This is a genomic window from Aureimonas sp. SK2, from assembly GCF_029813115.1.
GTDB lineage: Bacteria > Pseudomonadota > Alphaproteobacteria > Rhizobiales > Rhizobiaceae > Aureimonas.
The window spans coordinates 113786-168720 of sequence record NZ_JAPZDS010000003.1 but is presented as its reverse complement, the minus strand read 5'-3'; the positions used below and the strand labels follow the sequence as shown (position 1 = coordinate 168720).

General features: G+C 66.8%; 57 protein-coding genes and 6 tRNA genes (2 of these 63 running past the window's edge). 44 read left to right on the top strand and 19 right to left on the bottom strand.

Translation table 11 applies throughout. From position 1 onward, the window contains the following. The 5 genes in view from O5O54_RS05580 to O5O54_RS05560 are tightly spaced (at most 57 nt apart) and all read right to left on the bottom strand, a layout consistent with a single transcriptional unit that may run on beyond the window. Nucleotides 1–18, bottom strand: the 5' portion of a protein-coding gene (locus tag O5O54_RS05580) for a DUF3140 domain-containing protein (protein WP_279479720.1). Its footprint begins 276 nt before the window's first position; 18 of the gene's 294 nt are visible here — the first part of the coding sequence; it begins with the start codon at nt 16–18; its stop codon lies off the left edge, out of view. Nucleotides 19–75: 57 nt separating this feature from the next. After that, complete coding sequence (locus O5O54_RS05575; RefSeq protein WP_279479719.1) at nt 76–1356, bottom strand: branched-chain amino acid ABC transporter permease; 1281 nt, start codon at nt 1354–1356, stop codon at nt 76–78. Further along, entirely contained in the window at nt 1356–2348 is a 993-nt protein-coding gene (locus O5O54_RS05570) for a branched-chain amino acid ABC transporter permease (RefSeq protein ID WP_279479717.1), read from the bottom strand. The genes O5O54_RS05575 and O5O54_RS05570 overlap by 1 nt, the downstream gene beginning before the upstream one ends. Nucleotides 2349–2392: 44 nt before the next feature. Further along, complete coding sequence (locus tag O5O54_RS05565; protein WP_279479715.1) at nt 2393–3097, bottom strand: ABC transporter ATP-binding protein; 705 nt, start codon at nt 3095–3097, stop codon at nt 2393–2395. After that, nucleotides 3094–3897, bottom strand: a complete 804-nt coding sequence (locus O5O54_RS05560; RefSeq protein WP_279479714.1) for an ABC transporter ATP-binding protein — start codon at nt 3895–3897, stop codon at nt 3094–3096. Before O5O54_RS05560 ends, O5O54_RS05565 begins: the two co-directional genes overlap by 4 nt. A gap of 189 nt (nt 3898–4086) precedes the next feature. On the opposite strand from O5O54_RS05560, the gene O5O54_RS05555 reads away from it, so the two are divergent. The 7 genes from O5O54_RS05555 to O5O54_RS05525 all read left to right on the top strand — a co-directional run bounded on the left by O5O54_RS05555 (nt 4087) and on the right by O5O54_RS05525 (nt 9851). Then, on the top strand, nt 4087–4596 hold the full coding sequence (locus O5O54_RS05555; protein ID WP_279479923.1) for a flavin reductase: 510 nt from the start codon (nt 4087–4089) through the stop codon (nt 4594–4596). A 49-nt stretch (nt 4597–4645) separates the two neighbouring features. Further along, a complete protein-coding gene (locus O5O54_RS05550) occupies nt 4646–5572 on the top strand; it encodes a MoxR family ATPase (RefSeq protein WP_279479711.1) in 927 nt (308 codons plus the stop codon). Beyond that, nucleotides 5569–6780, top strand: a complete 1212-nt coding sequence (locus tag O5O54_RS05545) for a VWA domain-containing protein (RefSeq protein WP_279479708.1) — start codon at nt 5569–5571, stop codon at nt 6778–6780. Before O5O54_RS05550 ends, O5O54_RS05545 begins: the two co-directional genes overlap by 4 nt. An 11-nt stretch (nt 6781–6791) precedes the next feature. Beyond that, nucleotides 6792–7112, top strand: a complete 321-nt coding sequence (locus O5O54_RS05540) for an XdhC family protein (RefSeq protein ID WP_279479706.1) — start codon at nt 6792–6794, stop codon at nt 7110–7112. Continuing rightward, nucleotides 7112–7816 (top strand): XdhC family protein, encoded by a 705-nt coding sequence (locus O5O54_RS05535; RefSeq protein WP_279479704.1) that lies wholly within the window; start codon nt 7112–7114, stop codon nt 7814–7816. The genes O5O54_RS05540 and O5O54_RS05535 overlap by 1 nt, the downstream gene beginning before the upstream one ends. After that, nucleotides 7813–9426, top strand: a complete 1614-nt coding sequence (locus O5O54_RS05530; RefSeq protein ID WP_279479702.1) for a molybdopterin-binding/glycosyltransferase family 2 protein — start codon at nt 7813–7815, stop codon at nt 9424–9426. The genes O5O54_RS05535 and O5O54_RS05530 overlap by 4 nt, the downstream gene beginning before the upstream one ends. 140 nt (nt 9427–9566) lie before the next feature. Then, nucleotides 9567–9851: a hypothetical protein gene (locus O5O54_RS05525; protein ID WP_279479700.1), complete on the top strand. Its 285-nt coding sequence runs from the start codon at nt 9567–9569 to the stop codon at nt 9849–9851. A gap of 4 nt (nt 9852–9855) precedes the next feature. On the opposite strand, the gene radC is transcribed toward O5O54_RS05525, so the two are convergent. The 3 genes from radC to phaC form a co-directional block, all read right to left on the bottom strand. Then, nucleotides 9856–10617 (bottom strand): DNA repair protein RadC, encoded by a 762-nt coding sequence (radC, locus tag O5O54_RS05520; RefSeq protein ID WP_279479699.1) that lies wholly within the window; start codon nt 10615–10617, stop codon nt 9856–9858. A gap of 5 nt (nt 10618–10622) precedes the next feature. Next, entirely contained in the window at nt 10623–11474 is an 852-nt protein-coding gene (gene map, locus O5O54_RS05515; RefSeq protein WP_279479697.1) for a type I methionyl aminopeptidase, read from the bottom strand. 82 nt (nt 11475–11556) lie between these two features. After that, the gene (gene phaC / locus O5O54_RS05510; RefSeq protein WP_279479695.1) at nt 11557–13380 is read right to left on the bottom strand and encodes a class I poly(R)-hydroxyalkanoic acid synthase; all 1824 of its coding nucleotides are present in this window, start codon (nt 13378–13380) and stop codon (nt 11557–11559) included. A 352-nt stretch (nt 13381–13732) separates the two neighbouring features. On the opposite strand from phaC, the gene O5O54_RS05505 reads away from it, so the two are divergent. From O5O54_RS05505 to O5O54_RS05480, 6 genes are all read left to right on the top strand, one after another. Beyond that, the gene (locus O5O54_RS05505; RefSeq protein ID WP_279479694.1) at nt 13733–14128 is read left to right on the top strand and encodes a hypothetical protein; all 396 of its coding nucleotides are present in this window, start codon (nt 13733–13735) and stop codon (nt 14126–14128) included. Between the two features lie 124 nt (nt 14129–14252). Continuing rightward, a complete protein-coding gene (locus O5O54_RS05500) occupies nt 14253–15461 on the top strand; it encodes an LL-diaminopimelate aminotransferase (RefSeq protein ID WP_279479692.1) in 1209 nt (402 codons plus the stop codon). Nucleotides 15462–15518: 57 nt separating this feature from the next. Continuing rightward, nucleotides 15519–16823 (top strand): homoserine dehydrogenase, encoded by a 1305-nt coding sequence (locus O5O54_RS05495; protein ID WP_279479691.1) that lies wholly within the window; start codon nt 15519–15521, stop codon nt 16821–16823. A gap of 67 nt (nt 16824–16890) precedes the next feature. Then, a complete protein-coding gene (gene glpX / locus O5O54_RS05490) occupies nt 16891–17880 on the top strand; it encodes a class II fructose-bisphosphatase (RefSeq protein ID WP_279479922.1) in 990 nt (329 codons plus the stop codon). A 19-nt stretch (nt 17881–17899) separates the two neighbouring features. Continuing rightward, nucleotides 17900–19696, top strand: a complete 1797-nt coding sequence (gene recJ / locus O5O54_RS05485; protein ID WP_407061663.1) for a single-stranded-DNA-specific exonuclease RecJ — start codon at nt 17900–17902, stop codon at nt 19694–19696. Between the two features lie 73 nt (nt 19697–19769). Continuing rightward, a complete protein-coding gene (locus tag O5O54_RS05480; RefSeq protein ID WP_279479688.1) occupies nt 19770–20222 on the top strand; it encodes an HD domain-containing protein in 453 nt (150 codons plus the stop codon). Nucleotides 20223–20291: 69 nt separating this feature from the next. On the opposite strand, the gene O5O54_RS05475 is transcribed toward O5O54_RS05480, so the two are convergent. From O5O54_RS05475 to O5O54_RS05465, 3 genes are all read right to left on the bottom strand, one after another. Further along, nucleotides 20292–20366: transfer RNA gene (locus O5O54_RS05475), tRNA-Glu, on the bottom strand. A 97-nt stretch (nt 20367–20463) separates the two neighbouring features. Continuing rightward, nucleotides 20464–21558, bottom strand: coding sequence for a D-Ala-D-Ala carboxypeptidase family metallohydrolase (locus tag O5O54_RS05470; protein WP_279479686.1), 1095 nt, complete (start codon nt 21556–21558; stop codon nt 20464–20466). 199 nt (nt 21559–21757) lie between these two features. Beyond that, nucleotides 21758–22198 (bottom strand): VOC family protein, encoded by a 441-nt coding sequence (locus O5O54_RS05465; protein ID WP_279479684.1) that lies wholly within the window; start codon nt 22196–22198, stop codon nt 21758–21760. Nucleotides 22199–22528: 330 nt separating this feature from the next. Between O5O54_RS05465 and O5O54_RS05460 the strand changes: the two genes are divergently transcribed. The 6 genes from O5O54_RS05460 (at nt 22529) to O5O54_RS05435 (ending at nt 25389) form a co-directional block, all read left to right on the top strand. Further along, a complete protein-coding gene (locus O5O54_RS05460; RefSeq protein WP_279479682.1) occupies nt 22529–23104 on the top strand; it encodes a cold-shock protein in 576 nt (191 codons plus the stop codon). Further along, a complete protein-coding gene (locus O5O54_RS05455; protein WP_279479681.1) occupies nt 23104–23556 on the top strand; it encodes a DUF192 domain-containing protein in 453 nt (150 codons plus the stop codon). Before O5O54_RS05460 ends, O5O54_RS05455 begins: the two co-directional genes overlap by 1 nt. A gap of 112 nt (nt 23557–23668) precedes the next feature. Continuing rightward, nucleotides 23669–23745 (top strand) — tRNA-Pro (locus tag O5O54_RS05450). A 44-nt stretch (nt 23746–23789) separates the two neighbouring features. Next, a complete protein-coding gene (locus O5O54_RS05445) occupies nt 23790–24095 on the top strand; it encodes an ETC complex I subunit (RefSeq protein WP_279479678.1) in 306 nt (101 codons plus the stop codon). A gap of 18 nt (nt 24096–24113) precedes the next feature. Beyond that, nucleotides 24114–24189: transfer RNA gene (locus O5O54_RS05440), tRNA-Arg, on the top strand. A 204-nt stretch (nt 24190–24393) separates the two neighbouring features. Beyond that, on the top strand, nt 24394–25389 hold the full coding sequence (locus O5O54_RS05435; RefSeq protein WP_279479676.1) for an ROK family protein: 996 nt from the start codon (nt 24394–24396) through the stop codon (nt 25387–25389). 33 nt (nt 25390–25422) lie between these two features. Here O5O54_RS05435 and O5O54_RS05430 read toward each other — a convergent pair whose 3' ends face one another. Further along, entirely contained in the window at nt 25423–26565 is a 1143-nt protein-coding gene (locus O5O54_RS05430; RefSeq protein ID WP_279479674.1) for a hybrid-cluster NAD(P)-dependent oxidoreductase, read from the bottom strand. Next, entirely contained in the window at nt 26562–27818 is a 1257-nt protein-coding gene (locus tag O5O54_RS05425; protein ID WP_279479672.1) for an aromatic ring-hydroxylating dioxygenase subunit alpha, read from the bottom strand. The genes O5O54_RS05430 and O5O54_RS05425 overlap by 4 nt, the downstream gene beginning before the upstream one ends. 136 nt (nt 27819–27954) lie before the next feature. Here O5O54_RS05425 and O5O54_RS05420 point away from each other — a divergent pair, with 136 nt between their 5' ends. Next, a complete protein-coding gene (locus O5O54_RS05420) occupies nt 27955–28917 on the top strand; it encodes a GlxA family transcriptional regulator (RefSeq protein ID WP_279479670.1) in 963 nt (320 codons plus the stop codon). Between the two features lie 3 nt (nt 28918–28920). On the opposite strand, the gene O5O54_RS05415 is transcribed toward O5O54_RS05420, so the two are convergent. The 5 genes from O5O54_RS05415 to O5O54_RS05395 form a co-directional block, all read right to left on the bottom strand. Continuing rightward, a complete protein-coding gene (locus O5O54_RS05415; protein ID WP_279479668.1) occupies nt 28921–29427 on the bottom strand; it encodes a prolyl-tRNA synthetase associated domain-containing protein in 507 nt (168 codons plus the stop codon). 77 nt (nt 29428–29504) lie between these two features. Next, nucleotides 29505–30587: a glycine betaine/L-proline ABC transporter ATP-binding protein gene (locus O5O54_RS05410; protein WP_279479666.1), complete on the bottom strand. Its 1083-nt coding sequence runs from the start codon at nt 30585–30587 to the stop codon at nt 29505–29507. Continuing rightward, entirely contained in the window at nt 30580–31467 is an 888-nt protein-coding gene (locus O5O54_RS05405) for a proline/glycine betaine ABC transporter permease (RefSeq protein ID WP_279479664.1), read from the bottom strand. The genes O5O54_RS05410 and O5O54_RS05405 overlap by 8 nt, the downstream gene beginning before the upstream one ends. A gap of 98 nt (nt 31468–31565) precedes the next feature. Then, nucleotides 31566–32579, bottom strand: a complete 1014-nt coding sequence (locus tag O5O54_RS05400) for an ABC transporter substrate-binding protein (protein ID WP_279479661.1) — start codon at nt 32577–32579, stop codon at nt 31566–31568. A 441-nt stretch (nt 32580–33020) separates the two neighbouring features. Further along, nucleotides 33021–34052, bottom strand: a complete 1032-nt coding sequence (locus O5O54_RS05395) for a GlxA family transcriptional regulator (protein ID WP_279479920.1) — start codon at nt 34050–34052, stop codon at nt 33021–33023. A gap of 233 nt (nt 34053–34285) precedes the next feature. Between O5O54_RS05395 and O5O54_RS05390 the strand changes: the two genes are divergently transcribed. From O5O54_RS05390 to O5O54_RS05310, 17 genes are all read left to right on the top strand, one after another. Next, nucleotides 34286–35035, top strand: a complete 750-nt coding sequence (locus tag O5O54_RS05390) for an electron transfer flavoprotein subunit beta/FixA family protein (protein WP_279479659.1) — start codon at nt 34286–34288, stop codon at nt 35033–35035. Nucleotides 35036–35056: 21 nt separating this feature from the next. Further along, on the top strand, nt 35057–35986 hold the full coding sequence (locus O5O54_RS05385) for an electron transfer flavoprotein subunit alpha/FixB family protein (RefSeq protein WP_279479657.1): 930 nt from the start codon (nt 35057–35059) through the stop codon (nt 35984–35986). An 87-nt stretch (nt 35987–36073) separates the two neighbouring features. Beyond that, on the top strand, nt 36074–38635 hold the full coding sequence (locus tag O5O54_RS05380; RefSeq protein WP_279479655.1) for an FAD-dependent oxidoreductase: 2562 nt from the start codon (nt 36074–36076) through the stop codon (nt 38633–38635). Nucleotides 38636–38920: 285 nt separating this feature from the next. Next, on the top strand, nt 38921–40426 hold the full coding sequence (locus O5O54_RS05375; RefSeq protein ID WP_279479653.1) for a sugar ABC transporter ATP-binding protein: 1506 nt from the start codon (nt 38921–38923) through the stop codon (nt 40424–40426). Between the two features lie 49 nt (nt 40427–40475). Next, nucleotides 40476–41492 (top strand): ABC transporter permease, encoded by a 1017-nt coding sequence (locus O5O54_RS05370; protein WP_279479651.1) that lies wholly within the window; start codon nt 40476–40478, stop codon nt 41490–41492. Nucleotides 41493–41553: 61 nt separating this feature from the next. Beyond that, nucleotides 41554–42654: a substrate-binding domain-containing protein gene (locus O5O54_RS05365; RefSeq protein ID WP_279479649.1), complete on the top strand. Its 1101-nt coding sequence runs from the start codon at nt 41554–41556 to the stop codon at nt 42652–42654. A gap of 125 nt (nt 42655–42779) precedes the next feature. Continuing rightward, the gene (locus O5O54_RS05360) at nt 42780–43118 is read left to right on the top strand and encodes a hypothetical protein (RefSeq protein WP_279479647.1); all 339 of its coding nucleotides are present in this window, start codon (nt 42780–42782) and stop codon (nt 43116–43118) included. 7 nt (nt 43119–43125) lie between these two features. Beyond that, the gene (locus tag O5O54_RS05355; RefSeq protein WP_279479646.1) at nt 43126–44040 is read left to right on the top strand and encodes an SMP-30/gluconolactonase/LRE family protein; all 915 of its coding nucleotides are present in this window, start codon (nt 43126–43128) and stop codon (nt 44038–44040) included. Between the two features lie 245 nt (nt 44041–44285). Continuing rightward, complete coding sequence (locus O5O54_RS05350; protein WP_279479919.1) at nt 44286–44606, top strand: hypothetical protein; 321 nt, start codon at nt 44286–44288, stop codon at nt 44604–44606. Nucleotides 44607–44700: 94 nt separating this feature from the next. Then, nucleotides 44701–45753, top strand: a complete 1053-nt coding sequence (locus tag O5O54_RS05345; protein ID WP_279479643.1) for a LacI family DNA-binding transcriptional regulator — start codon at nt 44701–44703, stop codon at nt 45751–45753. Then, nucleotides 45750–46634 carry an NAD(P)-dependent oxidoreductase gene (locus O5O54_RS05340; RefSeq protein ID WP_279479642.1) on the top strand — a complete coding sequence of 295 codons (885 nt, stop codon included), beginning with the start codon at nt 45750–45752 and terminating at the stop codon, nt 46632–46634. The genes O5O54_RS05345 and O5O54_RS05340 overlap by 4 nt, the downstream gene beginning before the upstream one ends. Before the next feature lie 170 nt (nt 46635–46804). After that, nucleotides 46805–47572: an SDR family oxidoreductase gene (locus O5O54_RS05335; RefSeq protein ID WP_279479640.1), complete on the top strand. Its 768-nt coding sequence runs from the start codon at nt 46805–46807 to the stop codon at nt 47570–47572. A 76-nt stretch (nt 47573–47648) separates the two neighbouring features. Continuing rightward, a complete protein-coding gene (locus O5O54_RS05330) occupies nt 47649–48470 on the top strand; it encodes a transporter substrate-binding domain-containing protein (RefSeq protein WP_279479638.1) in 822 nt (273 codons plus the stop codon). A 59-nt stretch (nt 48471–48529) separates the two neighbouring features. After that, nucleotides 48530–49234 carry an amino acid ABC transporter permease gene (locus tag O5O54_RS05325; protein WP_279479636.1) on the top strand — a complete coding sequence of 235 codons (705 nt, stop codon included), beginning with the start codon at nt 48530–48532 and terminating at the stop codon, nt 49232–49234. Beyond that, the gene (locus tag O5O54_RS05320) at nt 49231–49878 is read left to right on the top strand and encodes an amino acid ABC transporter permease (RefSeq protein ID WP_279479633.1); all 648 of its coding nucleotides are present in this window, start codon (nt 49231–49233) and stop codon (nt 49876–49878) included. The genes O5O54_RS05325 and O5O54_RS05320 overlap by 4 nt, the downstream gene beginning before the upstream one ends. Further along, nucleotides 49871–50602 (top strand): amino acid ABC transporter ATP-binding protein, encoded by a 732-nt coding sequence (locus O5O54_RS05315; protein ID WP_279479632.1) that lies wholly within the window; start codon nt 49871–49873, stop codon nt 50600–50602. Before O5O54_RS05320 ends, O5O54_RS05315 begins: the two co-directional genes overlap by 8 nt. A gap of 7 nt (nt 50603–50609) precedes the next feature. Continuing rightward, nucleotides 50610–51545, top strand: coding sequence for a 2-hydroxyacid dehydrogenase (locus O5O54_RS05310; protein ID WP_279479631.1), 936 nt, complete (start codon nt 50610–50612; stop codon nt 51543–51545). Nucleotides 51546–51831: 286 nt separating this feature from the next. Here the strand turns inward: O5O54_RS05310 and O5O54_RS05305 are convergent. Beyond that, nucleotides 51832–51907 (bottom strand) — tRNA-Val (locus O5O54_RS05305). Between the two features lie 262 nt (nt 51908–52169). Here O5O54_RS05305 and O5O54_RS05300 point away from each other — a divergent pair. The 7 genes from O5O54_RS05300 to O5O54_RS05270 form a co-directional block, all read left to right on the top strand. After that, a tRNA-Asp gene (locus tag O5O54_RS05300) sits at nt 52170–52246 on the top strand. A 51-nt stretch (nt 52247–52297) separates the two neighbouring features. Next, a tRNA-Asp gene (locus tag O5O54_RS05295) sits at nt 52298–52374 on the top strand. 305 nt (nt 52375–52679) lie between these two features. Then, the gene (locus O5O54_RS05290; protein ID WP_279479629.1) at nt 52680–53045 is read left to right on the top strand and encodes an NADH-quinone oxidoreductase subunit A; all 366 of its coding nucleotides are present in this window, start codon (nt 52680–52682) and stop codon (nt 53043–53045) included. Beyond that, nucleotides 53036–53593 (top strand): NuoB/complex I 20 kDa subunit family protein, encoded by a 558-nt coding sequence (locus tag O5O54_RS05285; protein ID WP_407061662.1) that lies wholly within the window; start codon nt 53036–53038, stop codon nt 53591–53593. Before O5O54_RS05290 ends, O5O54_RS05285 begins: the two co-directional genes overlap by 10 nt. Nucleotides 53594–53600: 7 nt before the next feature. Beyond that, a complete protein-coding gene (locus tag O5O54_RS05280; protein WP_279479626.1) occupies nt 53601–54194 on the top strand; it encodes an NADH-quinone oxidoreductase subunit C in 594 nt (197 codons plus the stop codon). 7 nt (nt 54195–54201) lie between these two features. Then, nucleotides 54202–54621, top strand: a complete 420-nt coding sequence (locus O5O54_RS05275) for a GFA family protein (protein WP_279479624.1) — start codon at nt 54202–54204, stop codon at nt 54619–54621. A gap of 1 nt (nt 54622) precedes the next feature. Further along, on the top strand, nt 54623–54935 hold the 5' portion of the coding sequence (locus O5O54_RS05270; RefSeq protein WP_279479623.1) for an NADH-quinone oxidoreductase subunit D. The gene runs 878 nt beyond the window's last position; 313 of the gene's 1191 nt are visible here — the first part of the coding sequence; the start codon lies at nt 54623–54625; its stop codon lies beyond the right edge, outside the window.

Genomic DNA, 54935 nt, shown 5'->3' with positions numbered 1-54935 from the left:
TCGCTTGTCGTCGTTCATGGGGCGCTCCCAATTCATGGTTGCGCGCCCAACGACTCCTCCTTGTGGACGGTTCCTCTAGTCCGCCCGCCGCCGTTCCGGCAGGACCCCGTGCGGCGCGAAGCGCAGGACGAGGGTGATGGTCAGCCCGATGACGAAGACCCGCATCTGAAGCGCGCGAGAATCGAGGTCCGGCGGGGCGACCCAGCCGAACAAGGACTGCCCCCAGTCGCGCGCCAGCGAGAAGAGCGTCAGCGCCGCGGGCTCCGACATGGTCCAGACGATGTAGACGAAGACGGCGCCGAAGATCGCGCCGCGATTGTTGCCGGCGCCGCCGAGGATCACCATCACCCAGATCAGGAACGTGTGGTTGAGGTCGACGAAGCCGGACGGGTCAAAGATCGAGGTGAAGTGGACGAGAATGGCACCGCCGAGCCCCATCAGCATGGCGCCGAGCACGAAGATCTCGAGGCGCCGACCGTCGACGTTCTTGCCCATCGATGCGGCCGCCGCCTCGTTGTCGCGGATGGCGCGCATCATGCGGCCCCACGGCGCCCGGTAGGCCCGCTCCATCAGGAGATAGACGAGGAGGAGGAGGACGGCGGTGACGGCCAGATACAGGCTGCGCCCCCACAGGAAGCCGACCTCGGCCGGAGTCGGCACCGGCCAGGGCAGCGGCGAGACGGTCAGCGTGCCGCGCGTCAGCCAGTCGGCGTTGCGCAGGAAGGTCTTGATGATCTGAGCGATGCCGAGCGTCGCGATGGCGAGATAGTCAGCCCGCAGCCCGAGGCAGATTTTGCCGATCACAAAGGCGATGGCGCCGGCGACGACGCCCGCCATGGCCCAGCCGACGCCGACCGGGAGGCCGAAGCCGCCGATGAAGCCGGCCTCCGCCTCGATCGCGACCGTGGCCGGATCGAATTTCGCGGTCACCGCCATGAAGGCGACGGCGCCCGAAATCACCGTCAGCGCCGTGACCAGCCCCTTGGGCAGGCCGACGCGATGGAGTTGCGAGACCAGCCCGACGACGACGACGGCGCCGATCAGCCAGAGCAGGGCCACCCCGAGGAGCGGCGCTCCGCTGGAGGCCCAGAACGCCTCGTTCACCGGGAAGGTCATGAGCACGGAGGCGAAGGCGCCGGCGATGATGAAGCCCATGATGCCGACGTTGAAGAGACCGGCGTAACCCCATTGAATGTTCAGGCCGATCGCGATGATCGCATAGGCCGCGGCCTCGACCAGCATGCGGGTCGCGTAGGCCGATCCCTGGAGCCAGAAGATCAGGCCGACGAGGGCGACGAGCGCCAGCGGCAGGAGCGGCTCGCGCAGGCGGTTGGTAGCCGTGGATGCCGCCGCCATCAGAACACCCGTCCCTTGAAGATGCCGGTCGGCCGATAGATCAGCACGACGACGAGGATGAAGAACGGCACCACGAGCCGGTACTCCGTCGGCACGAAGGCGAGGTTCGCCGGAATCTCGACCCAGGCCGGCATCCAGCCCTGGAACGGGCGCAAGAGCACCGAAAGGTTGAAGACTGACAGCGTCTCGGCGAAGCCGATGAGATAGCCGCCGGCGATCGCGCCGTAAGGCTGGCCGATGCCGCCGACGATCGTGGCGGCGAAGATCGGCAGCAGGATGTTGTAGGCGAGGTCGGGCTTGAGCTGGACGTCCATGGCCAGCATCGTGCCGGCGATGGCGGCGAGCGAGCCGCCGATGACCCATGTCGCCTTGACCACGGTGTCCAGCGGAATGCCGGTCACGCGCGCGAGGTCCGGATTGTCGGACACGGCGCGCATCGCCTTGCCGAGGCGCGAACGGGTAAGGAAGAGGTGCAGCACGATCACCGAGACGACGGTGAGGAGGATCAGCGCCACCTGCGGCTCGGTGATGACGATCGGGCGGCCGCCGGTGGGGATACGGAAGATCTGCTTGGGCGCGTCGAGATACATCTCGCGCGAGCCCGTGCCAGCGAAGAGGCGGATCAGGCCCTGCAGCATGAGCGCAACGCCGATCGACGCCATGACCATGACGACGGGCCGCGCGCCCCGGTCGCGCAGCGGCTTGTAGAAGGCCTTGTCGAGCCCGATCGCGAAGACCGAGGTCAGCAGCATGACCACCGGCAGAAGCGCGAGCGCGAGCGGGATCGGCAGCGAGACGCCGAGAGCCGAGAGGAGGCTCGCCAGCATGAAGGCGAAGAACGCCGCCGCCGTCATCATGTCGCCATGCGCGAAATGGGCAAAGCGCAGGATTCCGAAAATCAGCGTCACACCGACCGCCCCGAGCGCGTAGATCGAGCCGATGATGAGTCCGCCCATCAGGCCGCGGTTGATGAAGAAGACTAGCTCGTCCAAATGTCTATCTCGAAATGTTCGATCGAAAGGCGAAGCGGAGGGCTTCAGCCGCCGAGGAAGGATTTTGCGACATCCGGGTCGGCCAGCAGCGCGGCGCCCGTGTCGGTGAAGCGGTTGCGGCCCGAAGCCAGGACGAAGCCCTTGTGGGCGATGCCGAGGGCCTGCTTGGCGTTCTGCTCGACCATCGCGACCGTCACGCCCGCCGCGTTGACCGCGAGGATGCGGTCGAAGATCTCGCTCATGTAGCGGGGCGACAGGCCGGCGGTCGGCTCGTCGAGGAGGATCAGCTTCGGGTCGATCATCAGCGCCCGACCGACCGCTACCATCTGGCGCTGGCCGCCCGACAATTCGCCCGCCGGCTGGCGCCGCTTGTCCTTCAACGGCGGGAAGATGTCGTAGACGCGCTCCAGAAGGCCGGAGACGTCGTCGCGACGGACATAGGCTCCCATCTCCAGGTTCTCATGGACCGAGAGCGTCTTGAAGACGTTGTGCTCCTGCGGCACGAAGGCCATGCGCAGGGCGCTCAAGGAGTCCGTCGGCCGGTTGGTGATATCCTGGCCGTCGAACAGGACCCGACCCGAGGAAACGCGCAGAAGGCCGAAGATCGCCTTGAGCGTCGTCGATTTTCCTGCCCCGTTCGGCCCGACGATCACGCCGATCTCGCCGGCTTCGAGTTCGAGGTTCACGCCGTTGAGGATGGTCGCCTCGCCGTAGCCGGCGACGACGTTCTCGACCTTCAGGAGGCTCATGCCGTCGCTCCCGTCTTGGCGGTCGCGTGGCCGGTCGGCGAGCCGCCGAAATAGGCTTCCACCACCGCCTCGTCGGCCTGGATCTCGGCGAGCGTGCCGGTGCGCATGACCTCGCCCGCCGCCATCACGATCACGGGGTCGCAGAGGCGGCCGATCAGGTCCATGTCGTGCTCGATGACGAAGAACGTGTAGCCGCGTTCCCGGTTGAGGCGCTCGATGTTGGCGGCGATGTCGTTGAGAAGCGTCCGGTTCACGCCGGCCGCGATCTCGTCGAGCAGCACGATCTTGGCGTCCACCATCATGGTCCGGCCGAGCTCGACTAGCTTCTTCTGGCCGCCCGAAAGGTTGCCGGCGAGCTCGTGTGCGACGTGTCCGATCTTGAGGAAGTCGATCACGTCCTCCGCGCGCTCGCGCACGCGTCTCTCGAACTCGCGCACCTTGCGTCCCCGGAACCAAGCCTCCAGGACGTTCTCGCCCGGCTGGCCGCCCGGCACCATCATCAGGTTCTCGATGACCGACAGGCGGGAGAACTCGTGCGCGATCTGGAACGTACGCAGGAGGCCGCGTCCGAAGAGCTGATGCGGCCTGAGGCCCTGGATCTCGCGCCCTTCGAACAGGATCTTGCCGGAGGACGGCGCCAGATTGCCGGCCACCATGTTGAACAGCGTGGACTTGCCGGCGCCGTTCGGACCGATCAGGCCCGTGATGCCGCCCTGTTCGACGGACAGCGAGCAGCGGTTCACGGCAACGAAGCCGCCGAACCGGCGCGACACATCCCTGATCTCTAGGATCGGCGCCATAGCGACTTCCTATCGTATTGAAAAATATTCCGAAGCGGGCACGTCCTGAAGCCTCCGGGCCGCGATGTCAAACGCATTGACCTTTACGTCGCTCACGAACTTGAAAAGATTCGTGGCGCAGGGTGCGCCATCCGAAGGCGCGCCCCATGTTGGGATGCGTTGCGCCAGCCCGAAGGAGTCGCCTTGCTAGTGACCCGCGCCGAGATCGACCGAGCGGCCTTCCGCGAGGCCATGAGCCATTTCGCAGCCGCCGTGTGCCTCGTCACGACCGACGGGCCGGCCGGGCGTCGGGGCGTGACCGTGACCTCCGTCTGCTCCGTCTCGGACGACCCGGCGACGCTGCTCGTCTGCCTCAACCGCTCGCACGAGGCCAATGCGCGCTTCGCCGAGAACGGCGTTTTCGCGGTGAATGTCCTGGCCGACCGGAGCGAGTCGGTGGCGCGAGTCTTTTCCGGCGAGGGAAAGCTCGATCTGGAAGCGCGGTTCGCCTCCGGCCGCTGGACCACGCTGGAAAGCGGCGCGCCCATTCTGGAGGATGCGATCGTCGCCTTCGACTGCCGCAGTCTGGAAAGCCGGACTGTGGCGACCCACCAGGTTACGATCGGCCAAGTCGTCGGCCTGTCCGTTCCGCGTGCCGGGCACAGCCTCCTGTACCGCGCGCGCCGCTACCATGCGCTGCAGCACCCGGAGGCCGAGTGACGCGGTTGTGACGTCGCGCGCATGAACTATCTTCGGGTCGACCCTTCGCATGGACCCCGAGTCGGTGACCCAATTTCCCCACAGCATCGACGAGACGCAGGCGCTTCTAGGAGTCGGCGGCTACGTCGCCGACCGCTCTCTCGCCACGGTCCTGTTCCTGGCCTTGCGCATGCGGCGGCCGATCTTCCTCGAAGGCGAGGCGGGCGTCGGCAAGACGGAGGTGGCCAAGGTCCTGGCCGAGCGGCTCGGTCGTCCGCTGATCCGCCTCCAGTGCTACGAGGGGCTGGATGTCTCCACCTCGCTCTACGAGTGGAACCATGCCGCCCAGATGATCGAGATCCGGCTGCGCGAGGCGAGCGGCGACACGGCGCGCGACGCCATGCGCTCCGACATCTTCTCCGAGCGCTTCCTGATCCGCCGCCCGGTGCTCCAGGCGCTGGAAGGCGAGGCCGGCCGGGCGCCGGTTCTCCTGATCGACGAGCTGGACCGCGCGGACGAAGCCTTCGAGGCGTTTCTCCTCGAAGTGCTATCTGACTTCCAAGTGACGATTCCCGAACTCGGCACCATTCGGGCGGCCGAGCCCCCGATCGTCGTCGTGACCACCAACCGCACCCGAGAGATCCACGACGCCCTGAAGCGGCGCTGCCTCTACCATTGGCTGGACTATCCGACGGCGGAGCGCGAGCTGGAGATTGTCCGACGAAAGGTGCCGACGGCCCATGCCGACCTTTCGGCCGAACTGGTCGCCTTCGTCCAGCGGCTGCGCGGGGCGGACCTCTTCAAGGCGCCGGGCGTCGCCGAAACCCTCGACTGGGCGACCGCGCTCACGGAACTCGATGCGGTGGCGCTCGACCCCGAGCTGGTGACGGACACGCTCGGCGTCCTCCTCAAGTATCAGGACGACATCGCGCGCATCGGTCGGAGCGAGGCGGACGAGATGCTGCGCGCCATCCGCCGCGAGCACGCGAGCGCATGACGGGCGGCGGTCATCTCGCCGACAACGTCGCGCATTTCGCGCGAACGCTCCGCCGCGCCGGTATGCGCGTCGGCCCGGCGGATACGCTGGCCGCCATCGAGGCGGTGCGCGCGGGCGGCATCGGCTCGCGCGAGGACTTCTTCTGGACGCTGCATGCGGTCTTCGTATCGCGCCGCGAGGACACTGCCGTCTTTGCCGAGGCATTCAGCCTGTTCTGGCGCTCGCGCCAGCTTGTGGAGCGGATGCTCGCGATGTTCTCGGCGCAGACCCCCGCCCGCAAGCCGCCGCCCGAACCTAAGCCGGGGGCGCGGCGCGTGGCCAACGCCCTGGAGGCTGCGGGTGGCGCGAGGCGGGTCGAGGAGCGGCCCGTGCTGGAGATTGACGCGCGGCTGACCGTCTCGGCCGAGGAGGTGTTCCGCGCCAAGGACTTCGCGCAGATGACGGCGGCCGAACTCGCAGAGGCTCGCGCCGCCATCGCCCGCATGGCGATGCCGGACGACCGGGTGGCCGCGCGTCGGTTCCGGGCGCGGAACCGGGGCCGCCGCTTCGATCCACGCCGCACGCTGCAGGCTTCGCTGCGTACCGGCGGCGACCTGATCCTGCCGCGCTTTCGCGAAGCGCGGACGGTCCACCCGCCGCTCGTGGTGATCGCCGACATTTCAGGCTCCATGAGCCAGTACAGCCGCCTCATGCTGCACTTCATGCACGCCATGTCGGCGCGCCGCCGGGTGCGTGCCTTCCTGTTCGGCACGCGGCTGACGCCGGTGTCGCGCCAGCTCGCGCAGCGCGATCCGGACGAGGCGGTGGCCGCCTGCAGCGCGCTGGTGCAGGACTGGTCCGGCGGCACGCGCATCGGCGCGGCGCTGGAGGAGTTCAATCGGCGCTGGTCACGGCGCGTCCTCTCGGGCGGGCCAATCGTGCTCCTCGTGACCGACGGGCTGGAGCGCGACGACATGGAGCGCCTGTCGCGCGAGGCGGACCGCCTCCATCGCTCCTGCCGCCGACTGATCTGGCTGAACCCACTTCTGCGTTTCGACGGTTTCTCGGCGCGCGCCCGTGGCGTGCGGGCTCTTCTTCCGCATGTCGACGAGTTCCGCTCGGCCCATTCCCTGAACACCCTGTCCGACCTCTGCGCCGCGCTGTCGCGCGAAGGGGGCGGACGCGACAACGACCCGCGCGCCTGGCTGCGAGCCGGCGCGGCGGCATGAGGAGCCAGGCGATGAGCGAGACGACGGATATCCTGAGCGTCGCCGAGCGCTGGGCCGGCGAGGGGCGCCGGCTGGCGCTGGCGACCGTGATCGAGACTTGGGGCTCGGCACCGCGCCCCGTCGGCAGCCATCTCGTGATCGACGCGGAGGGCGGCTTCGAGGGCTCCGTGTCCGGCGGCTGCGTCGAGGGCGCGGTGATCGCTGAAAGCCTGGAGGTGATCGAAAGCGGCGCGCCGCGTATCCTGGAGTTCGGCGTCGCGGACGAAACGGCCTGGCGCGTCGGCCTCTCCTGCGGCGGCCGCATCCGCGTCTTCCTCGAACGAGTGGCCTGATGCGGGCGGACCTCCTGCGTGAGCTCAACGCCGAGCGGGCGGCGCGGCGCGGCTGCGTGGTCGTGACCGATCTCGACAGCGGCGCGCAGCGGCTGGTGCGCGAGGCGTACATCGAAGGCGAGGACGAGGCGATCGCGCGGGCGCTGCGGAGCGGGCGCTCGGGGCTGGTCGAGGGCACGCGGACCTTTCTCAACGCCTATCTGCCGCCGCCCCGTATCCTGGTGATCGGCGCCGTCCACATCAGCCAGAGCCTCGCCCCGATGGCGCGTCTGGCCGGCTTCGACCTCGCCATCATCGATCCGCGCACCGCCTTCGCGACACCCGAGCGCTTTCCGGGCGTCGATCTCTCGGCCGAATGGCCGGAAGACGTCCTGCGCGAGCGCCCGCTCGACGCCTACACGGCACTGGTCGCCGTGACGCATGATCCGAAGATCGACGACCATCCGCTGATCGAGGCGCTGCGGACGGGCTGCTTCTATGTCGGCGCGCTGGGCAGCAGGAAGACGCATGCGCGACGGGTCGAACGGCTTCTGGCAGCCGGCGTGCCGCAGCATCGGATCGATCGGATCGAGGCGCCGATCGGCGTCGATATCGGCGCGGCGACGCCTGCCGAGATCGCCGTCGCGATCCTCGCCTCGGTCATATCCGCCTTCCGTGGACGCAAGATGCACGCCGAACGCCGGGGAGAGGCGCCGGGCGCATGAGGTTCGGCCCCGTGCCGACGGAGGAGGCGGAAGGCGCCCTCCTGGCGCATGCCGCGACGGCCGGCGGGCGGCGCCTGCCGAAAGGGCGCCGGCTCACGGAGGACGACGTTCGAGCGCTCGTCGCGGACGGAGTTCGCGAGATCACCGTCGCGCGCCTCGACCCCGGCGACATCGAAGAGAACCTCGCAGCCGAGCGGATCGCCCGCGCACTGGTTTCAACCGGGGTGGAGATGGCGCCGCCGGGAACCGGCCGCGCCAACCTCCATGCCACGCGGTCCGGCCTCTTCCTGCCCGACCGCAGGCTGGTCGATGCGGTGAACGGAATCGATCCCGGCATCACCCTCGCGACGCTCGGCGAACACGCGCCGGTCGGCGAGGGACGCATGGTCGCCACGGTGAAGATCGTTCCGCTCGCGGTGCCCGGCGAGGCCGTCGATGCGGCCGTAAGCGTCCTGTCGTCGGGCTTGGCGTTCCGCCTCGCGCCGTTTCGCGCGCGGAGCGTCGGACTGGTGCAGACGCGGCTCCCCGGCCTAAAGTCCGCGACGCTCGACAAGACCCGGCGCGTCCTCGAACGGCGGCTCGAGCCGTCCGGCTCGACGCTCGGCCGCGAGGAGCGGTGCGCGCACGACGAGGCGGACCTGACCAAGCGGCTCGCCCGGGCGCCGGCGGGCGAGGACCTGACGATCGTGTTCGGCGCCTCCGCCGTGATCGACGAGGCGGACGTCGTGCCGGCGGCGATCCGGCGCGCGGGCGGCGAAATCGTCCATCTCGGGATGCCCGTGGACCCCGGCAACCTGCTTCTGCTCGGGTGGATCGGAGAACGCACGATCCTCGGCGCGCCCGGCTGCGCACGCAGCCCCGCCGAGAACGGTTTCGACTGGATTCTCAATCGCATCCTCGCCGATCTTCATGTCGGACGGGAAGACATCGTCGGTCTGGGCGTCGGAGGACTTCTGATGGAGATCGCGTCTCGACCCCATCTGCGCGAGGCGCCGGCAAGCGCACCGCACAAGCGCGTCCATGCGCTGGTCCTGGCCGCCGGGCGGTCGAGCCGGATGGGCGGCCCGAACAAGCTGCTCGCCCGCTTCGACGGCACGCCGCTCGTCCGCCGCACGGTGGAAACCGCGCTGGCGAGCGGAGCGTCCGGGGTCTCGGTGGTCACCGGACACATGGCCGATGCCGTCGCCGCCGCTCTGGCGGGCCTCGACGTCGCGCTCCTCCAGAATCCCCGTTATGGGGAGGGACTGTCGGCCTCGCTCATCGCCGGCTTCGCCGCCATCCCAGCCAACTGCGACGGGGTGCTGGTCCTTCTGGCCGACCAACCGCTGCTGACGGCCGGCGATCTCGACCGGATGATCGCGGCTTTCGAACCGTCCGGTCCCGGTTCGATCGTGATGGCGACCGATCAGGGTCGGCGCGGGAACCCGGTGATCCTCTCGACAGCGTTCGCGCCTCTGGTGGCGCGGCTCGAAGGTGACATCGGCGCGCGATCCATCGTGCAGTCCAACACGGACCTTCTCCGCGAGGTAGAAATCGGACGAGCGGCGTCCTTCGACGTGGACACGCCGGACCTGATGCTGGAGGCGGGCGGTCGGTTCGACGCCGACTAGCTGCACAAGTTTGTTGCGGCGCAATGCGATGGCGTCTTTTGTATCAGGCGTCCCGCTCGGGTTAACCGCTCGTTAATCCTGCGGGCGCAGCCTGATGGTCGAGGGCCGTATCCTCGGCCCCGGATGCAGAAGGAGCCGACATGCCTGCCGCACGTACGCCCGATCCGCAGTTCCTGAAGATGCTCTCCGGCTATGGCCTGACCTTTGCCGAAGTGCTCTACCGGATGCCCGACCATCCGACCTTTCTCCAGACCTTCTCCTGGCAGTTCGACGACCTCGCGCCGGACTATCCGCGCCTGCGTCGCTTCCTGGCGCATTGGGAGCGGAACGTGGAGGCGACGATCCATTCCGTCCGGGTCATGCACCAGGGTCTGATCCAGCCGCGCGAGATCCAGTTGGTGCGCGACGTCGGCTACCTCAACTGACCGGTCAGAGCAGCTGCTGGGCGCGGAAGCTGAAATGGCCGTTGCGGCCGATGATCAGGTGGTCGTGGATCTGGATGCCCAGCGCCTCGGCGACGCCGACCAGCGTCTTGGTCATCTCGATGTCGGCGCGCGACGGGTTCGGGTCGCCCGACGGGTGGTTGTGGACCAGCACGAGCGCGCTGGCCGACAGCGCCAGCGCGCGGCCCATGACCTCGCGGGGGTAGACCGGCGTGTGGTTCACCGTCCCGACCTGCTGCACCTCGTCGGCGATCAGCGCGTTCCGGCGGTCCAGGAACAGGATGCGGAACTGCTCGCGCGTCTCGTGCGCCATGGAGGCATGGCAGTAGTCGACGACGGCCGACCATGACGACAGGATCTCGCGCGAACGCAGCGAGGCACGAAAGGCACGCTGGTTGACGGCGGTGACGACCCTGATGTCCAGCGCCGTGGCGTCACCGATCCCGTCCACTTCGGTCAGGAGGTCGGCGGGGGCGTTGAGGACGTCCTCCAATGTGCCGAAGCGCGCCAGAAGTGCCTTGGCGATAGGCTTGGTGTCGCGGCGGGGAATGAAGCGGAACAGCAGGAGCTCGAGAAGCTCGTAGTCCGCCAGCGCATCCGGCCCCGCGGAGGCGAAGCGCTCGCGCAGGCGGTCGCGATGACCGTCGTGGTCCTTGGGCGGGGTACGTGGCTTGGCCGGCGGCGTCGCGTTCTCTCGCTCCCAGAAGGGGAGCGACCCGTCGTCCCAGCCGTCCGCGCCGCCGCCCATGGCCTTCAGGCCACCGCGGGCGCCCAGGCCGACGGCGGGAAGCCCGGCATGTCCTGGCCGTTGCGCGACAGGGTGAAGACCTCACAGCCAGTCTCCGTCACCCCGACCGTATGCTCGTATTGCGCAGACAGCGAGCGGTCGCGCGTCACAGCCGTCCAGCCGTCGGCCAGCACCTTCACGTGCGGGCGGCCGAGATTGATCATGGGCTCGATGGTGAAGATCATGCCGGGCCGAATCTCGACGCCTTCGCCGCGTCGACCGTAGTGGAGGATGTTGGGCGCGTCGTGGAACAGGCGGCCGATCCCGTGCCCGCAGAAGTCGCGCACCACCGAGCAGCGTTCGCCTTCGGCATAGGCCTGGATGGCCGCGCCGATGTCGCCGACGTGGCCGCCCGGCTTCACGGCGTCGATGCCGATCAGGAGCGAGCGGTAGGTGATCTCGCACAGGCGCTCGGCCGCGCGCTTGATCGGGCCGACCGGGTACATGCGCGACGTGTCGCCATAGTAGCCGTCGAGGATCAGCGTCACGTCGATGTTGACGATGTCCCCTTCGCGCAGCGGCTTGTCGTTGGGAATGCCGTGGCACACGACGTGGTTGATCGAGGTGCAGACGTTCTTGGTGTAGCCGCGATAGTTGAGCTGGGCGGGCAGGGCGCCGTTGTCGCGCGTGAACTCGAAGACGAAGCGGTCGATCTCGTTGGTCGTCACGCCCGGCTTCACGATGTCGGCGAGCTGGTCGAGAACCGTCGCCGACAGGCGGCTGACCCGCCGCATGCCCTCGAAGGCTTCCGCGTCGTAGAGGCGGATCGACCCGGTGTTGCGCAGGGGATTGGCTTCGGCTTCGAGGTAGACTGTCATGGATGCAGCGGCGCTTGCCCGAACGGGAGAATGTCTTGGCCGTGATGTCGCACCGATGGGCCGGCGCTTCAAGCCCGCGCGGTCATTGGCGCACGTAGCGGCCCGGCGCGTCCTCGATGACGGGCAGCCCGCCCGAGCCCGGCTCGCGCGCCGGCACCCGATCGCCCGATTGCGCCTCGATCCAGGCCTGCCAGTGCGGCCACCACGAGCCCTTGGTCTCGCGCGCATGGCTCCACCAGTCCTCGAAGGCGATCTCGCCCGACGGCGCAGGGCCGACCCAGAACTGGTACTTGTTCTTGGCCGGCGGATTGACGACGCCCGCGATATGGCCCGAGCCCGACACGACGTAGGTTACCGGCGCACCGAGCGCCCGGCTGCCCTCGTAGACGCTGAGGGCGGGTGCGATGTGGTCTTCCTTGGTGGCGAGATTGTAGACCGGCAAGGTGATCTGCGAGAGGTCGAGCTGGACCCCGCCGATCTCCATCATGCCACGCGACAGGCGGTTTTCGAGGTAGCAGTTGCGGAGGTAAAAGAGGTGGTTGGCCTTCGCCATGCGCGTGGCGTCGGCGTTCCAGAACAGGAGGTCGAAGGGCAGCGGCTCCTTGCCCTTCAGGTAGTTGTTGACGAAGTAAGGCCAGATCAGGTCGCCCGAGCGCAGGAGATTGAAGGCGGTCGCCATGTTCGAGCCATCGAGATAGCCCTTCTCCATGGTGCGCTCGATCTCGGCGAGCTGGCCCTCGTCGACGAAGACCTTCAGGTCGCCGGAATGCTTGAAGTCGATCTGCGTGGTGAGGAACGTGACGGAGGCGATGCGCTCGTCGCCCCGAGCCTTGAGATAGGGCAGGGAGGCCGCGAGAAGCGTGCCGCCGACGCAGTAGCCGACGGCGTTGACCTCCCGCTCGCCTGTCGCCTGCTCCACGATATCGAGGCCGAAGGCGATCCCCTGGTCGATATAGTCCTGCCAGTTCTTGTCGGCGTGGCGCTCGTCCGGGTTGACCCAGGAGATGACGAACACCGTATGCCCCTGCTCCACCATCCAGCGGATGAAGGACTTCTCCGGGTTGAGGTCGAGGATGTAAAATCGGTTGATCCAGGGCGGCGAGATCAGGATCGGCCGGCGAAACACGGTCTCGGTCGCCGGGACGTACTGGATGATCTGGCAGACCTCGTTCTCGGCCACGACCTTGCCCGGCGTCATGGCGAGGTTCTCGCCGACCGCGAACTTCGTCGGGTCGGACTGGCGCAGCTTGAGCTGGCCTTTGCCCTTCATCATGTCCTCGGCGAACATGCGCATGCCGCGCACGAGGTTCTCGCCGTTCTGCTCCACGGTTTCGCGATAGAGCTCCGGATTGGTCAGGACGAAGTTCGACGGCGAGACCGCATTGGCGATCTGCTTCACGTAGAAGGCGGCCTTCTGGCGCGTGTGCGGATCGAGCCCTTCGGAGCGTTCGACCAGCATGTTGGCCCAGTCGGAAGCGATGACGTAGGCCTCCTTCAGGAAACCGAAGAAGAGGTTGCGGTTCCAGTCCTCGTGGGTGAAGCGTTTGTCGGGCGCGCCCTTCGGCGCCTCGGCCGGCGGCGCGCCAGACGCCTTGCGGATCGAATCGGCCCACAGACCCATGAAGCGGATCATGAGTGCGCTCTGCGCTTCGAGGGAGCGCGACGGGTCGGTCAGCCAGTACTCGCCGACGCGCGAAAGCGTGGCGACCATGTCGGCGTAGCTGAGGGGTCCGTCCTTCACTTCGCCCCGTTCGCGCGGCTCGACCCAGGCGGAGGCCGCCTTGCCGACCTGCTCCAGCATCCGCGCCATATTGCGGGCGAAGGCCTCGGGATCTCGAACCGCATAGTCGGCGAACGGTGGAACCTCCCCGGCGGGGGGTTCGGTCGTGGATCGCGAATCCGCCATGGCCGGGCCTCCTCTTCGTTCCCCTGTAAAGCACAATGTCGCGCAGGGGGCAGCCGCGAGTAGCGCCTTGCATGGGACTTTCGTCGCGGCGACGCAGCATCCCCGTGCGCCGCGCTGCGCCATTCCCAAGCCATGCCGGTTCGGTTAAGAGCGTGGGACAGGACCTCCGGGCGGAGGAGGGGCGAGAGACTTTCGACCGCTGGCGAGGAGCGATGCGCAGTCGATGCCGGTGGCATCGGCGAGCATTCGCGACGAAGCGAGCGGCGGAAGGATCCGGCCGGCCGACCCCGCGAGGTTCAGTCCCGCGCTCCGGGAAGATCGCGTTTTGGGGAAGGCCTTGATGGACATGGCGATGCGAGCGGTTCGGATGACGGCGATGTGCGTGTCGCTCGGCCTGCCCCTGTCGGCCTGCCAGTCCTTCCTGCCGCGCGACGAGACGCCGACGACCCTGCCGCCGCTCGCGGCCGCACCCGGCGTGGCCTCCTCCGGCCAGAAGCTGGACGAAGCAGGGTATCCGATCATCGGGCGCATGCCGCGCGCCGCGCGCGAGCAGGCCGCCGACGATGCCGTCGCCCAGACCCAGCAGCGCTTTTCGCGCGCCGAATCGAGAAGCTGGGGCAACCCGGAGGCCGCCTACCGTCGCGACGTGGCCGAACTCGAAGCCCTGGCCGCGCGCCAGCAGGCCGAAGCGGCGAGGGTGCTCGCGCCGGCGCCCACGGCCGACGCAGCCAGCAGCCGGGCGCAATAGAGCGCCGCCGACCGCGAAATCGGTCGATGCGCCCGGCTCCAGCGGACGCTCAGCGCCTGAGCCCGTTCGGCTGTCGGCCCATGCCGTCAGCCCAATCTATGCGTCCAGCCGAAGGCTAGCCCCCATGAGCGAAGAGTACCACAAGATCCGCCGCCTGCCGCCTTACGTCTTCGAGGAGGTCAACAAGAAGAAGGCCGCCGCCCGCGCCCGCGGCGTCGACATCATCGACCTCGGCATGGGCAACCCCGACCTGCCGACGCCGAAATTCGTGGTCGACAAGCTGTGCGAGGCGATCCGCGACCCGCGCACGCACCGCTACTCCGCCTCCAAGGGCATCGCGGGCCTGCGCCGCGCCCAGGCCGCCTATTACGAGCGCCGCTTCAACGTGAAGCTGAACCCGGACACCCAAGTCGTCGCGACGCTGGGGTCGAAGGAAGGCTTCGCCAACATGGCGCAGGCGATCACCGCGCCCGGCGACGTCGTGCTCTGCCCGAACCCGACCTATCCGATCCACGCCTTCGGCTTCCTGATGACGGGCGGCACGATCCGCTCGATACCGGCCAAGCCCGACGAGGACTTCCTGCGTGCGATCGACCGGGCCGTGCGCCATTCGATCCCCAAGCCCATCGCGATCATCCTCAACTACCCGTCCAATCCGACGGCCTACGAGGCGGACCTCGACTTCTACGCCGAGGTGGTGAAGTTCGCGAAGGAGCACGAGATCGTCATCCTGTCCGATCTCGCCTATTCCGAGATCTTCTTCGACGGCGCGCCGCCGCCCTCGGTGCTGGAGGTTCCGGGCGCGATGGACGTGGCGGTCGAGTTCACCTCCATGTCGAAGACCTTCTCCATGCCCGGCTGGCGCGTCGGCTTCGCGGTCGGCAACGAGCGGCTGATCTCGGCGCTGGCCCGCGTGAAGTCCTATCTCGACTACGGCGCCTTCACCCCGATCCAGGTCGCCGCCACCGCCGCGCTCAACGCGGGCGATGCGGCGATCGAGGAGGTGCGCTCGGTGTATCGCCACCGCCGCGACGTGCTGGTCGAATCGTTCGGCCGCGCCCATTTCGACGTGCCGCCGCCATCCTCGACCATGTTCGCCTGGGCGCCCATCCCCGAGCGCTTCCGCTACATGGGATCGCTGGAGTTTTCCAAGCTCCTGATCGAGAAGGCTGATGTCGCCGTCGCGCCGGGCATCGGCTTCGGCGAATACGGCGACGACTATGTGCGCATCGCACTCGTCGAGAACGAGCACCGCATCCGGCAGGCGGCGCGCAACATCCGCCGCTTCCTTGCGTCGGGCAACGATCCCGTCCAAAAGGCGGCATCCGCCTGAGACGCGGCCGGTTCGCCGCGCGCCAGGCTTCAAGACGATCAGGGTTCAGGAACAGCCATGAATAGCCCGCTGCGGATCGGCCTTGCCGGATTGGGAACGGTCGGTGCCTCGCTCGCCCGCCTCGTTTCGAGCCGTGGGGAAACCTACGCCCTGCGCGCCGGGCGGCCGATCGAGATCGTCGCCGTCTCGGCCCGCGACCGCACGCGCGATCGCGGGTTCGACGTCTCGGCCATGGCCTGGTTCGACGATCCGGTGGAACTGGCATCCAAGGCCGAAATCGACCTCTTCGTGGAGCTCGTGGGCGGCGCCGAAGGTGCCGCGCTCGCCAGCGTCAAGGCGGCGCTGAATCGGGGCATCCCGGTGGTGACCGCCAACAAGGCGCTGCTTGCCCATCACGGCGTGGAACTCGCCAAGCTCGCGCAGAAGAAGGGCGCCACCATCTTCTACGAGGCGGCCGCCGCCGGCGGTATCCCGATCATCAAGACCATGCGCGAGGCCCTGCGGGGCAACGCAGTGAGCCGCGTCTACGGCATCCTCAACGGCACCTGCAACTACATGCTGACGCGCATGGAGAAGGAGGGCATCGCCTTCGAGGACTGCCTCAGGGACGCACAGCGCCTCGGCTACGCCGAAGCCGACCCGACCTTCGACATCGGCGGCTTCGACGCCGCGCACAAGCTGGCACTCCTCACGTCGCTCGCCTTCGGCTGCGAGATCGACCTCGAATCGATCTTCATCGAGGGCATCTCGACGGTCACCAATGCCGACATCGAGGCGGCGGCCGAGCTCGGCTATCGCATCAAGCTCCTGGCGGTCGCCCAGCGCACCGAGAGCGGCATCGAGCAGCGGGTCCACCCGACCATGATCCCGGCCCACTCGGCGCTCGCGCAGGTGGACGGCGTGACCAACGCGGTGGCGGTGGATACCGATCTCCTCGGTTCGATCCTCCTGGTGGGTCCCGGTGCCGGCGGCAACGCCACGGCTTCGGCCGTCCTGTCGGACGTGCTCGACATGGCACAGGGCGTGCGACTGCCGACCTTCGCGGTGGAGGCCAAGCAGCTCACCCCCTACAAGCGCGCCCGGATGCGGGCGCACGAGGGCGGCTACTACATCCGCCTCAGCGTGCTCGACCGCGTGGGCGCCTTCGCGTCCATCGCGCGGCGCATGGCCGAGAACGAGATTTCGCTGGAATCCATCGTCCAGCGCAAGCGCGCGGACGACGACGCGAGCGACACCGCGCCGGTCATCCTGATCACGCACGAGACCACCGAGGCGGCTGTGAAAAAGGCTCTCGACGCCGTTTCCAAGGACGGGCACCTCAAGGAGGCCCCGCGCATGATCCGCATCGAGGCGCTCGACTGACAACGGAAAGGCGTCGGCGGTCGCGCGGCAGGCGTGCGGTCACGGCGACAGGGAAGGCGACGGCATGATGGGCAGCGACGTTTTCAGGGATGCCGATCCGCTCGAGCGGATCCTCTCGGTCGAGATCGCCCGCGTGACGGAGAAGGCGGCGGTTGCCGCCGCCATGCTGCGCGGCCGGGGCGACGAACGCGCGGCCGACCAGGCGGCGGTCGACGCGATGCGCGTCGAACTCGATGCGCTGCCGGTCGACGGCGTGGTGGTGGTCGGCGAGGGCGAGCGCGACGATGCGCCGTCGCTCTACGTCGGCGAACGGCTGGGGCGGGGCGGGGCGGCCGTCGATCTGGCGCTCGACCCGCTCGAAGGCACCACGATCTGCGCCAAGAGCCTACCCAACGCGATCACCGTCGTGGCGGTGGCCGCGCGCGGCTCGCTGCTCGTCGTACCCGACGTCTACATGGAAAAGATCGCGATCGGGCCGGGCTATGCCGAGGGCGTCGTCGGGCTCGACCGGAGCGCGCGGGACAACATCTCGTCGCTGGCCGCCGCCAAGGGCGTGCCCGTGGACCGCATCACCGCCTGCATTCTCGACCGTCCTCGCCACGCCAAGCTGATCGAGGAGATCCGGGCGACGGGCGCCGCGATCCGCCTCATCGGCGACGGCGACGTGGCGGGCGTGATCCATACGACCGATCCGGAAAGCACCGGCATCGACATCTATATGGGCATCGGCGGCGCGCCGGAGGGCGTTCTTGCCGCCGCCGCGCTTCGCTGCACCGGCGGGCAGATCCAGGGGCGTCTCCAGCTCAACACCGGCGAGAAGCGCAATCGCGCCGACAAGCTCGGGCTGCACGACCCCGAGAAGATCTACGACCTGTCCGACATGGTCTCCGGCGACGTGATCTTCGCCGCATCGGGCGTCACCGACGGCAACCTGCTCGAAGGCGTGCGCTTCTACGCCAACCGCGTCGAGACGCACTCCCTGGTCATGCACTCGCGCACCGGCACGGTTCGCGACATGCGCACGCGCCACCTCGGCTCCAGCTTCTTCGCCCGCTGACGGGCATACGATCTTTCGCATGACCGACGTGAAGCGGACCTTTCTCGGCGTCGACCGTTCGGTGAGCGGGCGGCGCTGGGTCCATGCGCTGGATCCGCGCGCGGAGGCCGCGGCCGCGCGCATGGCCCAGCTCTCCGGCCTGCCTGATATCGTCGGCCGCGTGATGGCAGCGCGCGGCGTTGCGCCGGACGCGGCGGAGGCCTTCCTCGCGCCGACGATCCGCGAGCTGATGCCCGACCCCTCGACCCTGACCGACATGGACGCGGCGGCTTCGCGCCTCGCCGACGCCGTGGAAAGGCGCGAGCGGGTCGCCGTGTTCGGCGACTACGACGTCGACGGCGCGGCGTCGGCCGCGCTCGTCCACCGCTACTTCGCCCATTTCGGCATGGCCTGCGAGATCCGCATCCCCGATCGCATCACGGAAGGCTACGGACCCAACCCGAAGGCGCTGCGCGAGCTGGCCGACCGTGGCGCGTCCCTGATCCTGACCGTCGACTGCGGCTCGACAAGCCGCGAGGCGCTCGCCGATGCCGCCACACAGGGTGTCGACATCGTGGTCCTCGACCACCATCAGGTCGGGGCCGAGCTGCCGCCGGCCAAGGCGGTGGTCAACCCCAACCGCCAGGACGACCTGTCCGGCCAGGGCCATCTCTGCGCGGCCGGCGTGGTGTTCCTGACGCTGGTGGCCACGTCCCGCGAGTTGCGGCGGCGGGGGCGAGGCGCGTCCGAACTGCCCGATCTTCTCGGCGACCTCGATCTCGTGGCTCTGGCGACTGTCTGCGACGTCGTGCCGCTCGTCGGGTTCAACCGCGCGCTCGTGGTCCGCGGTCTGGAAATCCTGCGCGCCCGACGCAATCCCGGCTTGCGCGCCCTGGCCGAGACGGCGCGCCTGCAAGGACCCGTCGAGGCGTTCCACCTCGGCTTCCTGCTCGGGCCGCGCATCAACGCGGGCGGACGCATCGGCGACGCCGCGCTCGGCAGCCGCCTCCTGACGCTACGCGACGAAGCGAGCGCCAAGGAGATCGCCGACGAGCTCGAACTCCTCAACGCCGAGCGGCAGGCCATGGAGCGCGAGATGCTGGCCGAGGCGGAGCAGGAAATCCGCGCCGAGATCGGCGAGGGGGACGGCCCGCCGATCCTCGTCGCCGGGCGCTCGACATGGCATCCCGGAATTGTCGGGCTGATCGCCGCGCGGCTCAAGGAACGCTTCGGCCGCCCGGCCTTCGCCATCGCCTTCGACGCGGGCGGACGCGGCACCGGTTCGGGCCGCTCCATATCCGGCTTCGACATCGGCCGCTTCGTGCGCGAGGCGGTGGCCGACGGGACGCTGATCCGCGGCGGCGGGCACGCCATGGCGGCGGGCCTGACAATCGACCGCGACAGGCTCGCCGACTTCCGTCTGCGCGCCGAGACGCAGGCCCGTGCCAGCATCGACGCCCTGCGCGCCGACGAGGCGCTGGCCCTCGACGGCGCTCTCGGCGCGCGCGGCCTGACGGTGGATCTGGTCCGGACGATCGAGCGCGCCGGGCCATACGGTTCGGGCCACCCCGCACCCGTCTTCGCGATGCCGAGACACAGGCTCCTGTCCTCCGCCCCGGTCGGAACCGGCGGCCACATCCGCGCGACGCTGCGTTCGGCGGACGGCGCCACGACGTCGGCGATTGCCTTCCGCGCTGCGGAGACGCCGCTCGGCGACGCCTTGCTGGGACGGCGGGGAGCGGACGTGCATGTCGCCGGCAGCGTGTCGATCGACCGCTACCAGGGCAGCGAGAAGGTGACCTTCCGCATCATCGACCTCGCGATTCCCGGGATGTGAAACCGGACCGGCGCCGCGACGGTTGGGAAGAAACCAGCCGGTGATCGGGGCCCGGCATCGCGGAGTTCTTCACATGACCGACGACGAAATGATCGAGCGCGCCGACCGCATCGCAGCCGAGGCTCATGCCGGCCAGATCGACAAGGCGGGCGCCCCTTACATATCCCATCCGCGCCGCGTCTCGGCCACGGTGAACGGAACGACCGCCAAGGTCGTGGCGCTGCTCCACGACGTGGTGGAGGATGGACCGGGCTGGACGCTGGATCGGCTGAAGGTCGAGGGCTTCCCGGACGAGGTCGTTGCAGCCGTCGACGCGCTGACCCATCGCGAGGGCGAGGACTATTTTGACGCGGTGCGCCGGGCCGGTGCGCACCCGATCGCACGCATCGTCAAGCTGGCGGACCTTTCCGACAACTCGGACCGAACGCGGCTTGGCGAAATCGGCGAGCGCGAGGAAAAGCGACTGGAGAAGTACGCTCGGGCCACGGCCATGCTGACGGACGGCGGGGCGCTCGATCCGCTTTGAGATCGCAGGATTCGCCCACGAACGGCAACCGTTGCGGTCGGTCTAGTGCGTATGGATTCGAAAGGGAAGTGGTACGCCCGAGGGGAATCGAACCCCTCTCTCCACCGTGAAAGGGTGGCGTCCTAACCGATAGACGACGGGCGCGGACGAGTGGGTCTATACGGTGAGTCGGCCGGTTGCGCAACCCGAAAACGGCCGGGCTCGATGGTTTCGGGCGGGGTTCGGTGACCCTGCGGATCCGTCAGGTGGACTGCCGGCGGCGGCAGGGCCAGTTCCAGTCGCGCATCTTGCCGACGTCGATGTGGATGGCCGCCGTGTGGCAATAGGTGCCGACACCGCCGCGGCCGGGCAGGGCGCGCACGAACCGGGCGACCTCCTGGCCATCGACGCCCGGCACGTGGAGATCGGCCGCCTTGCAGGCCATGTGCATCGAGGCCTTGGCGCCGTTCACGCGGCGATTGTGCGCGGGCGAGCGGAAGCCGGACGTGATCACGACGCGCTGCTTGAACCGCCGCTCGATCTGCCCGATCAGGTTCATCAGACTGCTGTCGAAGCAGTTGGTGACGACGTCCTCGCGCTGGATCATCAGGCCGCTCGGCGCCAGGCGCGCGATGCCCGACAGCGAGGCGAGCTGGTAGCTGCTGCCGATGTCGTCCATCAGCTCCGAATCGACGGAGGCCCGCTGCCCGATTTCGAAGAGCGACTTCGGATCGACGCCGGGGAGAGCGTTGTCGCTGGTGCCCGTCTCGTCGGACCGCTGGTGGACGACGACGCGTCCGCTCTTGCCGGCCTCGGCATTGCGCAGGGGCGTCTTCGCCTGGGACTGGTTGTAGAGCGAGGCGTAGAGGGAATGATCCGCCTCCACAGGCCTTTTCGATTCCGCGAAGGCGGCGACGCTCGGGTTGGACGCGCGGGTCAGGAAGCTTCCCGCCTTGATGCCGCCGGCGGACTCGCCGGTCAGGGCCGTCTGAGCGCTCGCCTGGCCGGGCTTCGCGGCGCTGTCCGCCTCGGCCACGCGCGCCGCGACGGCAGCGTCCGGCAGGGCCGCCACGGCCTTCGCCTCGCTGCCCGTGTCCTTGCCATCGGCGACGGAAGCTTCGGCGGTCTCGGTCTCCGCGCCTTCGCCGTCCGCCTTACCGGCCTTGGCGAGCGCCGCATCCTGTTCGATCGCATCCTCGACCGAACTGGGCTCTGGCGCCTGGGCGAAGCCGAAGGCGTTGGTGTCGTCCACCGCCGATACGCAACCCGCGAGGGCCAGCGGCAGCGATATGACGGTCGCGGCCAGGAGGCCCCTGCGCGCGGCGGCGCGGCGAATGGAGAAGAGATCTAGCGTCAATCGGTCGTCCACCCTCTCGACGACGAGGCGAAATGCCTGCCGTCCAAGTCATGACCGAGCGCCCATGCATGGGCGTTCGGCAGACTGCCGTCCTGTTCGCGCCCGCTTCCCCAGAGCGAGAGCCTCCGTGGAGGCCGATCCGCGAAAAGTGACTAACTCGTTACCACTGTGTCGTTTCCGAGGCGAGTCCGGTCTGCGGTCACCATGAACCGGTATTGGGCATCGAGGCCCACGGCTCGGCGGAAGCCTTCGCCTCGCCGCGCTGGAGGAGTTCGATGGAGATGTTGTCCGGCGACTTCACGAAAGCCATGCGCCCGTCGCGCGGCGGCCGGTTGATCGTGACGCCCCGCTCCATGAGGCGCTGGCACGTCTCGTAGATGTCGTCCACCTCGTAGGCGAGATGGCCGAAGTTGCGCCCGCCCGAATACTCCTCCGGGTCCCAGTTGTAGGTGAGTTCGAGGAGGGGGGCGGCCTCGGAGCGGCCGGTTCCCTCGTCGTCGCGCGCGGCCAGGAAGATCAGCGTGAAGCGGCCGCCCTGGCTCTCCGTGCGTCGGACCTCCACCATGCCCATCTTGTTGCAATAGAAGTCGAGCGACTGGTCGATGTCCGTGATGCGGGCCATCGTATGGAGATAACGCATGGAAAACTGCTCCGAACAGGGTTTGGAGGCGAACTAGGGGCCGGCGTCGGTCTGCCAATACGGCTAGGGTTTCCCAATGCCGAGTAGCGCGCCGAATTTTCGCCAGCCTTACGTCAATCGCGCCAGGCGCGCTTTTTTTTCGCGGAACGCGAAATTCCGAGCCTTCGAGGATTCCCAAACTCACCATTCAAACTATTCTGAAACCTCAGGTGATCGTTTGACGAATGGCATCGGATCGCGAATGCTGATGTGTCTCGCAGGAAATACGGAGCGATCGGTTCGGTGCCGGTCGCGGCGCGGGACACGGTGGCCGGCAAGGCGGAACGTTCGATGACAGCTCGTGCTCCCATCATGCCCGCCCCGGAGGCGGACGGCACGTCTCGGAGCCTGGACCTCGAGACGATCACCGGCCGCATCAAATGGTTCGATGTCGCCAAGGGTTTCGGCTTCATCGTTCCGGAAGGCGGAGGCGAGGACGTTCTCCTGCACGTGACCTGCCTGCGCCGCGATGGCTTCTCGACGGCTCTGGAAGGTGCGACCGTGGTCTGCGAAGTGCAGCGCGGAGAGCGTGGCCTCCAGGCGTTTCGGGTCCTCAGCATGGACACGACCACCGCCGTCGCGCCGACGCAGAGTTCGTCCGGCCGGACCCATGTGCAGGTTGTGCCGACCAGCGACCTCGAGCGCGCTTCTGTCAAATGGTTCAACCGCAGCAAGGGTTACGGCTTCATCTCGCGCGGCGAGGAGACGGAGGACATCTTCGTGCACATGGAAACGCTGCGGCGCTTCGGCATGGCGGAACTGCGTCCGGGCCAGGAAGTGCTGGTTCGGTTTGGTCAAGGCGAGAAGGGGCTGATGGCGGCGGAAATCCACCCCCTGTCCGGTCCGATCCGGCTGGGAACGCATTGATGAAGCGTCCGGTATTCAGAATCCTCGGCCTCGCGGCCGCGGCCGCGGCTTTCGTAGCGACGGCGGCCTGGGCCGAAGCGGAGACGGCCACACTTGTGACGGCGTCCGGCCGACATCCGATCGCGGTGGAGATCGCCGACACGCCGAAGGCGCGAGAGATCGGCCTCATGCACCGCGAGGAACTCGCTGCCGATTCGGGCATGCTGTTCGACTTCCACGAGACACGTCCTGTCAGCATGTGGATGAAGAACACGCTCATCCCCCTCGACATGCTGTTCATCGACAAGTCGGGCACGGTGGTGCGCATCGCGCGCAACGCGCAGCCGCATTCGCTGGAGACGATCTCCTCGGGCAAGCCCGTCCGCTACGTGTTGGAAATCAACGGTGGCGCGGCGGCCGGCTACGGCGCCAAGGCCGGCGACAAGCTGGAACATCCGGCGATCGGACGGTGAAAGCAAACCTTCGCCATGCCCGGCGAAAGCGCGCCCCGTGTGGTCGCGGCCGCATTGCGCCGCACGGGGGCATGGTCTAGAAGCCCTCCTGTTTCGGTTGTTTCCGATATGTCGGAGCGTAGCGCAGTCTGGTAGCGCATCTGGTTTGGGACCAGAGGGTCGCAGGTTCGAATCCTGCCGCTCCGACCATCTCGGGACGATCGACCAACATCGAACTCGGAGACGGCGCGAACATGGTGGCCCGCATCTATCGTCCGGCCCGCACGGCCATGCAGTCGGGCAAAGGACGCACCCGCGAATGGCTCTTCCTGTATGAGCCGGCGGATCCCAAGACGGTCGAGCCGCTGATGGGCTACACCTCGTCGCGCGACATGCGCTCGCAGATCCGTCTGTCCTTCGAGACCAAGGAACTCGCGATCGAATATGCCGAGCGCAACGGCATTCCGTATCGCGTCGAAGAGCAGCACATCGCCGGTCGCCCGAAAGTGTCCTATTCCGATAACTTCCGCTACGACCGCGCCCAGCCCTGGACGCACTGACCGCGCCATCACCGCGTTGGCCCCGTAGCTCAGTGGATAGAGCACCGGCCTTCTAAGCCGATGGTCGCAGGTTCGAATCCTGCCGGGGTCGCCATTCCGCCTCCTCACCGAGCGCAGCGCGCGATGAGAGCCGCACTACACGCGGCTGTGACCGGTGCAAGGGGAACCGGCGCGTAGCCGCCTTGATTCTCCCTCCATGCACGGGAAAATCGATTTTTCGCGGAAGTCGGCGCATGGTCGGGTCGAGCACGGCCGATGTCGGCTGCCGCTGGTCGAGGTCCGGAGCTACAGCCTGCCATTGCGCCAAGGCGAAGCCTTTATCGGCGATCTTGCCAGTGGATCGGAGTTCCGGCGGATCCTCAGCCGCGAACGCAAGAAGGTCCCGGCGGAGGACGAGCCGCCCTTCGGCTGGCAGCGCACCAAGGACATCGACGGAAACGATCTCGAGGCTGCGCTGACGGCCCGAGACGGCGAGGCCGAGGCGGTCGTGATCGAGCGTGCGCTGGACGCCTTCACCGACCATTTCGCCTCGGTGCTCCTGCGTTTCTTGGTGACGGATTCCTGGAAGGGCACGCGCCGGATCGTCTGCGGCGGGGGCTTGATGGAGGGCGAACTCGGCGCCGAACTGCTGCGGCGGGCGGACGAGCGTATGCGTCGACACCATCCCGACCTTGAGATGCGAAGGCTTCACCATCCGCCCGATGTCGCCGGGATGGTCGGGTGGGCCTATGCCGCACCGCGCGACGCCCTGGCACAGGGCGACGGGTTCGTGGCTGTCGATATCGGCGGGACCAACGTGCGCTGGGGCATCGTCCGGATCGATCGCACACCGGCGGAGCGCGACAGGCTGACCGTCGCGCATCACGAGAAGTGGTGCCACGCCGACGAGGATGTCGATCGCGAGCACATGGTGGGGCGGATCGCGGACGGTGTCGGATCGATGCGCGCCCTGGCCGCGGCGGACGGCATCCGGCTGGCGCCCTTCGTCGGCCTGTCCTGTCCGGGCGTCATCCGGCCCGAGGGTCGGCTGGAGAGCGGAGGCCAGAATCTGCCGGGCGACTGGAGCGAGAGCGGGTTCGACCTGCCCCACGAGGTTGCCGCGCGACTGGAACCGATTGAGGCGCGCGAGCCACTGGTGATGCTGCACAACGACGCGGTGATCCAGGCGCTCAGCGACGTTCCGCGGATGCGGGACGTCGAACGCTGGGCCGCCGTGACGCTCGGCACGGGTCTCGGGAACTGCAGCTTCCGCAACGTCCCGGGCGACCTCAAGTCCGGCGTGGCAGACGCTTGACGCCGCCGTTACCGGGATCCGACGATCGCCGGATCAGCGCTCCACGACGAGGTCGCTGGTCGGCTTGGAGCAACAAAGGAGCACCATGCCGGCGTCGATCTCGCGCTGGCGGATGCCGCCCTTGTGGTCCATCTCCACCGTGCCGGAAACCTTCTTAGATTTGCAGGTGCCGCACAGGCCCTGCGAGCAGGAGGAGGGCAGCCGCATGCCCGCCCGCTTGGCCGCTTCGAGGACGGTCATGTCGGCGGGCACGTCGATGGTCCGGCGGGTCTTCGAGAACTCCACCTTGTAGGTCTTGACCGGCGCCTCGGCCTCGGACTCGAGCTGTTCCTCCGCCTCGACCGCCTCGCTCTGTTCGCTTGCGGACAGGGTCTCGAAGTTGAAGCTCTCGTCGTGGTAGCGGGCCATGTCGTAGCCCGCCGCGGCCAGCATCTCGCGCACCGCCGCCATGTAGGGGGTGGGACCGCAGACGAAGACCTCCCGCTCCCGGAAGTCCGGCGCCACGAGATCGAGGATCTCGCGCGTCAGGAAGCCGCGCAGACCGGTGGACGGCGCGAGCGGCCCGACGTTCTGGACGATCGGCACGAAGCGGAACGCCGGGTTCACCCGGGCCATGGCCTCCAGCTCCTCGCGGAAGATGATGTCCGCCGGCGAGCGCGCCGAATGGATGAAGGTCACGTCCTCTTCGCGGCCGAGGTCGTGGAAGGTCCGCGCCATGGACATGACCGGCGTGATGCCGCTCCCGCCCGAGAGGAACAGATACTTGGCGGCGGGATGCGCGCTGGAGGTGAAGTCGCCCATCGGCCCGGCGGCGCGAAGTCGCATGCCGGGCTTGAAGCTGTCGTGCAGCCAGTTGGAGACCGGCCCGCCCGGCACGCGCTTGACGGTCAGCGCGATGCGGTCGGGCCGCGTCGGCGCCGAGGAGATCGTGTAGCAGCGATAGATCGTCTCGCCGCCGATCTCGAAGGCGTAGGTCATGAACTGGCCCGGCTGGTATCGGAACCGGCCCGGCTCGGCGGGGGCGAGCACGAACGTCTTCACGTCGTGGGTCTCGTCCCGAACCGCCTGGCAAATCAGGATGTCGTCCGTCTCGCCGGTCCAGATGGCCTCGGCCGGCTCGAAGGCGGAGGGGGGGGGTCCGTTCGTGCCGGCCCCGTCGGTAGCCGTAGCGCTCATTTGGCGAGATGGTCCGACATGCGGGCGATGTACCAGCGAATGAACTTCTCGACGAGCATCTCGGTGTTAGGCGAGTAGGGGCCGGGTTCGTAAGCGGGGCTCAGCGCGCCCTGCTGGCACATTTCGACGAGCGCCGCGTCCTGGGCGTTGGTCGCGGTCCAGACCTCGATCAGTCGGTCGATCTCGTAGTCGACGCCCTCGACCGCGTCCTTGTTGACCAGCCACTTGGTGCGCACCAGCGTGCGACCCTCGTCCAGCGGCAACACCGAGAAGGTGACGATGTGGTCGCCAAGGAAATGGTGCCAGGAGTTCGGCTGCGTCCAGAAGGACAGACCGCCGAGCTTGGCGTTGCTGATCCGGCCTAGTGGAACGCGGCACGCGGCGCGCGTGTCCATCGTGTGGCTTTCGCCGTCGCCGTCCAGCGGCAGACGCTCGGTGCGGAAGCCGCTGACGCGCGTGTCGAGCTCCTCGATCTCTCGCGAGGGCAGGCCCATCTCCTCCCACTCGGCGTGGCTCTTCTGGCGCAGGGCTTCGTAGCGCCTTGCGTTCTCGAGGTCGATCGGGTCCATCTCCTCCGGCGAGAAGCCGAAGCCGTAGGCGAAGAGCGGGACCGTCAGCTCGGGGTGGTTGGCCTCGCAGTGGTAGCATTCCCGGTTGTTTTCCAGGGTCAGCTTCCAGTTGCCCGCCTCGATCAGATCGCTCTGGTAGGCGATCTTGGTGCCGCGAACGTTGTGGGGCGCGATATAGGGACCCATGCGGGCGGCGAGCTGGTCGAAGTCTTCCGGCGGCTCGTCGGCGAGGCAGACGAAGAGCAGACCTTCCAGCGACCGGAGGTTGACCGGCTTCAGGCCCTTGCAGGACGGGTCGAAGTCGGCGCCCATGTGGGGCGCGTGGACGAGACGCCCGTCGAGGCCGTAGGTCCAGGAGTGGTAGCGGCAGACGAGATTGCCGACGGTGGCCTTTTCGTCGTCGATCAGCCGCGCGCCGCGGTGTCGGCAGACGTTGAAGAAGGCGCGGACCTCGTTGTCGTCGTCGCGGATGATCAGGATCGACGCCTTGCCGATCTCCACGGTCATCACGTCGCCGGGCTCGGGCACGTCCGGCTCGACGCCGACATAGATCCAGTGACGATAGAAGATGGCTTCCATGTCGGCCTGGAAAATCTCCGGCGACGTGTAGAAGGGCGCGTCCAGGCTATGGCCGGGCTTGCGTCCGTGAACCAGCGCTTCCAGCGAATTCAACGTGTTCAGCATGACCGATCGCGCCTCCGCAAACGGGGCTCTTGAGAACCCCTGTAGACTGGAAGGATTCTTGTTTAGCGATCGCCTGTCTTGAAGCGTTGCGACAGCTATTTTAGATTTTCCGACATTGTTTCGGACAGGCGCCGCTGTGCACAGCAACTTCGATCCCTACGTCTTCGGCTTCCTGCTCACCGAGCACTTCTCGATGATCGCCTTCACGGCGGCGCTGGAGCCCCTGCGCCTTGCCAACCGGGCGGCGGGCCGCCATCTCTATGCCTGGCGGCTGTATTCGTCCGGCGGCCACGAGGCGGAGGCGTCCAACGGCGTACGTGTGCGGGTGGACGGCGCCTTCCGCGACGCTGCATCCGTCGATGCGGTCGTGGTGTGCGCGGGCGTCGACGTGCAGCGGATCGACCATCACGACCTGATCTCGGTGTTGCGCCGGCAGATTTCCTGCGGAGCATCGGCCGGAGCCGTCTGCACCGGCGCCTACGTGCTGGCCAAGGGCGGGCTGCTCGACGGCTACCGCTGCACGATCCACTGGGAAAACCGGCCGGGACTGCGCGCCGACTTCCCCGACCTTCAGGTCGGCGACGACCTGTTCGAGATCGACCGCGACCGCTTCACCTGCGCGGGCGGCGTCGCCGCGGCCGACATGATGCTGTCCCTGATCCGGCGCGAGCACGGGGAGGCGATCTCGCGGGCCGTTACCGCACAGCTCATCCACCAGCGCATTCGCGAAGCGGGCGAGCGCCAGCGACCGGATGTCGGCGAGCGGTCGGGAATCGCGCATCCAAAGCTTCTGCGCGTCGTGGAGATGATGGAGGCGTCCATCGACCGGCCGGCGGGGATCGACGAATTCGCGCGCGCGGTCGCTCTCTCGCCGCGTCAACTGGAACGGCTCTTCACCGAGCATCTCGGCGTTTCGCCGAGCCGTCACTACGTCAACATTCGGCTGGAGCACGCGCGCCAGCTCCTGAAGCAGACGCGGCTGTCGGTCCTCGACGTCGCCATGGCCAGCGGCTTCAACTCCGCGTCCTATTTCTCGCAGAGCTATCTCGACCGCTACGGCCACAGTCCGCGGGCCGAGCGGAAGGCACCGGCGGCCTGAAGCCTATTCGGCCCCGAGCGCGTCGAAGTCCACGATCTCGGGACGGTGGCCCGTGGCCTCGACCACCTTCAGGAGTTCCTTGCTCGTCAGCGACAGGGTGGACGTGTTGACGAGCGGATGAACCGTGATGCGCGGTTGCGCCAGCATGTCCTTCGCCAGGACGAGCTGCACGGCTTGCGCCTTGTCGGCGACCAGCGCCAGCGGGCTCACCGAACCCTGCTGAACGCCGAGCGCGTCCAGAAGTGTCTCGCCGCTGGCGAAGGAGAATTTCTTCGCGCCGACATGGGCTGCCAGGGCCTTCAGGTCGATCCGGCGATCGGTTGGAACGCAGACCAGCCACAACCCGCCCTTGGCGCCTTTCAGAAGAAGGTTCTTGGTGTGGACGCCCTCCAGCTTCTCCCAGAAGGGCAGGGCCTCCTCCACGGTGTGCACGGGCGGGTGGTCAATCGAAAACGGCTGAATGCCGAGCCGGGCGAACAAAGCGTCGAGGTCTGCGCGGGCGTCTGCCATGGGTCACCAAAAAAAGGCGCCGGGCGCGCACCCTGTGCCGCCCGGCGGAACAATGGGGAGAAGTCGGCTTTGCGCCCTCAGGGCGAGACCATCGCGGCGACGGCCTCGGCAAGGGTCAGCGTGCCGAGACGCGCGCCGCGGTCGTCGGTGACCACGATCAGGTTCTTTCCGGACTCGAGGAGGGTGGAAACGGCGGTCTCGAGGAGCGTGTTGGCGGGCAGCTCGATGCCGTCGGCATCGCTCGGCACCACAGAACTCGGCCACATGACCGAGGAAAGCTGGAGCACCTTGCCGCGGTTCACATGGCGCACGAACTCGACGATGTAGTCGTCGGCGGGCGACAGGACGATCTCCTGACCGGTGCCCTGCTGCACGATCTCGCCATCCCGCAGGATGGCGATCCGGTCGCCGAGGCGCAGCGCCTCGTCCAGGTCGTGGGTGATGAAGACGATGGTCTTCTTGATCTCCTTCTGAAGGTCCAGAAGGATCGACTGCATGTCGACGCGGATCAGCGGGTCGAGCGCCGAGAAGGCCTCGTCCATCAGAAGGATCGGCGCGTCGTTGACGAGCGCGCGGGCGAGGCCGACGCGCTGCTGCATACCGCCGGAGAGCTGGTGCGGATAGTGCTGCTCAAAGCCCGACAGGCCGACGCGCGCCAGCCAGTGCATGGCCGCCTCGACCTGCTTGGCGCGCGGCACGCCCTGCAGTTCCAGGCCGTAGACCGCGTTGTCGAGGACGGTTCGGTGCGGCAGGAGGCCGAACTGCTGGAACACCATCGCCGTCTGGTGGCGGCGGAATTCGCGCAGTTCCTTCGGCGACATCTTGCAGACGTCGACGCCGCCGACGAGAACCTCGCCGATGCTCGGATCGATCAGCCGGTTGATGTGGCGGATCAGCGTCGACTTGCCGGATCCGGACAGTCCCATGATGACCTGGATGCCGCCGGCGGGCATCGACATGTTGATGTCGTTGAGACCGAGGACGTGCCGGTGGACGTCCATGATCTCCTTCTTGCTGACGCCGCCCTTCAGGAGGGGGACGATCTTTTCCGGGTTCTTGCCGAAGATCTTGGACAGGCCGCGGATCTCGATGCCGGGCTCGGCGACCTTCGCGCTCGCGGCCGGCGCCGGGCGTCGGAACTGGGACGTGGTGTCAAGCATGCCCGTGCTCCTTGTGCCGTTGCAGGCGCTGGCCGAAGGCCTGGCTGATCCGGTCGAAGATGATCGCGATGCCGACGATGGCCAAGCCGTTGAAGATGCCCATCGTGAAGTACTGGTTGTTGATGGCGCGCAGAACCGGCTGGCCGAGGCCCTGGACGCCGATCATGGAGGCGATGACGACCATGGCGAGCGCCATCATGATGGTCTGGTTGATGCCGGTCATGATGGTCGGCATGGCCAGCGGCAGCTGCACGTTGACGAGCTTCTGCCAGGACGACGAGCCGAAGGCGTCCGAGGCTTCGAGCACCTCCTTGTTGACGAGGCGGATGCCGAGGTCGGTGAGGCGGATGATCGGCGGAATGGCGTAGATCACCACGGCGATCAGGCCGGGCACGCGGCCGATGCCCATGAGCATGACCACAGGGATGAGGTAGACGAAGCTCGGCAGCGTCTGCATCACGTCGAGGATGGGGCTGATGACGTTGCGGACGCGGTTGGAGCGCGCCATCGCGATGCCGATGGGAATTCCGACCACCAGCGAGATCAGGGTGCAGACGAGGATCATGGAGATCGTCCGCATCGTGTCTTCCCACATGTCGAAATAGCCGATCAGCAGGAGCACCACGACCGAGCCTATCACGATGGGCCAGCGGCGGCTGGCGACCCAGGCGAGCGCCGCGACCGCCAGGATGACCAGCGGCCAGGGGGCGCTGAGCATCACCCATTCCGCCCAAACGAGGAGCAGCCGCAGCGGCTCGAACAAGGCCTGGATCGGATCACCCCAGGCTCTCGTGAAGCTGCGGAACGCGTCGTCGATCGTCCCGCGAAGCATTCGCAGGCGGTTGTCGTCCATGTGTGGAAACGTCCACAGCCAGTCCATTGCGCTTCCCCTGTCCGAGTGGCTCGCTAGCGCTCGGTCGCCCCTGCGCGCCGTCCCGGAAGGGGCGCGCAGGAGGGAACCGAAGTCTTCGACTGCGCTTAGAGGGCGGCTTCGATCTTGGCGGCGGCCTCCGGGGTCACCCAGGCGCCCCAGACGTCCTTCTTGGTCTCGAGGAAGTGCTTGGCGCCGTCGTCGCCATTCGCCTGGTTGTCGGTCATCCAGGACAGAAGCTCGTTGACGGTGGCGTTGGACCAGGACCGCTTGCCGAGATAGGTCATGACCGGCTCGCCTGCGCGCTCGGCGAACTTGGCGGTCGTGACCGTCGCCACCTTGTCGGCGACCCAGTCGTTGATCTTCGGGTCCGGGCAGTCGGCGTTGGAGTTGCAGCGCTTCCACTCGGCGGCGTCGTGCGGCGCGTCGATGTTGAGCTTCACCATGGGATACCGGCCGAGAATGGCGGTCGGAGCCCAGTAGTAGCCGAGCCAGCCCTGCTTGTTCTCGTAGGCGCGGGCGATGGAGCCGTCGAGGCCGGCGGAGGAGCCGGTGTCCACGAGGTCGAAGCCCTTGCTGGCGGCGTCGTAGGCCTTGAAGAACTGCGCGGTCACGACCGTGCCGCCCCAGCCCTGCGGGCCGTTGAAGACGGCGCCCTTGCTCTTGTCCTCCGGGTTGGGAAACAGCTCAGGATGCTTCAGGGCGTCGGCGATGGTCTTGATGTCAGGGTGGGCGTCGGCGACGTATTGCGGGATCCACCAGCCCTGCTGAGCACCGTCCGACAGCGCCGGACCGACGGCCACGAGGGTCTTCTCCGAGAGACCGCGGTTGATGACCTCCGGCACCAGATCAACCCAACCCTCGGGAGCGATATCGGGCTGGCCGCGTTCGGCCATGGAGGTCAATGTCGGGACGGTGTCGCCGGAGATGATGGAGACCTTGCAGCCGTAGCCGTTCTCCAGAATGAACTTGTCGAGGCTGGCGAGGACCTCGGCGCTCTGCCAGTTCATGGCGGCGACGGTGACTTCGCTGCAGTCGCCCTGAGCCTGAGCATAGGCTGCGACGGAGCCGAGGGACGTAAGTCCGAGTGCGATGCACGTCGTCTTCACGATGCGATTCATGAGGCTTGTCTCCCACGGCGCGAGAACGAGGACCATCCGGCGGCGCCGTTTGCCGGATTTCCCCTTGTAAGAGCTCGGGCGAGCGCTGATTTCGTCCCATGCTCCTCGGTCGGTATCAAGAGCCCAACGGATCGAGCCCGGCATGCGATCGGGGCGTACCCGGCGGGGACGCGAACAGCGGGGCGGGCGGATAGGGGGTGAATGCGGCTGTTCCGCCCCCAAGCGCCGAGCCTGCCAGTTTGGAAAGATTATCGGCGGGGGGCCATTGAAATAGGACCAGTGCGACGCATGGCATGACGTTTCGCGACATCGAAGCATCGGTGATGGGCATGGCAAGATGCCTGCCGAAAGAATAGGCACGGGTGCGACACTTGCGCGAAGGTGCGGCGCACGCGCGATCTTCCCAGCTTGCTGCGTTGCGGAACTGCTGGGCTCCGAGCGTCAGGCCGCCTGCGTCTCGAAGGCCTGGTCGCCCGCCTCCAGTTGGGCCTGCCGACGAATCTCCTGCGGCGTGCTGCCGAACTTCTGGCGGAACATGCGGCTGAGATGGGAGGAGTCGCAGAAGCCGCACTCCACGGCGACGGTCGCGATCAGCTTGTCGGTGCTCTCGATCAGGTGCCGCGCGAAGGTGAGGCGGATCTGAAGGAAGGCCGCCTGGGGGGAGGCGCCCAGCGCAGACCGGAAATGCCGCTCCAACTGACGCTTGCTGTGACCCATCCGGCGGGCCAGCTCCGCCACCGACAGGGGCGTGTCGATATTCTGCTGCATCAGCAGAAGAGCCCGCATCACCATCGGGTCGCGGGTGGAAATGTCCATCGAGACGCCTGGCTGCGGCTTTTCCGGCCGCATGGCGTTGTCGATGATCATGATGTGGAGGCTCTTGCTCGCCTGCGCGCGCCCGACATGGCGCTCGACCAGATAGGCCGCAAGATGCGCCGAGATGGCACCGCCCGAACAGGTCAGCCGGTCGCCGTCGTCGATGAAGATCTGGTCCGAGACCGGGTTGAGCCCGTCGAACTGCTCCAAGAAGTCGGCATGGTGGAACCAGCTCACGCAGCAGCGGTAGCCGTTCATCAGCCCGGCCTTGTGCAGCAAGAAGCCGCCCGTGCAGACGCCGATCAGCTTGACGCCCGCGGCGGCGGCCTTGTTGAGATAGGCGACATAGCTCGCCTCCAGCCCGACGAGATCCTCCATCACGCCGCCGACCACGACGATGTAGTCGAACTTCGTCGGGTCCCCCAGGCGCTCGTTCGGGTGGACCGAGACGCCGCAGCTCGCGGGAACCGCGCTCATCGTGTCGGAAAGGACGCTCCAGGAGCACATGATCGGCCGGCTGCGGTCGCCCTCGTCGGCGGCGAGACGCAGGACGTCGACGAAATTGGCGAAGGCGCAGAGCGTGAAGCGTTTGGCGAGGATGAAGCCGACGGACAGCCGCGTTCCGTTCCGGCGGACCTTGAAGGCCGCCGACGGCATCGCGCTCGCGCGCCCCTCGCCATTCCTCAGGTCCATCGCACTCCCCTGCGGCGCCCGCTCCGGATCTCCTGTCGTAGTGCTAATCCGTGTTTGACGCAAACATTCTGTTCCAGGCCCATTCGCTGTCGCAATGCTACCCTCCGTGATCGAGATCAGCCCTCGACCCGCCGAGCGTCGGCACCGCCCGACGTCGCCCCGCTCGCCCTGTCGCCATGCATCGAGGTGGACCCGCCATGAAAGTTCTGGTGCCCGTGAAGCGTGTGGTCGATCCCAACGTGAAGATCCGCGTCAAGGCCGGCGGCGAGGGGGTCGAGCTGGCCAACGTGAAGATGTCGATGAACCCGTTCTGCGAGATCGCCGTGGAAGAGGCGATCCGTCTGAAGGAAAAGGGCAAGGCGAGCGAAGTGGTAGTCGTCTCGGTCGGTCCGGCGCAGGCGCAGGAAACGCTGCGCACCGGCCTCGCGATGGGCGCCGACCGCGCCATTCTCGTGAATGTCGAGGGTGCCGTCGAGCCGCTGGCCGTCGCCAAGGTCCTGAAGGGCGTGGTCGAGGCCGAGGCGGCCGATCTCGTGATCCTCGGCAAGCAGGCGATCGACGACGACTGCAACCAGACCGGCCAGATGCTGGCCGCGCTTCTCGGCTGGTCGCAGGCGACCTTCGCCTCGAAGATCGAGCTGGGCGACGGAAAGGCGGTCGTGGAGCGCGAGGTCGACGGCGGGCTCCAGTCGATCGAGGTGACGCTGCCGACCGTGGTGACGGCGGACCTGCGCCTCAACGAACCTCGCTTCGCCTCGCTGCCCAACATCATGAAGGCGAAGAAGAAGCCGCTGGAGGAGAAGTCGGCCGCCGACTACGGCGTCTCCGTCGCGCCGCGCCTCAAGGTGCTGGCGACCGAGGAGCCGGGCACCCGCAAGGCGGGCATCAAGGTCGCCAGCCCGGCCGAACTCATCGACAAGCTGCGCAACGAAGCCCGCGTCATCTGAAGCCGCAGGGAGACGAGAGCCATGGCCATCCTTCTTCTCGCCGAACACGACAACGCCTCCCTTTCGGAGCTGACGGCGCGCGCCCTGACCGCCGCCCGGCGGATCGGCGGCGACATCGACATCCTGGTCGCCGGGCAGGGCGCGCGAGCCGCTGCCGAGAGCGCCGCCGCGCTCGCCGACATCCGCCGGGTGCTGCTGGTCGAAGGCGATACCCTGGCGCACGGCCTGGCCGAGCCTCTGGCCGACCTCGTGGTGTCCCTTGCGGGCGACTACGACGCGCTGGTCGCTCCCGCTACCACGACCGGCAAGAACGTATTCCCGCGCGTCGCCGCGCTGCTCGACGTGATGCAGGTCTCGGATGTCGTCGAGGTCGTCTCGGCCGACACGTTCAAGCGCCCGATCTACGCCGGTAACGCAATCCAGACCGTGCAGGCCACCGATCCGAAGATCGTGCTCACCGTGCGCACCGCCGGCTTCGCTCCGGCGCGCACCGGCGCCTCCGCGCCGATCGAGACCCTGCCGCCGACCGCGGCTTCGCAACTCTCGTCCATCCGCGAAAACCGGATCGTCAAGTCGGAGCGCCCCGATCTCGGCGCCGCCAAGATCGTGGTGTCCGGCGGCCGGGCGCTGGGGTCCGAAGAGCGATTCCGCGAGACGATCATCCCCGTCGCCGACAAGCTCGGCGCGGCCGTCGGCGCCTCCCGCGCGGCAGTGGATGCGGGCTATGCTCCGAACGACTGGCAGGTCGGCCAGACCGGCAAGATCGTCGCGCCCGACCTTTATGTCGCGGTCGGCATCTCGGGCGCGATCCAGCACCTCGCCGGCATGAAGGACGCCAAGGTCATCGTCGCCATCAATAAGGACGAGGACGCCCCGATCTTCCAGGTCGCCGATTACGGCCTCGTCGGCGATCTCTTCGAACTGGTTCCCGAACTGCAGCGCCAGCTCTGAGCGCGGCGCTGGACATCTGCTAGGGTCGGTCCCAGGCTCGGGACCGCCGCTTCCCACATCAGGCTTCCCGGATTGGAGACGACTAGAATGGCTGCATTTCCCGAGAAGGCGCGGGTCGTCATCATCGGTCTGGGCGGAATCGTGGGTGCCTCCATCGCCCATCATCTGGTGGAGCGCGGCTGGGACGACATCGTCGGCCTCGACAAGTCGGGCATTCCCACCGACATCGGCTCGACCGCCCATGCGTCGGACTTCTGCTACACGACCAGCCACGACTTCCTGAGCTGCTGGACGACGCTTTATTCCATCGACTTCTTCGAGAAGATGGGTCACTACGCCCGCGTCGGCGGCCTCGAAGTGGCCCGCGTCGGCGACGTTGAGCGCATGGACGAGATCAAGCGCAAGGTCGCATCGGCCAAGGCCTTCGGCACGCGCGCCCGTCTGATCGAGCCCGCCGAGATCAAGGCCAAGATGCCGCTGATCGAGGAGAGCATGGTCCAGGGCGGCCTCTGGGATCCGGACGCCGGTCTCGTCATTCCGCGCTCCCAGACGGTGGCCGGCAAGCTGGTGGATCGGGCGGTCAACGCCGGCAAGCTCCAGGCCTTCGCCAACACCTCCGCCAAGTCGCTCGTCATCGAGGACGGGCGGATCAAGGGCGTCGTGACCGACCGCGGCACGATCATGGCCGACCATGTCGTGGTCTGCGCGGGACTTTGGGGCCGCCTCATCGCCGAGATGGCGGGCGAGGACCTTCCCGTCATGCCGGTGGACCACCCGCTCACCTTCTTCGGCCCCTATACGGAGTTCGCCGGCACCGGCAAGGAGATCGGCTATCCGCTTCTGCGCGACCAGGGCAACTCGGCCTACCTGCGCGACACGGGCGACCCGAAGACCGCCGAGGGCGGCCAGATCGAGTGGGGCTACTACGAGGAGCACAACGTGCGCCTCGTCCACCCGCGCGAACTCCTGGAGAAGCACGAGGCGCGCCTGTCGCCTTCGCAGCGCGACCTCGACATGGAGCAGGTGATCGAGCCGCTCGAGCGCGCCATGGAGCTGACGCCGATCCTGGCCGAGCTCGGCTACAACGAGGGCCACTCCTTCAACGGCCTGCTTCAGACCACCACCGACGGCGGCCCGTCCATGGGCGAGAGCCAGAAGGTGCGCGGCCTCTGGTACTGCGTCGGCATCTGGGTCAAGGACGGCCCGGGCATGGGCAAGCTGATCGCCGACTGGATGACGGACGGTCGCACCTCGATCGACCACAACCGCGTCGACTTCGCGCGCTTCAGCCCCTTCCAGCTCGAAGAGGGCTTCATCGAGGAGCGCTGTACCGAGACGGCGAAGAAGATCTACAACCCGCCGGTCCACCCGCGTGAGCCCTTCGCCGGCGGGCGCGGCATCCGCCGCTCGCCCTTCCACGAGCGCGAGAAGGAGCTCGGCGGCTACTTCATGGAGCTCGGCGGCTGGGAGCGCGCCCATGGCTACGCCGCGAACGAGCACCTCCTGGAGAAGTACGGCGACCGGATTCCGGTGCGCGAGAACGAGTGGGACAACCGCCATTTCTGGCGCGTGTCCAACGCCGAGCATCTCGAGCTGACCGAGAACTGCGGCATCATCAACCTCTCGCATTTCGCCATCATCGACATCGAGGGGCCGGACCATGTCGAGCTGATGGAATGGCTTTGCGCGGCCAAGATCGGCGGCGATGCCAATATCGGAAAGGGCATCTACACCCACTTCCTCGACGACGAGGGCATGGTGCGGGCCGACTTCACGGTCATCCGCATGGCCGACCGCATCCGCATGATCAACGGCGCCGACGCCGGCCCGCGCGACTTCCACTACATGCGCCGCACGGCGCAGGACCGCGGCCTCGACGTGACGATCACCGATGTCACCGAGAAGTACATCACGATCGGCATCTGGGGACCGAACGCGCGCGAGAATCTCGGCAAGCTCCTGGACGACCCGTCCGTGCTCGCGCCGGAGAACTTTCCCTTCGCCGCGATCAAGCCCCTGACGATCGCCGGCAAGTCGGTCGCCGCTTTCCGCATCTCCTATGTCGGTGAGCAGGGCTGGGAACTGCACATGGCCTACGAGGACGGCCTCGCCGTGTGGGACGCGCTGCGCTCGACCGGCGTCATCGCCGTCGGCGTCGAGACCTATGCCAACACGCGTCGCATGGAGAAGAGCCTGCGGCTCCAGAACGCCGACCTCCTGACGGAATACAACCTCCTGGAGGCGGACCTGGCTCGCCCGAAGGTCAAGGAGGCGGACTTCCGCGGCAAGGCCAAGCATCTGGAGTACAAGGCGCGCGACCACCAGCCGGCCATGCTCTGCACCTTGGTGATGACCGACAACAAGGATGCGAAGGGCGTCGCGCGCTATCCCGTCGGCACCATGCCGGTGATCGATCCCGCGACGGGCGAGACCCTGGTGGACGAACTCGGCCGCCGCTCCTTCACCACGTCGGTCGCCTTCGGTCCGACGATCGGCAAGAACATCGCACTGGCCTACATTCCGAAGAGCCACTGCGAGGTCGGCCGCAAGGTGAACCTCGAATATTTCGGCGACACGTTCCCCGCCGAGATCGCGGCCGTCGGCTACAAGCCGCTTTACGACCCCGAGAACGCGAAGCCGCGCAGCTGACGCTGACCGTCCGCACGGATTTGGCCGCCGCTTGTTCCATGCCGGAGCGAGCGGCGGTTCCGTTTGGGGCTCAAGGTCGAGCCGTCGCAGCTTTCGCTGTTGTTCGAGCCGCCGATAGGCCCTGAGCGCGCAACCGACATCCTCCGGTTTGGGCTAGGCGGCTTTGGCGCGAGAACACTTCGCCTTTTCGACGCTACCTAGAATTACGACACCAAAAGCGATTACGCCCGATTGACAGCTAAGTAGTTATCGATAACATCAAGCCATGATGATTGGGAGGTTGTCATGGGGGAGCTGCTGTTCGAAGGCGTGGCGAAGCGCTTCGGGGGCACGCAAGCGCTGAAGGGCGTCAGCTTTTCCGTCCGTTCAGGAGAGGTCGTGGCCTTGCTTGGCGAGAACGGTGCGGGCAAGTCCACGATCATCAAGATCTTGGGCGGCATCCACAAGGCCGATGCCGGGCAGGTGACGATCGATGGCGTTCCCTACGCCCACCAGAACAAGGGGACGGCAGGTGGCGGGCGCAAGGTCGCCTTCGTTCATCAGGATCTCGGCCTGATCGAATGGATGACGATCGCGGAGAACGTCGCCATGGGGAACGGCTACCCTCGGCGGGGCGGGGCCAAGCGCGGCCTCGTGGACTGGAGACGGGTAAGAGCCCAGGCGGTCGACGCGGTGGCGCGTCTTGGATGCGACTTCGATCCCGACAGCCGCATCGCATCTCTATCGCGAACCGAAAAATCCCTGGTGGCCATCGCACGTGCGCTCGCCACCGACTGCGAGTTCCTGGTTCTGGACGAGCCGACCGCGAGCCTTCCCGCCGACGAGGTGGAGAAGCTGATGGCGGCGGTGCGCCGGCTCGCGCGCAATGGCGTCGGGGTCATCTACGTTTCGCATCGACTTGACGAGATCTTTCGCGTCGCCGATCGCGCCGTCGTGTTGCGAGATGGATCGCTGGCCGGGGAGGGGCGCGTAGCTGACCTGTCGCCTGCCGACCTGATCGCCCAGATCGTCGGCACGGGCGCCCTCAAACTCTACGAGAAGGCGCCTGCGGCGACCCGGAGCGCGGCTCGCATTTCCGTGCGCGGGCTCGTGACGTCGGGGGCAGGGCCGGTCGACTTCGACATTAGTCAGGGCGAAATACTTGGTCTCGTCGGACTTCGCGGCGCGGGCCAGGAGGCCATCGGACGGGCGCTCTTCGGGGCGCGGGTGCATTCGGGCTCGGTCACGATCGACGGCGCCGCGCCCGACCTTTCTTCCATGCGGGCGGCGCTCCGGAGCGGTATCGGCCTCGTCGCGCGAGACCGCGCGGAAGAATCCGTCGCCGCTGCCCTCTCGGTGCGGGAGAACGCCTTTCTCAACCCGGGCGCCTTCGGCCGCAAGCTCCTGTCGTTCCGCACGCCGGCAAGCGAGCGCAAAGCAGCGCGAACACTTGGAAGCCGTATCGGTCTACGGCCCAACGACCCGGACCTTGCGATCGAGGCTCTGTCTGGCGGCAATCAGCAGAAGGTCATCGTCGGCCGCTGGCTGGAAACGGGACGTCGGTTGCTGATCCTCGAAGACCCGACGGCAGGTGTCGATGTCGGAGCAAAGGCCGAGATCTATCGGCTGGTCGAAGCGGCCGTGGCCGACGGTCTCGCCGTGCTCGTCGTCTCAACGGACTTCGAAGAGGTGGCCATGCTGTGCCACCGCGCCCTCGTCTTCAATCGCGGCGTCGTCATAGCGGAACTCGACGGGCCGATGGTCACGACCGAGCGCGTCATCGCCGCAGCCAGCGCCTCGGAAGCCGCCTAACGTCCTCACCGCAAGGCCGCCGCTCCAGCGAGCTCGGGAGATCCATGCCATGAACTCCATCAAGTCCAATGCGCTGGAGCCGACGCGCGCCGAGCTGCGTGGTCTCTCACCGGGTCAGGCAACCCTCCGCCTCCTGCCGGTCTATGGTCTGCCGATCCTGACGCTGGCGTTGATCCTCCTCTTTGCCGTCCTTCTGCCACGTACCTTCCCGACGCTCCTGAACCTGCGCTCCATCGTTTCGGACAAGTCGATCATCGCGCTGTTGGCGCTTGCGGCGATGATCCCGATGACGGCCGGCAAGATCGATCTGACCGTCGGCTACGGCATCGTCCTCTGGCATATCCTGGCCATCTCCCTGCAGACGGCCTTCGGCATTCCCTGGCCGGTCGCGGTGCTGATCGTGCTTGTCCTTGGCGCCCTCGTCGGGTTCCTGAACGGCCTGCTGGTGGAGGTCGCGCAGATCGACAGCTTCATTGCGACGCTCGGCATGGGAACGGTGCTCTACGCGCTCGCACTCTGGTACACGGGCGGACGACAGGTCGTGGCGCCATTGCCCGACGGGTTCCTGTCGCTCAATGGGACGATGGTCTTCGGACTTCCGATCGGGGGCTTCTACGTGCTCGGTCTCGCCGTTTTCCTGTGGCTTGTCCTCGAATACACGCCCGTCGGCCGCTATCTCTATGCCATCGGCGCGAACCCAAAAGCTGCGGCTCTCAACGGCATTCTCGTGCGCCGCTTCACCATGGCGACGTTCGTCGTGTCCGGCCTCCTGACTGCACTGACCGGTGTGCTTCTCGCGTCCAAGCTTCGGATTGGTCAGGCGAGTGTCGGCCTCGAATATCTTCTTCCCGCCCTGGTCGGCGCATTTCTCGGCTCGACCACCATCAAGCCCGGACGGGTCAATGTCTGGGGCACGGTGATCGGCGTGATCGTTCTCGCCGTCGGCATCTCCGGCATCCAGCAGTTCGGCGGCTCCTTCTATGTCGAGCCCCTCTTCAACGGCATGACGCTGCTTGTCGCCATCGGCATCGCTGCCTACGCCCAGCGCCGCCGCGGCACGACGTAACCCAATGCGCCCGCCGGGAGGAACCACGCGGGCGGTCCTGACACTCTGGGAGGAACCCACCATGAAGACGCTACTTTCCGCGCTGCTCCTCGGCGGTGCCCTCATCATCGCGGCAGCACCCGGCGCCAGGGCCGACGCGATGGCCGATGCCAAGGCGACGGTCGACAAGTATGCGTCGAAGGTCACGACCTGGGACGGACCGACCACCGGTCCGAAGATCGCCGCAGACAAGACGATCGTGGTGTTGGCCGGCGACATGAAGAACGGTGGAATCCTCGGCGTCGTCTCGGGCATCGAGGAGGCGGCCAAGGCCGCCGGCTGGACGGTGCGCACGATCGACGGCGCAGGATCGATCTCCGGCCGTACCGCCGCAGTCGGCCAGGGTATCGCGCTCAATCCCGATGGCATCGTTGTCGCCGGCTTCGACGCGGTGGAGCAGCAGGCGGGTCTGGAACAGGCAAAGAACGCAAAAATTCCCATCGTCGCTTGGCACACCGCGCCGGAAGTCGGACCGGTGGAGTCCGCTGGCGTCTTCGCCAACGTGACGACCGACCCGATGCAGGTGGCCAAAGCCGCCGCGGATTGGGCTTTCGTCGACGCGGAGGGCAAGCCGGGCGTCGTGATCTTCACGGACTCGACCTACGCCGTCGCCATCGCCAAGGCGGACGCTATGAAGGCCGAGATCGAGAAGCTTGGCGGTAGCGTGGTCGAGTATGTCGATACGCCGATCGCGGAGACTTCCACCCGTATGCCTCAGCTCACCACGTCGCTCCTACAGCGTCATGGCGACGCCTGGACGCACTCGCTCGCCATCAACGACCTCTACTTCGACTTCATGGGCCCCTCGCTCAGCGCGGCGGGGATCGCCGGCGACGGCAGGCCCGTCAATGTCGCGGCGGGCGACGGCTCGGAATCGGCTTACCAACGCATTCGGTCGGGACAGTATCAGGCGGTCACCGTCGCCGAACCCCTGCAGCTCCAAGGCTGGCAGCTCGTGGACGAGTTGAACCGCGCTTTCGCTGGCGAGAAATGGTCGAGGTATGTCTCGCCGCTTCACGTCGTCACCAAGGAGAATGTCGAGTTCGACGGTGGCCCGAAGAACGCTTTCGATCCTGAGAACGGATACCGTGAAGCCTACAAGACGATCTGGGGCGTGAAATAGCCGCGACGCGCACAGGACGATCGCCCGCAGGCCGCTGCCGCGGGCGCTTGTCCCTGGTTCCAAATCGCCCCGCCCTTGCGCCTTGACCGCACCGGCCTCCTGAATCCCACCGATCGGATCTTCCCATGTTCATCCGCTGCGCTTTCTTCCGCGGCCGCGCCAAGCCCGGCTTCGAAGCCGAATTCACCAGCTATGTCCGCGAGAAGCTCGTGCCGCTCTGGACGCGGTTTCCCGGCATCGAGGAAGTGCGGGTCCTCCGGCAGGAGGAAGCGGACGTTCCGGACCCGCGTTTCGAGATGGTTCTGCAGGTCCTCTACCCCTCCCGCGAGGCGATCGAGACGGCGCTTGCCTCCGACGTGCGCTACGAGTCGCGAGAGGTGACCAAAGGGCTTCTGGAATTCTACGAGGGCGACATCTTCCACACCGTTTTCCGCGCCGACGACTACGCCCTGCCCACGGACTGAGAGCGACATGACCGAGACATACATCGTCCATGACGACCGGTTCCGCTCCCTCATCATCGGCCATGCCAAACTGGAGAAGCTCTGGACGGGCGGGCGCTGGGTGGAAGGGCCGGTGCATGTGCCGGCAGCCAAGTCCGTGCTCTGGTCGGATATCCCGAACGACCGGCTGATGCGCTTCGACGAATGCGACGGCTCGGTCTCGGTCTTCGAAGGCCCTTGCGGCTACCACAACGGCCATACCCTGGATGCGCAGGGCCGCGTCGTCGCCTGCGAGCATGGCGGGCGAAGCGTTTCGCGTCTCGACCACGACGGGGTCTGGCGCAGCCTCGTGTCGCATTGGGAAGGCAAGCGCCTGAACTCGCCGAATGACGTCGTCGTCAAGCGCGACGGCACGGTCTGGTTCTCTGATCCGACATATGGGATCGACAGCCACTACGAAGGTCACCGTGCGCCTTCCGAGATCGGTGCCTCGAACGTCTATCGGCTCGATCCCGTATCGGGCGAGCTGACGGCGGCGGTGACCGACATGCTGAAGCCCAACGGCCTGTGCTTCTCGCCGGACGAGTCGATTCTCTACGTTTCCGAGACCGGTCGCACGCATGACGCGTCCTGCGAGCCGGTGATAAGGTCCTATCCGCTGCAAGACGGCCGCATCGTCGGAAAGGGGCAGGTTTTCGCGAAGTCTCCGAACGGCTTCTTCGACGGGTTTCGTTCGGACGCGAATGGCAACATTTGGGCTTCCAATGCCGATGCCGTTTGCGTCTACGCGCCCGATGGAACGCATATCGGATCCATCCCGGTGGAGGAAATGGTTTCCAATCTCTGCTTTGGCGGACCGAAGCGCAATCGCCTCTACATCACCGCCCAGACGTCCCTTTATGCGATCTACGTCAACGCCCATGGGGGCGGCTGGCGGGAATGAAATGATAGTGATCGGGCGTTTCTCATTCGCGGATCGATGTGATACCGATAACAGAATACGCATTCAGGATTTGTCGAGGGGGTAGATCATGTCGGTACGCGCAGTTCCAGCCGCGCGCGCGCCCCTTTCCCCTTGGAAGTACGTCATGTCTACCGGCGTGTTTGGAAGCGGATTGGCGCGGCGCTTCAGCACTTCTGGCGGCATAAGACGTGGCGCCGCAGCAAGCGCTCGGATCTGACATGGCGATCCATACGCGGAGCGCGCTGTTCGAAGGGTCGATCCGTCCAGGCTGCGAGGAGGCATTCTTCGATCTCGTCATGGCCGAGCTCATGCCCGTCTGGCAGGCGATGCCGAACGCGCTCGACATGCGTGTTCTGCGCATGGAACGCCGGGAGGAAGGGGCCCCCGCGCTCGTTCTGGTGCAGGAGATCGATTACCCCTCGCTCGAAGCCGTGACGGAGGCGGAGGCCTCCCCGGTCCGCGCACGAGGCGCGCCGATCATGGCACGGCTCATGACCCTATTCGATGGAACGCTTCGGCACGTCGTCTACCGCCGCCTCGCGTAAAATCCGCAGTCGATTCGATTCCAGTTGAAAGACCCGAGTGATGGCTCGACAGAGGAAGGCAGGCCCATCCGCAGATGTCCAGACCAAGCCGACGATGCGCGACGTCTCGCGCCTTGCGGGAGTCTCGACCATGACGGTCAGCCGCGTGCTCGCCGACCCCTCGATCGTGGCGCCCGAAACGCGCGAGCGCGTGATGCGGGCCGTCGAGCAACTGGGTTACGTGCCCGACCTCGTGGCTGGTTCGCTGTCGTCCCGGCGGACCAACTTCGTCGGATTGATCCTTCCGACCCTGACCAACTCCAACTTCGCCGACACCTCGCAAGGCCTCGCCGAGGCACTTGGCCAGAGCTATCAGCTTTTGATCGGCTACACGCTATACGACACCGGCGAAGAGGAGCGGCTGGTGCGCTCGCTCCTCGCCCGCCGGCCGCAAGGACTCGTCGTTGCTGGTACGCTGCACACAGCCGCCACGCGGCGCATGTTGATGAATGCCGGCATCCCGATCGTGGAAATCTGGGACGCCCCGAGCGCTCCACTGGACCGCGCCGTGGGATTCTCCAATTTCGAGGCAGGGCGGGCGGCCGCGCGTCATCTTCTGTCCCTGGGCCTTCGGCGGCTCGCCGCGATCGGATCGGAAGCCGACAAGGACCCGCATGATGCGCGCGGGGAGGCGCGCCTGCAGGGATTCGCGGCTATGCTGAAGGAAGAGGGCATCGGGACCGGCAGAATCCTGCGACACGGGTCGGCGCCGGTCTCCTATGCGCATGGCGCAGCGGCGATGAGGGTCCTGCTGAAGGAGATGCCCGATGTCGAAGGCGTCTTCGCCGTTTCGGACGGCTCGGCCTTCGGCGCCTTGATGGAATGCCGCCGTCAGGGCGTCGAGGTTCCCGGCCGCGTGAGCATCATGGGGTTCGGCGATTTCGAGCTGGGGCGCGAATGCGAGCCGGCCATTTCGACAATCCGTGTCGACGCGAAGGGTATCGGCACGAGAACTGGCTTGCTTCTGCGCGATCTGTTCGAAGGGCGGGGGCAGGAGACTCCGCCTTCCATCGACCTTGGGATCGAAGTCGTACCACGCGGCACAACGGCCGGAACCGGCCGGAGCCATGACCGAAATCAAACATCATCCGAAGGTCGAAGATCATGAGTGCAGCGCGGATCGGGATCGTGGGCGTGGGCGTGATGGGCAGCGCCATCGCAGGCCGCTTCCTCCAGACGGGTCATGACGTCACCCTGCGCGACCGCGATCCGGCAAAGACCGCCCCCCTGGCGGCACAGGGCGCAGCGGTCGCCGACAGCGCCAAGACGCTGGCCGAAGCCTGCGATGTCCTGATCCTGAGCCTCAACACGGCCGAAATCGTCGAAGCTGTGGTGTTCGGCGAAGACGGTGTCGCGGCCCATGCGAGGCCGGATCTTCTCCTTATCGACATGTCGTCGACGGACCCGAAGGCGACCGCTTCCATGGCCCATCGCCTTCGCACCGAGACCGGCATGGGTTGGGTGGATGCGCCCCTGTCCGGCGGAGCGCCGGCAGCGAAGGAGGGTCGTCTGACATTGATGCTGGGCGGCGAAGAAGGCGAGGTGGAGCGCGCGAAGCGGGTGCTCTCGGCGATCGCGGCCAATATGACGCATATGGGCCCGTCCGGTGCGGGACAGACGACGAAGCTGATCAACCAGGTGCTCTGCGCCTGCAACTTCCTGGCTGTCGCCGAGGCGACCCGCCTGGCTCTCGACGCGGGCGTCGACGCCGAGCGAATTCCCGCGGCACTCGCCGGCGGACGAGCCGACAGCCGTATTCTCCAAGAGTTCATGGGCAAGATGGCACGCTTCGATCTGACGCCGACAGGCCGGATCGACAATATGCTGAAAGACCTGGAAGCCACCCAGCGCTTCTCCGTGGGTCTTCGCACGCCCATGCCGCTGACGAACCTCGTCACCGATCTTCATCGCATGATGGTTGCCGCCGGCATCGGAGACGAGGACAGCGCCGCCTACATGAAGCTCTTCGACTTCGGAAAGCGGAACTGAGCAACTGTCTTGCGGGGTGAGGGGACGCTCATTTCTGCAGGTGCGGGTCGGCTCGACGTGCAGGTTCGTGGATCGCGGCAGTGCCACGACCACGATCTTGTGACATCCAACGCCTGGAGTTGTCTTGTTATCGATATCATGCTACGCTCCTCGGATTGGGAGAGACTCACATGTCGCTGAAGCTTTTCGATCTGTCGGGCCGAACCGCTCTCGTCACGGGGTCCGGTCAAGGCATCGGCTTTTCGCTTGCCGAGGGACTAGGACGGGCTGGTGCCCGCGTGGTCCTCAACGGCCGCGATGGCGCCAAGCTCGATACCGCCGCCGAACGGCTTCGGATCGAGGCGATCGAGGTGGAAACCGCCGTGTTCGACGTCACCGACCAAGCGGCCGTGAGAGCCGGCGTCGATCGGATCGAGGCCGAGGTCGGGCCGATCGATATCCTCGTCAACAACGCCGGGATCCAGCGCCGCGCGCCATTGGAGGACTATCCGGCGGAAACGTGGGCCGAGATCATGCGGGCCAATGTCGACTCGGTCTTTTTCGTCGGACAGGCCGTGGCGAAACACATGATCGCCCGGAAGCGCGGCCGGATCATCAACATCGCGAGCCTTCAGGCGCAGGCCGCGCGTTATTCCATCGCGCCCTACACCGCAACCAAGGGCGCGGTGCACAACCTCACCAAAGGCATGTGCACCGACTGGGCGCGGCACGGGCTGCAGATCAACGCGATCGGTCCCGGCTATTTCGAGACGCCGCTGAACCAGGCGCTGGTGGACGATCCCAAATTCACCGAATGGCTGAAAGTGCGGACGCCGACGGGCCGCTGGGGCAAGGTGGAGGAGCTCCAGGGCGCCTGCATCTTCCTCGCCTCGGACGCCGCGACCTTCGTCAACGGCCAGATCGTCTATGTCGATGGCGGGGTGTTGGCCACGCTGTAACGCCGCGACGTCCGGCCGCTGGGAGGCTGCCCGGGTTCTCGCTCAAACTTCGAAACATGCCATGGGAGGCAAGGGTATGACGTCCACCACGACACGACGCAGCGCATTGAAGGCGGCATTCTTCGGCACGGTCGCCGCAACGGTGCTCCTGGCAGGTCTGCCGAGCCCGGCGGGCGCTGTGACGCTCGCGGATATTCAGGGACGCGGCACGGTCAAGATCGGCGTCCTGACCGGTGCTCCGCCGATGGGCATGATCGACGAACGCGGCAACCCGAGCGGTTACGACGTGGATGTCGCCAATCAGATCGGCCAGTATATTGGCCTACCGGTCGAGCTCGTGCCGCTGACGCCTCCGGCTCGTATCCCGGCGCTGCAGACCGGGCAGGTGGACTTTCTCGTGGCGACGCTGGCACCGACCGGCGAGCGGGCCAAATCCGTCATGTTCACCTCGCCCTATTCGGCCTTCAACATGGTGATCGTGTCGGGGCCGGACGCGAAGTTCGAAAATCTCGACCAGTTGAAGGGCAAGCGCGTCGCCGTCAATCGCGGTTCCTCGCAGGAAACGGCGCTGCGCCGCGCCAATGTGGAAGGGCTGGAGATCGTCGTCTTCGAAGACGACTCGACGTCCGCCCAGGCGCTCGTCGCAGGGCAGGTGGACGCGACCGCGCTCCCCTCGACTGTTGCGCAGGCCCTCATCACGCAGGCTCCGCAGGCAGGACTTCAGGTCGGCTTCACCTTCTTCCGGCAGGGCAACTCGATGGCGGTGCAGCCGGGCGACTTCGAACTCCTGCAGTACCTCAACACCTCGATCTACCTGATGAAGGTGTCGGGCGAGCTGGACAAGATCGCCGTGAAGTGGACGGGCGACCCGCTGCCGCCGACGCTTCCCTCCTTCTGACCCGCTCGGACGCCGGCATTCGCCGGCGTCCCCCTTCCTCACGCGGGATCGTCACCTTCATGAACTACACGTTCCAGTTCGACGTCCTGGCGCGATACCAGGAGGAGCTGCTGGCCGGGCTTTGGCTGACCGTCCAGATTTCCACCTTCGCCATCGTGTGTGGGACGGCGGTCGGCATTCTGCTCGCGGCTGTCCGCTCCGTTGCTGGGCGCCCGGTGCGCATACTGATCGACGCCTATGTCGAGTTGATCCGCAACACGCCCTTCCTGGTGCAACTCTTCATCATCTATTTCGGGCTGCCGGCCGGCGGGGTGCGCGTCAGCGCCATTACGGCGGCTCTGATCGGCGTGACGATCAACCTCGCAGCCTATTCGACGGAGATCATCCGCGCCGGCATCGAGGCGATCCACAAGTCGCAGATTGAGGCCGGCGAGGCGCTCGGCTTCACCCGTGTGCAGATCTTCCGTTACGTGATCATCGTACCGGCCCTGCAGAAGGTCTATCCCGCGCTCTCTTCGCAGTTCGTTCTGATGATGTTGGCCACTTCGATCTGCTCGGCGATTTCCGTCGGGGAGCTGACGGCAGCCGCGTCCTTCGTGCAGTCGCAGAGCTACCGATCGTTCGAGGTCTACCTCGCCGTGACCGGACTTTACCTGATCCTCGCGCTTTTGCTTCGCGCCATCCTCGCGCTGGTAGGGCTCTGGCTGTTCGGACGGCGCACGGCGCGTCGGACGCTGAAACCCGTGGTGGAGGCGTCGGCATGATCTTCCGCTCCTTCGGCTCATCGGAGTTCCTCTTCCTACTGGAATCCCTCCAGTGGACGCTGATTTTGACCGCGCTTGCGCTTGGGGGGGGCGGCTTCGTCGGCTTCTTCCTCGCTCTCGCGCGAGCCTCCCAGGTCAAGGCACTGAGAATCCTGGCGGGCCTCTATATTCAGATCATTCAGGGCATTCCGGTCTTGATGATCCTGTTCCTGTCCTTCTATGGCCTGGCGCTTCTGGGCTATCGCCTGCCGCCGCTGGTGGCCGCCGGCATTTCCATGACGATCTACGCCTCCGCCTATCTCGGCGAAATCTGGCGCGGCTCTATCCAGTCGGTGCCGAAGCAGCAGTGGGAAGCGTCGGAGTCGCTCGCGATGACCCGGGCTCAGCAGTACCGTTACGTGATCCTGCCACAGGCGGTGCGCCTGTCCCTTCCGTCGACCGTCGGTTTTGCCGTGCAGGTCGTGAAGAACACGTCGATCGCCTCGCTCATCGGCTTCGTCGAACTCGCCCGCGCGGGACAGCTCGTCAACAATGCCACGTTCCAGCCCTTCCGCGTCTTCCTTGTGGTCGCCGCTCTTTACTTCGTCGTCTGCTACCCGCTGTCGCTCCTGTCCCGGCGGCTCGAGAGGAGGTTCCATGCCTGAGGTTGCCATCAGGGACGTGCGCAAGAGCTTCGGTGCCGTCGAAGTCCTCAAGGGCATCACCATGGAGGTCGGACGCGGCGAGGTGACGGCGCTGATCGGCCGTTCGGGATCCGGCAAGTCCACGTTGCTTCGCTGCGTCAACGGGCTGGAACAGATCAATGCCGGCTCGATCGAGATCGCCGGCCATAAGGTGGGAACCGATAAGGCAAGCCTGCGAGCTCTCCGGCGCGACGTGGGCATCGTGTTTCAAAGCTACAATCTTTTCCCGCATCTCTCGGTGGGCGAGAATATCATGCTCGCGCCCCGCATCGTGAAATCGGTCTCGAAGGGCGAGAGCCGCACGACCGCCGAGGAAGTGCTGACCCTCGTCGGGCTGTTGGAGAAGTTCGACGCCTATCCCGACGAACTGTCGGGCGGCCAGCAGCAGCGCGTCGCCATCGCCCGCTCGCTCGCCATGCGGCCCAAGGTCATGCTGTTCGACGAGGTGACCTCGGCGCTCGACCCGGAACTGACCGGAGAAGTCCTGGCTGTGATGGAGCAACTTGCTCAAGGTGGCATGACGATGCTGCTCGTTACCCATGAGATGGGCTTTGCGCGGCGCGTCGCGAACACGACCGTCTTCATGCACCAGGGCCGCATTCACGAAGCCGGCCCGTCGAAGGACCTCTTCGAGAGCCCCAGGACCCCCGAGCTCGCCCAGTTCGTGCGCTCAGACGTCAAGTAGGAAGTTCATGTCGATCGAAGTCCTGCAGCTCTGCCCGCTCATGCCCTCCCTGGAGACTGCGCTGTCCGAGCGTTTCACAGTGCACCGCTTCTTCGAGGCGGCCGATTCCGAAGCGTTTCTGGCCGACCACGCGCAACGCGTGCGGGGCGTGGTGACAGGGGGCCACATCGGCATTCCCGCCGAAATCGCCGCATCCCTGCCGGCGCTCGAGATCGTGGCGATCAACGGGGTCGGCTTCGACAAGGTCGACCTTGCCGAAGCGAAGGGGAGGGGCATTCGCGTGTCGAACACGCCGGACGTGCTGACCGAAGACGTCGCCGACCTCGCTCTCGGGCTCGTCATCTCCGTATTGCGCCAGATCCCGCGAGGCGACGCCCATGTCCGACAGAACCGTTGGCCGGACGGCGATTTGCCGCTCGGCTCCAAGGTCTCGCACCGCCGGTATGGAATCTTCGGCTTCGGCCGGATCGGACAAGCGATCGCACGCCGACTGGAAGGCTTCGACGCCGAACTCGCCTATGCCAGTCGATCGCCGGTCCAGACGCATGTGCGCAATGCCGGAAGCCTTGTGGAATTGGCCGCCTGGAGCGACGTCCTCATCATCGCAGCCTCGGCCTCGGCCGAAACGCGCAACATTGTCGACGCCTCGGTTCTCGAGGCGCTCGGCCCGAGGGGCGTGCTTGTGAACGTGGCGCGCGGCTCTCTGGTAGACGAGCCGGCACTACTCGACGCGCTGGAATCGGGCGGGATCGCCGGTGCAGCCCTCGACGTGTTCGTCGACGAGCCACGGGTACCCCAGCGCTTCTTCACCATGCCCAACGTCGTTCTGACGCCTCACATGGCGAGCGCCACGCATGAAACCCGTCAGGCCATGGCGGATCTCGTTCTCGCCAATCTCGATGCCCACTTCGCTGGACGAAACCTGCCGACCGCACTCGTGTAGGCGGCGTACGGGCCGAGCAGCTGAGAGCCTGAGGCGGATACCCGGTGCTCGCTGGCACCCATGTGCTGGAGCCCTACGCCGAGCCAGCGGTCGGGCGTGTCAGCCCGAGCGGCGATGTCCGACTGCCCGCTCTGGTTCGGGCCCGAAGTCCCGTCACTTTGCCGCCCGAATGAAGCCAAGAGTCACGGGGAGGCGGAAGCGCCCGGCACGTCGGAAATTCCAACCTTAGGAGTTCCAACCCTGGCCGCCGCGGAGCCGAAGCCATCGCGTCGGCAATGGGAGGGGCTGGTGGGCGATGACGGACTCGAACCGCCGACATCCTCGGTGTAAACGAGGCGCTCTACCAACTGAGCTAATCGCCCTTCGGGTGGGGAATAAGCGTTTCTGCCATCTTGGGTCAAGGGGATGAGGTGGCCGCTTGCCGCCGGCTGCGATCGCCCGCAAGATTCGACCCGGTAGACGGGACAGGGAGCGCGGCGGGCACGTGATTCCGCTTGCGCGCGGCACGCTATCTCCTTGCGCTGCCACCGTTTTCAATTCGCTTGCGAAAGCGCGTTGACAGACGCCGAGGGAGCCCGTAAACGACCGCTCATGCCGCTGACGGACACGCCAGCGACACAATGCGCGGGTGTAGCTCAGTCGGTTAGAGTGCCGGCCTGTCACGCCGGAGGTCGCGGGTTCGAGCCCCGTCACTCGCGCCATTGCCTTTTGACGATCCACGTCGTTTCCGGCATCCGGTAGCGGCGACATGCGCGGGTGTAGCTCAGTCGGTTAGAGTGCCGGCCTGTCACGCCGGAGGTCGCGGGTTCGAGCCCCGTCACTCGCGCCATTCTCCCCGCCTGACCTCCTTCCTCTTCCTCGAGTTCGCAGCGCAACCGCTGCGTCGCATCGTGCTCCCGGTGCCCTTGCGTTGCCGTCGCCGCAAAGTTTGTTCGGGCCTGTCCAAGCCGTCCGGATGCTGCTTGCGTCCACATTAGGAAGGGTCTAATCCTCGCCGCAATGCGAAGGGCGAAGCGTGGCCGTTGGACGCATTGAACCCGTCCGCCAGCCACTTACGTCCCCGTCAGGTCTCATAGCCGCATCGCCGCGGCCGATGCGCGGTTCCGCGCAGCCGGCCAAGAGGAAGACCCGCTTGTGAACGAGCTTCTCGCCTCCTACCTGCCGATCGTGATCTTCGTCGGCGTCGCGCTCCTTATCGGGGTCGCGCTTCTCGTGTCGCCGTTTCTCCTCGCCTTCAAGGCGCCGGACGACGAGAAGCTCTCGGCCTACGAATGCGGTTTCGACGCGTTCGACGATTCGCGCATGAAGTTCGACGTCCGGTTCTACCTGGTGTCGATTCTCTTCATCATCTTCGATCTCGAAGTGGCGTTCCTGTTTCCCTGGGCGGCGTCGTTCGGCGACCTCGGTTGGGCCGGCTTCTGGTCGATGATGGTGTTCCTCGGCGTCCTGACCGTCGGGTTTGTCTATGAATGGAAGAAAGGTGCCCTCGAATGGGATTGAACCCCGGTACCGCGCCCTTCGCCGAGCGGTCCGACCTGCAGGTCTCCCCTGCGGCCGATCCGTTCGTCGCTGAAGTCAACAACGAGCTGGCCGACAAGGGCTTCATCGTCACCTCCACCGAGGATCTCATCCAATGGGCGCGCACGGGCTCGCTGATGTGGATGACCTTCGGCCTCGCGTGCTGCGCGGTCGAGATGATGCAGATGTCGATGCCGCGCTACGACGGCGAGCGCTTCGGCTTCGCGCCACGCGCCTCGCCCCGCCAGTCCGACGTGATGATCGTCGCCGGCACCTTGACCAACAAGATGGCCCCGGCGCTGCGCAAGGTCTACGACCAGATGCCGGAGCCCCGCTACGTCATCTCGATGGGCTCCTGCGCCAACGGCGGCGGCTACTATCACTATTCCTATTCGGTGGTGCGCGGCTGCGACCGCGTGGTGCCGGTCGATATCTACGTGCCGGGCTGTCCGCCGACCGCCGAGGCGCTTCTCTACGGCGTGCTGCTTCTTCAGAAGAAGATCCGGCGCCTCGGGACGATCGAGCGTTGAGGTCGGAATGAACGAGCTTGCGGAAAATCTCGGCACGCTGCTCGGCGGCAAGATCGTCCAGTCGGAGATCCGGCTCGGCGAACTGACGCTGACCGTCGCGCCGCAACATCTGGTCGAGGTCGTGACGCTTCTGCGCGACGATCCGCAGTGCCAGTTCAAGTCCTTCATCGACCTGTGCGGCGTGGACTATCCCGCGCGCGTCGAGCGCTTCGACGTCGTCGTCCATCTCCTGTCGCCGTATCTGAACCAGCGCATTCGCGTGAAGGTCGCCACGGGCGAGGACGAGCCCGTGCCGTCCATCACCGGCGTGTTTCCGGGCGCCGATTGGTTCGAGCGCGAGGCCTACGACCTCTACGGGATCCTGTTCACCGGCCATCCGGATCTTCGCCGCATCCTCACGGACTACGGCTTCGAGGGCCATCCGCTGCGCAAGGACTTCCCACTGACCGGCTTCGTCGAGGTTCACTACGACGAGCAGCTCAAGCAGGTGGTCTACGAACCCGTCGAGCTTCGCCAGGAGTTCCGTCAGTTCGACTTCCTCTCGCCGTGGGAGGGCACCGATTACGTGCTGCCCGGCGACGAGAAGGCCAAGGCGAACTGAGGGCGCGATGGGCGAGCGCCTGAACGGACGATGCCTGTGCGGTGAGTCCCGCTTCCAGGCGCGGGTCCTGAAGAACGAGGCCGACGCATGCCATTGCGGCATGTGCCGTCGCTGGGCCGGCGGCGCCTATGTCGGCGTGGAGGTCGAGGATCTCGACTTCGCGCCGGGCGCGCCGCTGATCGCCTACCGTTCGTCCGAATGGGCGGAGCGCATCTCCTGCGCGCGGTGCGGCGGCGGTCTCGCCTGGCGCATGGTGGACGGCTCGATGGCCAACGTTCCGCTGGCCGTCTTCGATCCGCCGCTCGACCTGCCGCTCGCCGTCGAGATCTTCATCGACGAGAAACCGTCGGGCTACGCTTTCGCCGGCTCGACGCACAAGATGACCGGGGCCGAAGTGGCGGCCGCATTCGCCGGCAGGGAAGGCTGACATGGCCAAGATCGACGTCCGCAACTTTAACATCAATTTCGGCCCGCAGCACCCGGCCGCGCACGGCGTGCTGCGCCTCGTGCTGGAGCTCGACGGCGAGAACGTCGAGCGCGTCGATCCGCATATCGGCCTTCTGCACCGCGGCACCGAGAAGCTGATCGAGCAGAAGACCTACCTCCAGGCGATGCCCTATTTCGACCGGCTCGACTACGTCGCGCCGATGAACCAGGAGCATGCGTTCTGCCTCGCGGTGGAGCGTCTGGCCGGGGTCGAGGTGCCGATCCGCGGCCAGCTCATCCGCGTCCTCTACAGCG

Excerpts from the sequence above, each read along its gene's own strand:
- O5O54_RS05575 (WP_279479719.1), bottom strand. The coding sequence starts at position 1,356 with ATGGCGGCGGCATCCACGGCTACCAACCGCCTGCGCGAGCCGCTCCTG.
- O5O54_RS05565 (WP_279479715.1), bottom strand. The coding sequence starts at position 3,097 with ATGAGCCTCCTGAAGGTCGAGAACGTCGTCGCCGGCTACGGCGAGGCG.
- O5O54_RS05560 (WP_279479714.1), bottom strand. The coding sequence starts at position 3,897 with ATGGCGCCGATCCTAGAGATCAGGGATGTGTCGCGCCGGTTCGGCGGC.
- O5O54_RS05550 (WP_279479711.1), top strand. The coding sequence starts at position 4,646 with ATGGACCCCGAGTCGGTGACCCAATTTCCCCACAGCATCGACGAGACG.
- O5O54_RS05545 (WP_279479708.1), top strand. The coding sequence starts at position 5,569 with ATGACGGGCGGCGGTCATCTCGCCGACAACGTCGCGCATTTCGCGCGA.
- O5O54_RS05540 (WP_279479706.1), top strand. The coding sequence starts at position 6,792 with ATGAGCGAGACGACGGATATCCTGAGCGTCGCCGAGCGCTGGGCCGGC.
- O5O54_RS05535 (WP_279479704.1), top strand. The coding sequence starts at position 7,112 with ATGCGGGCGGACCTCCTGCGTGAGCTCAACGCCGAGCGGGCGGCGCGG.
- O5O54_RS05530 (WP_279479702.1), top strand. The coding sequence starts at position 7,813 with ATGAGGTTCGGCCCCGTGCCGACGGAGGAGGCGGAAGGCGCCCTCCTG.
- O5O54_RS05525 (WP_279479700.1), top strand. The coding sequence starts at position 9,567 with ATGCCTGCCGCACGTACGCCCGATCCGCAGTTCCTGAAGATGCTCTCC.
- radC (WP_279479699.1), bottom strand. The coding sequence starts at position 10,617 with ATGGGCGGCGGCGCGGACGGCTGGGACGACGGGTCGCTCCCCTTCTGG.
- map (WP_279479697.1), bottom strand. The coding sequence starts at position 11,474 with ATGACAGTCTACCTCGAAGCCGAAGCCAATCCCCTGCGCAACACCGGG.
- phaC (WP_279479695.1), bottom strand. The coding sequence starts at position 13,380 with ATGGCGGATTCGCGATCCACGACCGAACCCCCCGCCGGGGAGGTTCCA.
- O5O54_RS05505 (WP_279479694.1), top strand. The coding sequence starts at position 13,733 with ATGCGAGCGGTTCGGATGACGGCGATGTGCGTGTCGCTCGGCCTGCCC.
- O5O54_RS05500 (WP_279479692.1), top strand. The coding sequence starts at position 14,253 with ATGAGCGAAGAGTACCACAAGATCCGCCGCCTGCCGCCTTACGTCTTC.
- O5O54_RS05495 (WP_279479691.1), top strand. The coding sequence starts at position 15,519 with ATGAATAGCCCGCTGCGGATCGGCCTTGCCGGATTGGGAACGGTCGGT.
- glpX (WP_279479922.1), top strand. The coding sequence starts at position 16,891 with ATGGGCAGCGACGTTTTCAGGGATGCCGATCCGCTCGAGCGGATCCTC.
- recJ (WP_407061663.1), top strand. The coding sequence starts at position 17,900 with ATGACCGACGTGAAGCGGACCTTTCTCGGCGTCGACCGTTCGGTGAGC.
- O5O54_RS05480 (WP_279479688.1), top strand. The coding sequence starts at position 19,770 with ATGACCGACGACGAAATGATCGAGCGCGCCGACCGCATCGCAGCCGAG.
- O5O54_RS05465 (WP_279479684.1), bottom strand. The coding sequence starts at position 22,198 with ATGCGTTATCTCCATACGATGGCCCGCATCACGGACATCGACCAGTCG.
- O5O54_RS05460 (WP_279479682.1), top strand. The coding sequence starts at position 22,529 with ATGACAGCTCGTGCTCCCATCATGCCCGCCCCGGAGGCGGACGGCACG.
- O5O54_RS05455 (WP_279479681.1), top strand. The coding sequence starts at position 23,104 with ATGAAGCGTCCGGTATTCAGAATCCTCGGCCTCGCGGCCGCGGCCGCG.
- O5O54_RS05445 (WP_279479678.1), top strand. The coding sequence starts at position 23,790 with ATGGTGGCCCGCATCTATCGTCCGGCCCGCACGGCCATGCAGTCGGGC.
- O5O54_RS05430 (WP_279479674.1), bottom strand. The coding sequence starts at position 26,565 with ATGAGCGCTACGGCTACCGACGGGGCCGGCACGAACGGACCCCCCCCC.
- O5O54_RS05425 (WP_279479672.1), bottom strand. The coding sequence starts at position 27,818 with ATGCTGAACACGTTGAATTCGCTGGAAGCGCTGGTTCACGGACGCAAG.
- O5O54_RS05415 (WP_279479668.1), bottom strand. The coding sequence starts at position 29,427 with ATGGCAGACGCCCGCGCAGACCTCGACGCTTTGTTCGCCCGGCTCGGC.
- O5O54_RS05410 (WP_279479666.1), bottom strand. The coding sequence starts at position 30,587 with ATGCTTGACACCACGTCCCAGTTCCGACGCCCGGCGCCGGCCGCGAGC.
- O5O54_RS05405 (WP_279479664.1), bottom strand. The coding sequence starts at position 31,467 with ATGGACTGGCTGTGGACGTTTCCACACATGGACGACAACCGCCTGCGA.
- O5O54_RS05400 (WP_279479661.1), bottom strand. The coding sequence starts at position 32,579 with ATGAATCGCATCGTGAAGACGACGTGCATCGCACTCGGACTTACGTCC.
- O5O54_RS05395 (WP_279479920.1), bottom strand. The coding sequence starts at position 34,052 with ATGCCGTCGGCGGCCTTCAAGGTCCGCCGGAACGGAACGCGGCTGTCC.
- O5O54_RS05390 (WP_279479659.1), top strand. The coding sequence starts at position 34,286 with ATGAAAGTTCTGGTGCCCGTGAAGCGTGTGGTCGATCCCAACGTGAAG.
- O5O54_RS05385 (WP_279479657.1), top strand. The coding sequence starts at position 35,057 with ATGGCCATCCTTCTTCTCGCCGAACACGACAACGCCTCCCTTTCGGAG.
- O5O54_RS05380 (WP_279479655.1), top strand. The coding sequence starts at position 36,074 with ATGGCTGCATTTCCCGAGAAGGCGCGGGTCGTCATCATCGGTCTGGGC.
- O5O54_RS05375 (WP_279479653.1), top strand. The coding sequence starts at position 38,921 with ATGGGGGAGCTGCTGTTCGAAGGCGTGGCGAAGCGCTTCGGGGGCACG.
- O5O54_RS05370 (WP_279479651.1), top strand. The coding sequence starts at position 40,476 with ATGAACTCCATCAAGTCCAATGCGCTGGAGCCGACGCGCGCCGAGCTG.
- O5O54_RS05365 (WP_279479649.1), top strand. The coding sequence starts at position 41,554 with ATGAAGACGCTACTTTCCGCGCTGCTCCTCGGCGGTGCCCTCATCATC.
- O5O54_RS05360 (WP_279479647.1), top strand. The coding sequence starts at position 42,780 with ATGTTCATCCGCTGCGCTTTCTTCCGCGGCCGCGCCAAGCCCGGCTTC.
- O5O54_RS05355 (WP_279479646.1), top strand. The coding sequence starts at position 43,126 with ATGACCGAGACATACATCGTCCATGACGACCGGTTCCGCTCCCTCATC.
- O5O54_RS05345 (WP_279479643.1), top strand. The coding sequence starts at position 44,701 with ATGCGCGACGTCTCGCGCCTTGCGGGAGTCTCGACCATGACGGTCAGC.
- O5O54_RS05340 (WP_279479642.1), top strand. The coding sequence starts at position 45,750 with ATGAGTGCAGCGCGGATCGGGATCGTGGGCGTGGGCGTGATGGGCAGC.
- O5O54_RS05335 (WP_279479640.1), top strand. The coding sequence starts at position 46,805 with ATGTCGCTGAAGCTTTTCGATCTGTCGGGCCGAACCGCTCTCGTCACG.
- O5O54_RS05330 (WP_279479638.1), top strand. The coding sequence starts at position 47,649 with ATGACGTCCACCACGACACGACGCAGCGCATTGAAGGCGGCATTCTTC.
- O5O54_RS05325 (WP_279479636.1), top strand. The coding sequence starts at position 48,530 with ATGAACTACACGTTCCAGTTCGACGTCCTGGCGCGATACCAGGAGGAG.
- O5O54_RS05320 (WP_279479633.1), top strand. The coding sequence starts at position 49,231 with ATGATCTTCCGCTCCTTCGGCTCATCGGAGTTCCTCTTCCTACTGGAA.
- O5O54_RS05315 (WP_279479632.1), top strand. The coding sequence starts at position 49,871 with ATGCCTGAGGTTGCCATCAGGGACGTGCGCAAGAGCTTCGGTGCCGTC.
- O5O54_RS05310 (WP_279479631.1), top strand. The coding sequence starts at position 50,610 with ATGTCGATCGAAGTCCTGCAGCTCTGCCCGCTCATGCCCTCCCTGGAG.
- O5O54_RS05285 (WP_407061662.1), top strand. The coding sequence starts at position 53,036 with ATGGGATTGAACCCCGGTACCGCGCCCTTCGCCGAGCGGTCCGACCTG.
- O5O54_RS05280 (WP_279479626.1), top strand. The coding sequence starts at position 53,601 with ATGAACGAGCTTGCGGAAAATCTCGGCACGCTGCTCGGCGGCAAGATC.
- O5O54_RS05275 (WP_279479624.1), top strand. The coding sequence starts at position 54,202 with ATGGGCGAGCGCCTGAACGGACGATGCCTGTGCGGTGAGTCCCGCTTC.